Annotated in this window: 50 protein-coding genes (1 of these 50 running past the window's edge); 18 read left to right on the top strand and 32 right to left on the bottom strand. The window is 58.7% G+C overall.

The features are described 5' to 3' along the window. From fliD to ALO80_RS19560, 13 genes are all read right to left on the bottom strand, one after another. Positions 1 to 597 carry the 5' portion of a flagellar filament capping protein FliD gene (fliD, locus tag ALO80_RS19620; RefSeq protein WP_055010201.1) on the bottom strand. The gene continues 879 nt to the left of window position 1, outside the view, so 597 of the gene's 1,476 nt are visible here — the first part of the coding sequence; it begins with the start codon at positions 595 to 597; the stop codon falls past the left edge of the window. Between the two features lie 83 nt (positions 598 to 680). Continuing rightward, positions 681 to 1,073 carry a flagellar protein FlaG gene (locus tag ALO80_RS19615; RefSeq protein WP_055010200.1) on the bottom strand — a complete coding sequence of 131 codons (393 nt, stop codon included), beginning with the start codon at positions 1,071 to 1,073 and terminating at the stop codon, positions 681 to 683. A gap of 72 nt (positions 1,074 to 1,145) precedes the next feature. After that, complete coding sequence (locus ALO80_RS19610; protein ID WP_055010199.1) at positions 1,146 to 1,994, bottom strand: flagellin domain-containing protein; 849 nt, start codon at positions 1,992 to 1,994, stop codon at positions 1,146 to 1,148. A gap of 332 nt (positions 1,995 to 2,326) precedes the next feature. After that, entirely contained in the window at positions 2,327 to 3,253 is a 927-nt protein-coding gene (locus tag ALO80_RS19605) for a ketoacyl-ACP synthase III (RefSeq protein WP_055010198.1), read from the bottom strand. 286 nt (positions 3,254 to 3,539) lie between these two features. Beyond that, entirely contained in the window at positions 3,540 to 6,446 is a 2,907-nt protein-coding gene (locus ALO80_RS19600; RefSeq protein ID WP_055010197.1) for a TIGR00180 family glycosyltransferase, read from the bottom strand. A 128-nt stretch (positions 6,447 to 6,574) separates the two neighbouring features. Next, positions 6,575 to 10,150 carry a glycosyltransferase gene (locus ALO80_RS19595; RefSeq protein ID WP_055010196.1) on the bottom strand — a complete coding sequence of 1,192 codons (3,576 nt, stop codon included), beginning with the start codon at positions 10,148 to 10,150 and terminating at the stop codon, positions 6,575 to 6,577. 88 nt (positions 10,151 to 10,238) lie between these two features. Beyond that, positions 10,239 to 11,831 (bottom strand): flagellar hook-associated protein 3, encoded by a 1,593-nt coding sequence (locus ALO80_RS19590; protein ID WP_055010195.1) that lies wholly within the window; start codon positions 11,829 to 11,831, stop codon positions 10,239 to 10,241. A gap of 13 nt (positions 11,832 to 11,844) precedes the next feature. Then, positions 11,845 to 13,905, bottom strand: coding sequence for a flagellar hook-associated protein FlgK (gene flgK / locus ALO80_RS19585; RefSeq protein ID WP_055010194.1), 2,061 nt, complete (start codon positions 13,903 to 13,905; stop codon positions 11,845 to 11,847). An 11-nt stretch (positions 13,906 to 13,916) separates the two neighbouring features. Beyond that, positions 13,917 to 15,161, bottom strand: a complete 1,245-nt coding sequence (gene flgJ, locus ALO80_RS19580) for a flagellar assembly peptidoglycan hydrolase FlgJ (protein WP_055010193.1) — start codon at positions 15,159 to 15,161, stop codon at positions 13,917 to 13,919. A gap of 10 nt (positions 15,162 to 15,171) precedes the next feature. Then, positions 15,172 to 16,281 carry a flagellar basal body P-ring protein FlgI gene (locus tag ALO80_RS19575; RefSeq protein WP_055010192.1) on the bottom strand — a complete coding sequence of 370 codons (1,110 nt, stop codon included), beginning with the start codon at positions 16,279 to 16,281 and terminating at the stop codon, positions 15,172 to 15,174. Between the two features lie 13 nt (positions 16,282 to 16,294). After that, complete coding sequence (gene flgH / locus ALO80_RS19570; RefSeq protein ID WP_003370084.1) at positions 16,295 to 17,008, bottom strand: flagellar basal body L-ring protein FlgH; 714 nt, start codon at positions 17,006 to 17,008, stop codon at positions 16,295 to 16,297. 84 nt (positions 17,009 to 17,092) lie between these two features. Further along, complete coding sequence (flgG, locus tag ALO80_RS19565) at positions 17,093 to 17,881, bottom strand: flagellar basal-body rod protein FlgG (RefSeq protein WP_002554310.1); 789 nt, start codon at positions 17,879 to 17,881, stop codon at positions 17,093 to 17,095. Positions 17,882 to 17,927: 46 nt separating this feature from the next. Then, complete coding sequence (locus tag ALO80_RS19560) at positions 17,928 to 18,668, bottom strand: flagellar basal body rod protein FlgF (protein WP_054986826.1); 741 nt, start codon at positions 18,666 to 18,668, stop codon at positions 17,928 to 17,930. Positions 18,669 to 18,951: 283 nt separating this feature from the next. Between ALO80_RS19560 and ALO80_RS19555 the strand changes: the two genes are divergently transcribed. Then, positions 18,952 to 19,143, top strand: coding sequence for a hypothetical protein (locus ALO80_RS19555; protein ID WP_055010191.1), 192 nt, complete (start codon positions 18,952 to 18,954; stop codon positions 19,141 to 19,143). Here ALO80_RS19555 and ALO80_RS19550 read toward each other — a convergent pair whose 3' ends face one another. The 9 genes from ALO80_RS19550 to ALO80_RS19510 form a co-directional block, all read right to left on the bottom strand. Beyond that, positions 19,144 to 20,904: a flagellar hook-basal body complex protein gene (locus ALO80_RS19550; protein WP_055010190.1), complete on the bottom strand. Its 1,761-nt coding sequence runs from the start codon at positions 20,902 to 20,904 to the stop codon at positions 19,144 to 19,146. 190 nt (positions 20,905 to 21,094) lie between these two features. Next, positions 21,095 to 22,423: a flagellar hook protein FlgE gene (gene flgE, locus ALO80_RS19545; RefSeq protein WP_055010189.1), complete on the bottom strand. Its 1,329-nt coding sequence runs from the start codon at positions 22,421 to 22,423 to the stop codon at positions 21,095 to 21,097. Positions 22,424 to 22,448: 25 nt separating this feature from the next. Continuing rightward, positions 22,449 to 23,135 carry a flagellar hook assembly protein FlgD gene (gene flgD, locus ALO80_RS19540; protein WP_055010188.1) on the bottom strand — a complete coding sequence of 229 codons (687 nt, stop codon included), beginning with the start codon at positions 23,133 to 23,135 and terminating at the stop codon, positions 22,449 to 22,451. A gap of 15 nt (positions 23,136 to 23,150) precedes the next feature. Further along, entirely contained in the window at positions 23,151 to 23,591 is a 441-nt protein-coding gene (gene flgC, locus ALO80_RS19535; protein ID WP_002554316.1) for a flagellar basal body rod protein FlgC, read from the bottom strand. Between the two features lie 3 nt (positions 23,592 to 23,594). Further along, positions 23,595 to 24,002, bottom strand: a complete 408-nt coding sequence (gene flgB / locus ALO80_RS19530) for a flagellar basal body rod protein FlgB (protein WP_003370068.1) — start codon at positions 24,000 to 24,002, stop codon at positions 23,595 to 23,597. A 288-nt stretch (positions 24,003 to 24,290) separates the two neighbouring features. Further along, positions 24,291 to 24,764 (bottom strand): nuclear transport factor 2 family protein, encoded by a 474-nt coding sequence (locus ALO80_RS19525; RefSeq protein WP_055010187.1) that lies wholly within the window; start codon positions 24,762 to 24,764, stop codon positions 24,291 to 24,293. Between the two features lie 25 nt (positions 24,765 to 24,789). Then, complete coding sequence (gene cynS / locus ALO80_RS19520; RefSeq protein ID WP_055010186.1) at positions 24,790 to 25,257, bottom strand: cyanase; 468 nt, start codon at positions 25,255 to 25,257, stop codon at positions 24,790 to 24,792. A gap of 111 nt (positions 25,258 to 25,368) precedes the next feature. Beyond that, a complete protein-coding gene (gene cheR, locus ALO80_RS19515; RefSeq protein WP_055010185.1) occupies positions 25,369 to 26,196 on the bottom strand; it encodes a protein-glutamate O-methyltransferase CheR in 828 nt (275 codons plus the stop codon). A gap of 51 nt (positions 26,197 to 26,247) precedes the next feature. Further along, complete coding sequence (locus ALO80_RS19510; protein ID WP_055010184.1) at positions 26,248 to 27,174, bottom strand: chemotaxis protein CheV; 927 nt, start codon at positions 27,172 to 27,174, stop codon at positions 26,248 to 26,250. A 78-nt stretch (positions 27,175 to 27,252) separates the two neighbouring features. Here ALO80_RS19510 and flgA point away from each other — a divergent pair, with 78 nt between their 5' ends. The 4 genes from flgA to ALO80_RS19490 all read left to right on the top strand — a co-directional run bounded on the left by flgA (position 27,253) and on the right by ALO80_RS19490 (position 29,833). Beyond that, complete coding sequence (gene flgA, locus ALO80_RS19505) at positions 27,253 to 28,011, top strand: flagellar basal body P-ring formation chaperone FlgA (RefSeq protein WP_055010183.1); 759 nt, start codon at positions 27,253 to 27,255, stop codon at positions 28,009 to 28,011. A 161-nt stretch (positions 28,012 to 28,172) separates the two neighbouring features. Next, positions 28,173 to 28,487: a flagellar biosynthesis anti-sigma factor FlgM gene (gene flgM, locus ALO80_RS19500; protein ID WP_055010182.1), complete on the top strand. Its 315-nt coding sequence runs from the start codon at positions 28,173 to 28,175 to the stop codon at positions 28,485 to 28,487. Positions 28,488 to 28,536: 49 nt separating this feature from the next. After that, positions 28,537 to 29,004, top strand: a complete 468-nt coding sequence (locus ALO80_RS19495; protein WP_055010181.1) for a flagella synthesis protein FlgN — start codon at positions 28,537 to 28,539, stop codon at positions 29,002 to 29,004. An 82-nt stretch (positions 29,005 to 29,086) separates the two neighbouring features. Further along, on the top strand, positions 29,087 to 29,833 hold the full coding sequence (locus tag ALO80_RS19490) for a flagellar brake protein (protein WP_055010180.1): 747 nt from the start codon (positions 29,087 to 29,089) through the stop codon (positions 29,831 to 29,833). A gap of 68 nt (positions 29,834 to 29,901) precedes the next feature. Here the strand turns inward: ALO80_RS19490 and ALO80_RS19485 are convergent, their stop codons facing one another. Together ALO80_RS19485 and ALO80_RS19480 are read right to left on the bottom strand one after the other, a co-directional pair. Next, the gene (locus tag ALO80_RS19485; protein ID WP_055010179.1) at positions 29,902 to 31,305 is read right to left on the bottom strand and encodes an MFS transporter; all 1,404 of its coding nucleotides are present in this window, start codon (positions 31,303 to 31,305) and stop codon (positions 29,902 to 29,904) included. 54 nt (positions 31,306 to 31,359) lie between these two features. Next, a complete protein-coding gene (locus tag ALO80_RS19480) occupies positions 31,360 to 32,601 on the bottom strand; it encodes a glutamine synthetase family protein (RefSeq protein ID WP_174518963.1) in 1,242 nt (413 codons plus the stop codon). Between the two features lie 384 nt (positions 32,602 to 32,985). Between ALO80_RS19480 and vioA the strand changes: the two genes are divergently transcribed. From vioA to ALO80_RS19465, 3 genes are all read left to right on the top strand, one after another. Continuing rightward, positions 32,986 to 34,104 (top strand): dTDP-4-amino-4,6-dideoxy-D-glucose aminotransferase VioA, encoded by a 1,119-nt coding sequence (vioA, locus tag ALO80_RS19475; RefSeq protein ID WP_055010177.1) that lies wholly within the window; start codon positions 32,986 to 32,988, stop codon positions 34,102 to 34,104. Next, complete coding sequence (locus tag ALO80_RS19470; RefSeq protein WP_055010176.1) at positions 34,104 to 34,829, top strand: methyltransferase domain-containing protein; 726 nt, start codon at positions 34,104 to 34,106, stop codon at positions 34,827 to 34,829. Before vioA ends, ALO80_RS19470 begins: the two co-directional genes overlap by 1 nt. 74 nt (positions 34,830 to 34,903) lie before the next feature. Then, on the top strand, positions 34,904 to 38,425 hold the full coding sequence (locus ALO80_RS19465) for a glycosyltransferase (protein ID WP_055010175.1): 3,522 nt from the start codon (positions 34,904 to 34,906) through the stop codon (positions 38,423 to 38,425). A gap of 55 nt (positions 38,426 to 38,480) precedes the next feature. Here ALO80_RS19465 and ALO80_RS19460 read toward each other — a convergent pair whose 3' ends face one another. The 7 genes from ALO80_RS19460 to ALO80_RS19430 form a co-directional block, all read right to left on the bottom strand. Then, positions 38,481 to 39,497: a ketoacyl-ACP synthase III gene (locus tag ALO80_RS19460; RefSeq protein WP_055010174.1), complete on the bottom strand. Its 1,017-nt coding sequence runs from the start codon at positions 39,495 to 39,497 to the stop codon at positions 38,481 to 38,483. A gap of 5 nt (positions 39,498 to 39,502) precedes the next feature. Then, positions 39,503 to 40,144, bottom strand: coding sequence for a dTDP-4-amino-4,6-dideoxy-D-glucose acetyltransferase VioB (gene vioB / locus ALO80_RS19455; RefSeq protein ID WP_055010173.1), 642 nt, complete (start codon positions 40,142 to 40,144; stop codon positions 39,503 to 39,505). After that, positions 40,141 to 40,902, bottom strand: a complete 762-nt coding sequence (locus ALO80_RS19450) for an SDR family NAD(P)-dependent oxidoreductase (RefSeq protein WP_055010172.1) — start codon at positions 40,900 to 40,902, stop codon at positions 40,141 to 40,143. The genes vioB and ALO80_RS19450 overlap by 4 nt, the downstream gene beginning before the upstream one ends. A 53-nt stretch (positions 40,903 to 40,955) precedes the next feature. Continuing rightward, complete coding sequence (locus ALO80_RS19445; protein WP_055010171.1) at positions 40,956 to 41,162, bottom strand: acyl carrier protein; 207 nt, start codon at positions 41,160 to 41,162, stop codon at positions 40,956 to 40,958. 273 nt (positions 41,163 to 41,435) lie between these two features. Beyond that, positions 41,436 to 42,131 carry a sensor histidine kinase gene (locus ALO80_RS19440; RefSeq protein ID WP_055010170.1) on the bottom strand — a complete coding sequence of 232 codons (696 nt, stop codon included), beginning with the start codon at positions 42,129 to 42,131 and terminating at the stop codon, positions 41,436 to 41,438. After that, positions 42,128 to 43,729, bottom strand: coding sequence for a tetratricopeptide repeat-containing response regulator (locus ALO80_RS19435; RefSeq protein WP_055010169.1), 1,602 nt, complete (start codon positions 43,727 to 43,729; stop codon positions 42,128 to 42,130). Before ALO80_RS19435 ends, ALO80_RS19440 begins: the two co-directional genes overlap by 4 nt. Positions 43,730 to 44,096: 367 nt before the next feature. After that, positions 44,097 to 44,771, bottom strand: a complete 675-nt coding sequence (locus ALO80_RS19430) for a TIGR04211 family SH3 domain-containing protein (protein WP_054986838.1) — start codon at positions 44,769 to 44,771, stop codon at positions 44,097 to 44,099. 452 nt (positions 44,772 to 45,223) lie between these two features. On the opposite strand from ALO80_RS19430, the gene ppnN reads away from it, so the two are divergent. Next, positions 45,224 to 46,597: a nucleotide 5'-monophosphate nucleosidase PpnN gene (ppnN, locus tag ALO80_RS19425; protein ID WP_055010168.1), complete on the top strand. Its 1,374-nt coding sequence runs from the start codon at positions 45,224 to 45,226 to the stop codon at positions 46,595 to 46,597. 51 nt (positions 46,598 to 46,648) lie between these two features. On the opposite strand, the gene ALO80_RS19420 is transcribed toward ppnN, so the two are convergent. Then, on the bottom strand, positions 46,649 to 47,518 hold the full coding sequence (locus ALO80_RS19420) for a helix-turn-helix domain-containing protein (protein WP_055010167.1): 870 nt from the start codon (positions 47,516 to 47,518) through the stop codon (positions 46,649 to 46,651). Between the two features lie 147 nt (positions 47,519 to 47,665). On the opposite strand from ALO80_RS19420, the gene pobA reads away from it, so the two are divergent. The 9 genes from pobA to ALO80_RS29870 form a co-directional block, all read left to right on the top strand. After that, positions 47,666 to 48,850 carry a 4-hydroxybenzoate 3-monooxygenase gene (gene pobA / locus ALO80_RS19415; RefSeq protein WP_055010166.1) on the top strand — a complete coding sequence of 395 codons (1,185 nt, stop codon included), beginning with the start codon at positions 47,666 to 47,668 and terminating at the stop codon, positions 48,848 to 48,850. A 202-nt stretch (positions 48,851 to 49,052) separates the two neighbouring features. Next, entirely contained in the window at positions 49,053 to 50,378 is a 1,326-nt protein-coding gene (locus tag ALO80_RS19410) for an MFS transporter (protein ID WP_055010165.1), read from the top strand. Positions 50,379 to 50,548: 170 nt separating this feature from the next. Further along, positions 50,549 to 51,427, top strand: coding sequence for a 4-hydroxy-tetrahydrodipicolinate synthase (dapA, locus tag ALO80_RS19405; RefSeq protein WP_055010164.1), 879 nt, complete (start codon positions 50,549 to 50,551; stop codon positions 51,425 to 51,427). Positions 51,428 to 51,437: 10 nt separating this feature from the next. Beyond that, complete coding sequence (locus tag ALO80_RS19400; RefSeq protein WP_055010211.1) at positions 51,438 to 52,607, top strand: iron-containing alcohol dehydrogenase; 1,170 nt, start codon at positions 51,438 to 51,440, stop codon at positions 52,605 to 52,607. Beyond that, positions 52,604 to 53,863 (top strand): four-carbon acid sugar kinase family protein, encoded by a 1,260-nt coding sequence (locus ALO80_RS19395; protein WP_055010163.1) that lies wholly within the window; start codon positions 52,604 to 52,606, stop codon positions 53,861 to 53,863. The genes ALO80_RS19400 and ALO80_RS19395 overlap by 4 nt, the downstream gene beginning before the upstream one ends. After that, positions 53,856 to 54,890 (top strand): 4-hydroxythreonine-4-phosphate dehydrogenase PdxA, encoded by a 1,035-nt coding sequence (pdxA, locus tag ALO80_RS19390; RefSeq protein ID WP_055010162.1) that lies wholly within the window; start codon positions 53,856 to 53,858, stop codon positions 54,888 to 54,890. The genes ALO80_RS19395 and pdxA overlap by 8 nt, the downstream gene beginning before the upstream one ends. A 70-nt stretch (positions 54,891 to 54,960) precedes the next feature. Beyond that, on the top strand, positions 54,961 to 56,376 hold the full coding sequence (locus ALO80_RS19385) for a sodium:solute symporter family protein (protein ID WP_055010161.1): 1,416 nt from the start codon (positions 54,961 to 54,963) through the stop codon (positions 56,374 to 56,376). Next, positions 56,363 to 57,487 (top strand): sialidase family protein, encoded by a 1,125-nt coding sequence (locus ALO80_RS19380; protein WP_055010160.1) that lies wholly within the window; start codon positions 56,363 to 56,365, stop codon positions 57,485 to 57,487. Before ALO80_RS19385 ends, ALO80_RS19380 begins: the two co-directional genes overlap by 14 nt. A 63-nt stretch (positions 57,488 to 57,550) precedes the next feature. Continuing rightward, on the top strand, positions 57,551 to 57,671 hold a 121-nt coding region (locus ALO80_RS29870), incomplete at its 3' end, for an SDR family NAD(P)-dependent oxidoreductase (protein WP_122377086.1).

The following is a 57,671-nucleotide window of genomic DNA, read 5'->3' as shown; positions in this document are numbered from 1 at the left end:
GGAAGCCCCCACCACCGAGATGTCACTGCCCTTGCCAGTCGTGGTCGAACTGAACACCAGCCTCGAACCGTTACTGTCGTTGATAATGTTGGCAGTAATGCCTTTCCCCTGCAGGGTCGAGTTGATCTTGTCGCGCACTTCCTGCAGCGTCGAGGTCTTGTCGACCAGGACATTGTAATCAGTGCCATTTTGAGTGATTTTCAGGGTACCACTCGGAATAGCACTCGCCTGCGTGGCATTCAGCGCAGCAGTAGCAACCTTCGAGGGCGTTGCCAGTTGGGTTATACCAATAGCGTACGTGCCGTTGACTGCCGTATTGCCCGCTGTCGCCTTGACCACTGCTTCATCGGCCGATGTCGCAGCAAAGCCCTGAAACGCAGGCGTCGTGGAACTGCCCAGGGTATCCAGGGTTTTCTGGAACGCCGCGAGTGCCGACGTCAGCTGGCTGACACCCGACAGTGATGCGGTTGTGGCCGCGGTCTGTTTGTCGATCTGGTTCTGCTTGGGTGCCTTCTCGGCCCCTACAAGACCTTCAACGATGGCAGTAATTGCCAGACCCGAGCCAAGACCCGTCGAAGATGTAATTGGACTTGCCATTGTGCTTCTCCCTTCAAGAATGTCGCCAGTCTTGCCGCCCCGTCAAAGGACTGGCAAAACGGCAACAAATACCTTACTGGCGGTCAGGCCTTGGCGCGGAACAACAAACTGTTCGCATCACTCAGGCTATCGGCCAGCTTCAGGATTTCTGCATTGGGAATCTGTCGAACCACTTCACCAGAATCACTGGCAATCACTTTCACGATCACTTTGCCAGAAGCTTCGTCAATCGAGAACTCGAGATTGCGTTTGACCGAGTGAAAAAATTTCTGGATGTCTTCTGCAGCGGCTTTGACTTTCGCCTCGTCGTGAGAATCATCCTTGTGCAGATCTGAGCCTTTACTCTCCGCGGGGGCTGCAACACGCTCGACTGTCGGCGTATCGGCAGGCTTGTCAACAGACTTGTCCGGCAGCGGAGCCTGACTCGCCGGTTGAGCGGCCGGATAAGACAAGTTCAGCTTTACACTCATATCCATGACCATCACCTCCGAAAGTAAAAAAGCGAGAGAGCGCTGTTACGCACTCCCCCGCTAAAACTCATGCCGATATTACTGAAGCAGTTTCAGTACAGCGGATGGCAGCTGGTTAGCCTGAGCCAGAACAGAGGTGGAAGCCTGTTGCAGGGTCTGTTGCTTGGTCAGCTGTGCAGTTTCAGCAGCGAAGTCGGTATCTTGTACGCGACCCAGTGCAGCACTGGCGTTTTCGTTGATGTTCTGCAAGTTGGAGATGGTGCTGGTCAGACGGTTTTGTGCAGCACCGAGGTCAGCACGGGTGGAGTTGATGGTCTGCAGAGCCGAGTCGATTGCGGCAATTGCAGCAGAGAAGTTGGTCTCTGCAGCAGTGCTGTCGGAACCGGCGATAGTGATGGCCGAGCCGACACCCAGGGTGTTTGCGTCAAAACTTGCGCTCAGAGTCAGAGTGATCTGGTTCGAAGAGCCCGAGTTGGAGCCAACCTGGAAAGTCATGGTGCTGGCGGAACCGTCGATCAGGTTCTTGCCGTTCAGGTTGGTGCTGTTGGCGATACGGGTCAGCTCGGAACTCATCGCGGTGAATTCTTTGTTCAGCGCGTCGCGGTCAGTAGAGCTGTTGCTGTCGTTTCGCGACTGAACAGCCAGTTCACGCATACGCTGCAGAATGTTGGTCGACTCTTGCAGAGCGCCTTCAGCGGTCTGAGCCAGGGACATACCGTCGTTGGCGTTTTTGATCGCCATTGTCTGACCACGGATCTGCGAAGTGATCTTGGTAGCGATTTGCAGGCCGGCAGCGTCATCTTTGGCGCTGTTGATTTTCAGACCGGAAGACAGACGAGTCATCGAGGTCGAAAGTGCGTCGGAAGCGCGACCCAGGTTCTTCTGGACGTTCAACGATGCTACGTTGGTGTTTACTGTTAAAGCCATGATGAATTCCTCGTTGGTTTGGTACTACGTGGCTTCCGGCCCCTGCTAGCGCCGGGTGTGCCTAGAGAACCTTCGTAATAGTTATCGTCGCGATGGCAGGTTGCTTGAGGGTTTTTTTTGAATATTTTGCCATCATTCCTGAACCCCTTGTAAAACAAGGGATTAGGTCGAAATCAAACCATCAGGACGGGGCAAAAAACCACGACCTGAACTTAGCGCGCCGGGCAAATCCGGCAAGTACCGAAGTTCAAACATGTGAACAGAATCGATTATTCAAAAAAAACGCCCGCAGTCGTCAAGACCCCGGGCGCTCTTTAATAGCCGACGGTGATTCAGGCTTTATAGATAATGGCTGAACCCCAGGAGAGCCCCACACCAAAACCGCTCAACGCGACACGGTGCCAGGACGAGTTGAGCACGTGTTTTTCAATCAACAACGGAATACTGGACGATACGGTGTTACCCGTTTCGACCATGTCCTTGAGAAACTTCTCGGGCTTGTCCTCGAAACGCCGTGCCACGGCATCGACAATCGCCGCACTGCCCTGATGGATGCAGAAGGCGTCGATATCGTCCGGCGTCAGCTCCGACTCGCCCAACAGCTCGTGCAGATGCGCGGGCACTTTGAGCAAGGCGAAATTGAACACCTGACGGCCGTTCATGAAAAATACGCCGTTGCTGACCTTCAAGTGCGGCGCACCCGAACCGTCGGTACCGAATTTTGCCTTGCCCAGTTGCCAGGCAGCGTCCTCACCCATCCAGGTCGCCGTCGCGGCATCGCCAAACAACATGGTGGTGTTGCGATCCTGCGGGTCGACGATTTTCGAATACGGATCAGCGGTTATCAGCAGCCCGTTCTTCAGGCCCGCCGCTTCCATAAAACCCTTGATCGCATAAATGCCGTAGACATAGCCGGAACAACCCAGCGAAATATCGAACGCGGCAACGTTGGTCGACAGGCCCAGCTTGTCCTGAACGATGGCTGCGGTGTGCGGCAGCCCCTCTTCGTCGCCGTTCTGAGTGACGACGATCAGTACATCAATGCTTTCACGCTTGAGCTGCGGGTTGCTGGCAAACAGCGTATTGGCCGCTTCAACGCACAGATCCGAGGTTTCCTGGCCAGCGTCTTTGCGCGGCAGGAACGTGGAGCCGATTTTCCCGAGGATGAAATCTTCATCCTTGCCGAAACTGGCACCTTGAGCGTAGTTATCCACGCCAGCAGTGGGCACGTAACTCGCTATGCTTTTAATGCCAATCATCATGGCTTCCCGATGAGTAAACAGGTCATTTTTCGTCCCGACAAGATCAGGGCGCTACCGAATAAAGGTGGTTTGCAGACATTTTCAGGGCGCAAAGCCTGTGAAAGCAAGCCAGACGCGTGTCGCTCCCTGTAACACAATACAGTGAAGATGCACGTTATGACCCGCAGGTCACGCCGGTTTGCACGCTTTGCGATTATTGGCGGGGGTAAAAAATAAAATGAAGTCGCGTCAGGACGACCACGATCCGGCCTTGGAAACAGCCGGATCGCGTGCTGCATGCAGCTTAAATAGCCAGCGTGAAGCCCTGACCATGAAGATCGAGGTTGGCATTGTAGGCTTCGTCCTGCGCGAATTGCGCCGGCCACTTTTCGATCAGCGCGCCAAGCACTTGCTCGGGAGCATTAACCACACCGGAATGCACCACCTGAACATGCGGAGTCCAGACAGTCAGATAACCTGACTGCGCGGCCTTCAGGCACAGATCGACATCGCCCAGAAATTCGGCAAAAGCCTCATCATCGAGCCCGCCCAGCGCATCGTACAGATCCTTGGCAATCATCAGGCAGGCCGATGACACCGCAGAGTAGTTCTGCTCGACCGTCAGCCGCTGCATGTAGCCGCGGGACTTCTTCGACTCGCCGACGAAGCCGGAACCGACCCCGCCATTGAGCCCCAGAATAAGACCGGCCTGGGTGATGGTGCCCTCACGGTCCACCAGACGTACCCCGACCACGCCCACTTCGGGACGCTGCGCCTGATTGAGCAGTGATTCGATCCAGCCGACATTGACGATCTGACTCTCGGCATCCAGCAGAATCAGGTATTCGCCCTTGGCCTCCTGGCTGACCAGATTGCGCAAGGCAGCGGTGTTCATGCGGGTGTCGGCGCGGAACACGCGTACCCGGCTGGACAACTGTTGCTGCTGATCGAGCCAGGTCGACAGTTCCGCAGAGGTACTGGCGTTATCACCGATCAGCACCTCATAGCGCTGATAGCGGGTACGCTGCAGGATGCTGTGCAGGCAGCGTTGCAGTTCCGGCAGGTTGTCCTGACTGTGCAGCAGAATCGAGACCACTGGCCGATGGGCATGGCGATAATCGATCTTGTAGGTGCCAGGCAATGCCGAGCTGACTTCAGCCTGATACCCACGTTGCGCGAGATGACGCGTCAACGCCTTGTGTTCGTCCTGATTGTCTTCCAGCTCGGGGGCGTCGCAGATCATCACCGGCTCGCTCAGGTGCGCCAGACCACTCATGCCGCCCTGTTCGATCAGGCGCAGCAGCAAATCGAATTCCAGTGCCTTGGGAAACGCTCGTGAATAGCCGCCCGCCTCCGCCAGCAGATCGCGACGAATCAGCCAGTGCCGAGCGGCCAGGGTCGGCACGCTTTGCAAGAGATCGAGGTTGAAGCCCGGCCGGAACAACGGTGCCAGGGTGCCATTGGCTTGACGGTGAATCTCGTCCACGGCCACCGCCCGGCATTGCGCTGCATCAACCAGCTCGGTGCTGGCCAGCAACAGGCCGCTGCGGGTAAACACTTCACCTGCCTGCGCCAGCATCAGCCAGTCGCTGGGCGACTGCTTGACGACCTGGTTGACCTTGTCGACGTAATTGCTTTCGGTGACTTTCACAAAGTGCACGGTGTTGCTCAACGTCGTCGTTGACGGCATCTCCCCGGTGGTGAACACCACGACCTTGAACGCCCGATAATGGCCATTGATCAGACTGTCGAACGTTGCTTGCAGCTTGAACACATCGGCTTCCAGATCAAGCAGCAAAATGCCGATCTGCGAACCGGCAGGCTTGCTCGCCAGTTGCGCGGTGAGTTTTTTCAGCTGTTCCGGCGCTGGATCACGCGAATCCAGCCAGTCGAGCAGTTTGCCGGAAGCCATGCCACGCAACAGCTGGCTGTTATCGAAAGCGGAATCCGCCTGCAGGCGCTGACCCCAGGCACCGATACGCTCGGCGCACTCCTGATCTTCCTCGTCCTGAGACTTGCCCAACTCCTCAGCCAGCGCTTGCACGACACCGTGACTGAACGCATACGTTGCATAGGCTTGCCATAGACGACTCAGACGCGACTCGGCATCCGGGTTGTTCTGCTCGTGCAACAATTCAGCCTGCTTGACCAGGGCGGCCTCGAGCCCTTCCAGTTGCACATGACCGGCCGGCAACAGGTGAATCAGAAACTCGATCCTCGCCAGTTCGTCAAACAGCGGTTGGTTGTAAAAAGGCATTTCAACGAACTGGCGAGGTTCGAAAAGTGCATCCGACTGGGTCAATGCGACATTCCAGACCGATTTGATGATTTTTTCGTCGGCCTGATAAGCCTGAGTATCGAGGCATTCAGCCATCGCCGCGAGACCGGCCAGTATGTGGCGCTCGCCCTGCTCTCTTTCGAAGCCCGAAGCGTTACCCAGGGATGAAACGAGCATGCGTGCAAACGCTTCGCGCCCCGCTTTGGCCTTGGGGTCAATGTGTTTGACCGCGCCAGCGATGACGGCACCGTAACGATGCTCCGGATCCTTGTCGGCTTTGGCGTGCAAGGCATAGGGAATGGGCAAAATGCGCAGCGCGGCAGAGGCGACCATGAAGGTCATATGGCCGATTTCCTGCCAGTGCAGTTCGGTGCCCTCAGGGACCGCGCTGAACCACTGCCGGGCCAGGGCGGTGCGGGTCACTGCATTGAGCAGCGACAGGCTTTGCCCCATGAAGCTCAGCATTCGCTCATCCGCCTGAGCAGATGCGTAATCCTCCTGAACCTTGCGGTCCCGGCGGAAATACTCCACATGATCGACGTAGGCCTGATAACTCAGGCTGTAGCCCTGGCAGGCGCCATAGCGCTCGTTGCTTTCAAGGAAAGTCAGCGCCTCTGTCAGTGCACCCGGTAGCAGGAAACTGTCGGCCTGGGCGTACACCACAAAGGGTGTGGCCACTTTACTGAGACCTTCTGCAATCCTGGCGCTGAAACTGGCACCGTTGAGCGCCGCGTTGTGGATGTACCGCAGCCCTGCGCGTTCGACGATCTGCGTGTCAGGTTCGGGAGAAGCGTCAACCACGATGACGCTGCACGGATAATCGCTGTAATACTTCAGGGCGCGGCGCAGAAAGTCAGGCTGATCCTGAGCAAGCAATAGCAGCGTCAGACGCTGATCCAGCGGTGTGGCTTCATTCCCGAAATGGCTGAGCATGATCTTTCCTTAATGGCATACCGATGGTGCCTTCGAACCGAAGGGCCCGAACGGGCTCACTGTCGAAGCACCAGCAAACAGGACAGCCCCGGCCATTGGCTCGCCGGGGCGAATTAAAACAAGCCGGATCAGTCGGGCAACCAGCCGTTGGCCCAATACTGCAGGTTTTCCCCGCGCAACATGAAATCGCGCAACACCGTCTCGCGCAATTCGTCCCCCATACGGTAGCTCGCATCGGGATCGGAGAGGTGCATACGGATCGCCTGCAACCATTCTTCGGAGCTGTTGGTGTAAACCCGGGTAGCCGGTAGATGACCCCGGTACGCTTCGGTGTCCGAACAGATAACCGGGTAGCCGCACGCGCCATACTCCAGCAGACGCAGATTGCTCTTGCAGTCATTGAAGATATGAAATTCCAGCGGCGCAAGGGCCAGGTCCAGATTCAGGCTGGCCAGTTTGGCAGGATAGGTCTGCAGGCTGACGCCGGTGTGAAATTCGTGGATATAGGGCTTGAGCAAGTCAGGGCACATGCCGAAGAACACCCACTCGACTTCATCGGCCAGCTCGCGCACTACATCGACAATCAGCTCCAGATCGCCCCGGTGACTGGTCCCGCCACCCCAGCCGATACGGGGCTTGCCAGAGCTGCGACGCTGACTTTTCAGGCTGCTCCACAAGTGGGTCGCGAGCATGTTCGGCACCACACGAATGTCACTGTGCATGCTCGACAGCGCCTGGGCGAGTGGCTGGGTGGACACCACCACACGATCACACAGGCCTATGCCCTTGCGCAGCATCGCAGCAATATTGTCGGGCATGTTGCGCCGGTGCTCGTTTCGCTCGGGCACATCGGCGATATAGTCATCCAGTTCGAAGATGCGCATGGCATTCGAATAATTCTTTGCCAGAACGATGTCCTTGACCTTGGGCTCGGTGTAGCGCCCCTGAAAGACTATGACATCCGGAGAAACACGTTCCACCTCGACCGGTGAAACAGATTCGTAGGTCATGCGGCCTACGACTCGCCCGGCGGCCATCAACTCCAGCAACGGCTGGCTGACGCGATAGTGGCCCACTGCCGAGGAATTGACCATCATGCCAAATATGGAAGGCAGATGACGGGTGCAGAACGGATTCCAGCCCACCAGCAAACCGGGGTCAAGGTCGAAAGACAGCGGCTCGTTGAGGTTCAGGTTGGGGTTGTAGGCCGGATCCCGGGCGATTTTCGGTAGCCACTTCTGGTAGAACGACTTCTGATCGTTATCCAGCGCCTCACGGGACGCCGCGGAGCGCTCGGCAGCCGCAGGTTCGGCCAATACCAGCGAAGAATCAGGCGTGCCCACAATCAGATAGCCCTCACGCCCGACCCTCATGCACAGGTCAAGGTCCTGAAGCCCCTGCGTGAACGTCGCCGCTTCCATCTCGCCCACACTGTCGAATACGTCCTTGCGGACCATCAGACAATTGCCGCTGACCGCACTCCAGTTCTGCGTCAACTGCAGGCGCTGCATGTAACTGCTGGCACCTGCCGAAAAATTGAAGAAAGGACGACCGGCCAGGCCTTCCATGCCCATCACCATGCCGGCATACAGAATGTTGCCCTGCGGGTTGACGATTCGCGGGCCGACGATACCCACTTCCGGACGTTGAGCGTGATTGAGCATGCCTTGCAGCCAGTCCGCCTGATGCAGCACCGCGTGCGGGCTGAGCATCACCAGATAGTCGCCGTTGGCGTGCCCGGCAGCGAGATTCTGCGCGCGGGCTTCACTGACCGGCTCGCTCAGGGAATAGATCCGCAGCTTGTCGCTGCCCAGCTCGCCCATCGCTGTAAACCAGGCGCGTGCATCAGCACTCTCGCTGGCATTGTCGACGATCAGCACCTCGTAATGAGGATAGGACGTATTGCTGAGCAGGCTGTCGACACAGCGTTCCAGTGCCGCCAGTTGATCCCGGGTGGTAATGATCACCGACACCAGCGGGCTGCCCGCATGCACATACTCGATCCGGTTCAGCAGCGGCAATTGGTCATGGTGGATGACATGTTCCCGGCCAATGCGCGTGAGGTGAGCCGACACGACTGACTCGTTGTGCTCGATCACCCGAGGCAGCGAAAGCCATTCGGCAAAGGTCAGGGTCGACTCCACCTGAACCTCGGCAATGTGCTCGATCGTCTGCGGCCCGACACCTTCGACCAGACGCCAGATGAAATCATGAGGGGCCAGCTCACCGTGGAGCGGATCGAAGCCACCTGCATCGAGCAGATGACGGCGCTCGAAAGCCAGCGTGCGGCCCACATAAGGGTAGGCACGCATCAGGTCCAGGTTGAAGTCCGGCTTGAAGATCGGTTCTTTTGATTGTTCATCGACCAGCGCGCCTTCATCGCTGTAAATGCACAACAGGCCCGTGCTCTGAGCGATACGCTCGGCCAGCACCAGCAGTGCCGGCTGAGTCAGCCGATCCCCGGCACGCAACAGATAGACCCAGTCGGCGTTTTCCAGCAGCGGCAGTATTTCGTTGAGCTGTCGCGTCCAGTCTGCCTGCAACGGAAAACGCAGCACCTGAGGCTCGTCGACACTGGCATTGGTCAGCACAACCACTGAGTCGGCCGCGTAATCCTGCTCGGCAATACTGCGTAACGTGATGTCCAGTCCCGCAGCGTCTCCTGACGGGTCGATAATCACCGGAACAATGCGCGGTTGCCATGTCCAGTGTGCGATGCGGTTTTCATTCAGCTTTTTCTGTGGCGCGGAGAACTCCCGACACGACAACCACTCGGTGTAAAGCTCGGCATAGCTTGCGCTCTTGCTGCCCACCCGGCTGTTCATAATGCCTTGGCGACTGGCCATTACCCCGTACAGGCCAACCTCATCCCACTCACGGGGCTGCTCCAGCGCCTTGCGCAACGGCAGAAAGCGTACCCAGCCCTGCGCCGGTGCCTGTTCACCGCTACGCGCCTTGAGCATTTCGTTCAGCCACGCCCACTCGGTGGTCGCCTTCTGAGCTATCTCCGGCGAACTGCTGAAACGGCCGGGATGCTCCCGCTCGACGTTCTCGATGGTGTGCAGCGCAACCAGATTGCCCCGTCGCAGCAGGCAAATGAACAGCGTGAAATCCAGCAGCGCGACAAAACCCTGCCCCGGCTGGGCAATTGATGGCAGGTACTCCAGAACATTGGACCTGCGCATCAGCGCAGCGCTGAAGCCCCCCAGGTAATTGCGCGGCGTGCGCTCGAAGATCGCCAGCATGTCCTCGCCTTTGAACAAGGCGTCATACGGCACAAGCCCGACGTTCTCCATGCGGGGCGGCAAGACGTAATCATCGATATCGACCAGATGCCGTCGACCAACCACCAGACTCACATCTTCATAGGCGTGCAGAACGTCCGCCTGATGAGCAATGAAGTACGGAAAGAGACGGTCGTCGTCGCACAGGAACTTGATGTAGTCGCCCTGCGCTTCTTCCAGGCCCTTCAGCAGGTTGCCTTGAAATCCCAGCCGCCGGGGATTGCGCAGGTAACGGGCACGGTCGCTGGAAGCTGGCACCAGTTCATCGAAAATTGCCCGGATTTCATCACCGGGGCAATCGTCGCAGACGATGATTTCCAGATTGTCGTAAACCTGATTCAGTGCGCTTTGCAGCGCGGTGCGGAAGAACCGGGAATTGAAGGCGGGAATGACGATACTGACGAGGGGAACTGAATTCACTATTGCAGACTCGCGAGCGGCGGGGAACCAGCCAGTCGAGTGGCTCCCCTCACCGCTGAAAAAAGACGGTGGATGCTCAACGTCAGTTTCAAAGCTGACTGAACAGGTTCAACTTGGACAGCATGGTGAACACTTGCTGGGATGCATCAAGCATGGTCTTTTGCAAGGTCAGTCGAGTGGTGGCCTCGACGATATCGGCGTTCACATAGGTGCCTTGTTCAGTGGTGTTATTGCCCTTGAGCAACTCGTTGGTCGTCCCTTGCGCGGTGGCCGCCAACTGACGCGCACCACCATTGGAACGGGCCGTGGACGCCTGATCGATACTGCTGGAAAGGTTGCCCAATGCAGACGTCAATGCAGAATCGAGCTTCTGTGAAGCAACCAGATTGCCATCTGTCGGTGTCGACAGTGCCTTGATGGCTGCCGTCAGCGTATTGAGGATGTTCTCGGTCTGGTGCGTGCCGGACTCCACCACAAACTGGTCACCGGCTGCAGGCGTGCCACTGACCGTAAAATTGACACCCGAGGCATTGGCAGTCGAGCCGCTCAGCGTGCCGCTCGACACCGGCTTGCTACTGCTGGTCAGGGGAGATGCATACAACTCATAGTCGGTGGCACTGGTGAACTTGAGAATCGCCCCGTTGGCCGGGAAGGTATTGTTGAAGGCGGTCCGGTCGGCGGCGGTATCACCGACTGCCGAGCTGCTGACGGTCGCAGCCGAGGTGTTGCCCGGGCTGCGCGAAGTCGAGACCGTGTCCGGCGTCGAGGCCAGCTCGTAGCTGCGATTGGTCAGTGCAGCACTGGCCGTTGCGTCGCTAGCAGACTCGGCGGCCGACAGGTTGATGTTCATGGTCAGCTCGACACCCCTGAAGGTGAAGGTCTGATCGCTGAACGAGCCATAGCTGAATTTACCGGCAGATGACGCGTCGGTGGTGACATCGGTTCCGGTGGCATCGGTAATCTTGAACTGCGTGCCGCTGAGGAACGTCATGGTGTACGGTTCGCCAGCCTGATAGCTGGAATTGTAAGTGCTGGTCGACTTGACCAGACCGCCGGTCAGACCGACCTTGCCATCGTCCGTTGCAGGCGACGTCAGCTTCGAGGACGTGCGGGTCGTGTTCAGCGCCTGCTCGAACGCTTCATAACCTGTGGTGTTGCTCGGCAGCACCAGGCCGTCGCCGATTGCCAGGTTGACGCTGGTCTGATCACCGCTATAGCTGTAAGAGCCATCGGCATTCATCGAGTATGGCGGTGCCGACGACTTGGAACCGGCGAAAATATACTGGCCGTTGGCATCCTGGCTGTTCATCAAGCCGAGAATCTGGCTCTGATACTGCTTGAGCTCGCTGGCCTTGGCCAGACGGTCGGCGTCGGTGTAGGCACCGTTGCCTGCCGACACGATTGTTTCGCGGGCGGCCTGCATCGTATCGATGATGCTGGTCAACGCAGTCTCGGAGTTGACGATGTTGGTATTGATCGTGCCGATATTCGACGCGTACTGGGTCAGCATCGAGTTCTGCTGAGCCAGTTGCAGCACGCGTGCAGCCCCTACCGGGTCATCGCTGGCAGTGTTGAGCTTGATACCGCTGGAAACTTCTTCGCTGGTTTTCAGGACATTCGAATAGCTGCGCTGATAATTGGCGTTCGTGGCTTCGTAGAACTGGGTAGTTGAGATACGCATGGTTCACGACTCCTTAAAGACTGTTGATCAGCGTGCTGAAAATGGTTTGGGCCGCCTTGATGATCTGCGAAGAGGCGGTGTAGTACTGCTGGTACTTGATCAGGTTGGCCGCTTCTTCATCGAGCGACACACCCGAGACCGAGTCACGGGCAGACTTGGCCTGCGCAACGACCGCAGCAGTGGCAGTCACATCACTCTTGCTCTGACCCGCCAGCGTACCGACCACAGAGACCAGATCGGCATAAGCACCGGACAGGCTGGTGCCCACCCCGCCGTTGGTGACACCGACGGTCTTGGCCGTCTGCAAGCCCACCACAGCCAGCGCATTGCGGTTATCGGAAGAGCCCGCACCCGTCAGGCCGATGCTGAACGTGTCGTTGACGACCGGCGAACCCGAAAGTGTCATCTCGACTTCGAACGCTGTCTGAGAGCTCGGCGTGGTGGTGGTATCGGTGTAGCCAATGCTCAGCTTTATCGCGTTGCTCTGGCCCTGAACGATCGTACCGCCCACTGCGTTGCCGTTTTTGTCGAGCACGGCAGCGCCGCTGGCATTGATCAGCGTATAGCTCTGCACACCGCCGCTGCCGACTGCGCCCATCACCAGCTTCATCGGCGCAGAGTCCTTGATGGCATTGCGCAGGTCCGAGGTCTGGACGCTGTCATAGATATCGGACTTGGTGCTCAGCACTGGCTGAGTGAAACCGCCCGTACCGGAGTTGCTCGCCCCTGCGGTTGCCGTCAGCGGAGCAGCCGCTGCGATGTCCTTGGGATCGGTCAGCACCACGGCAATGCCCGAGGCACCGTTGCGTGTCGGTGTGACCTTGAAGACGTCACCGGCCGCCAGCGTGTTGCCGTTGAGGCTGACGCTGAAGCCGTCGAACTGCTTCGGCGGATTGTCGGTCAGGGCACCGGTGCCGAGACTTTCGCCATTGGGCAGGCGGCGCACCGTGAAGTTGGAAGCGTCGCTGAACGTCACTTCGTAGTCATCGGCAGTCAGCTTGCTGGTGTCGCCGATGCTCACGTTCAGGTTGCCGGAACCCAGGCTATTGGTGGTCTTGCCGGTGCTGCGCTGTGAAATGGCGTCGGCACTGTTGATATTGGCGTACAGGCTGGAACCGAAGTTGCCCTTGCTGTCGATGCCCTGGCTCATCTGGCTGTTGACCTGATCGGCCAGCACCATGGCCGCACGGCCAAGCTGATTGGTCGCTGGCACCAGCACATCGGAGCGGTAGCGCAGCAGACCGCCAATCGAGCCACCGGTGATCACCGAGGTCACGTCGGTCTGGGTCTGACCGTAAGCGATCTGCACGTTGTATTGCAGCGGGTCGGTCGGACTTGGCGTGGCGGACATGGAGTACGACGTGCCGCCGCTTACCAGCGATTGGCCAGTACCGGTATAGACGTCGTAGTTGCCGTTGTTCTCGACTACTTTGACGCCCACCAGCCCGTTGAGCTGGCGAACAGCCTCATTGCGCGAATCGAGCAGCGAGTTGGGCGACGTATTGCCTGCGCCCGCCTGAGTGATCTGTTTGTTGAGGCTCGCCAGCGTTGTGGTCAGTTCATTGACCTGCTTGGTGAACGTGGTCAGCTGAGCATTGACGTTATCGTTCTGCGACGACAGCTGCGAGGCAACCGAATTGAAACGCGAACTCAACGCCGAGGCCTGGGTCAGGAATGCCGAGCGATCAGACGACTGCGTGGCGTTGGTGGCAATACCCTGCATCTTGGTGAAAAAATCCGCCAACTGTACGGAAACGCCGGTGGCACTGTCCGACAGCAACGTGTCGGTCTTGCTCGCCTGACCCGAATACGCGACCGCGTCGGCACTCAGGGCGGTGCTGGATTGCAATTGGGCATCAAGGTAGCTGTTGTAGATCCGACGCACGTCGGACAGCGTGGTCCCGGTGCCGATGTAACCGACACCCAGACCGATATTGATCTGTGCCGACGCCGTGGTCATTACCTGCTGACGCGAGTAACCGGCGGTATCCACGTTAGCCGTGTTATTACCGATGGTATTGATCGCGGCACTGCTGGCATTGATACCTGAGAGCCCAATTGAAATCAGCGACATGAGTCAAAACCTTATAAAGTCGTGGAAGAGCCCGATGCAGCAGCGTAAGTCTGGTAACTCTTCATCTGCTTCGCGATCTGCGAAATCTTGCTGGCATAGTCCGGGTCAGTGGCGTAACCGGCCTTCTGCAATTCTTTTACAAACTGTTCCGGTTTATCGGCCGAATTGACCACTTCTTTATACCGATTGTTGTTCTGCAACAGACTGACCAGGTCATGGAAGCTGTCGGCATAGGAATCGTAAGACCGGAAGTCTGCGGTTTCCTTGACCATCTTGCCGTCGCGGAACTCGCTGGTAATGGCCCGCGCTTCAGCGCCTTTCCAGCTACCTGCCGCCTTGATACCGAACAGGTTGTGACTGCTGCTGCCATCCTGCTGACGCATGATCGATTTGCCCCAGCCGGTTTCCAGTGCAGCCTGCGCCACCAGCATGACCGGGTCGACGCCGATGCGTGCAGCGGCTTCCTTGGCCAGCGGCAGCATGGTTTCGACGAACTGGTCGGCGTTGCTGAACGCACGCTTGGCGGGTGCCAGCGGTGGCTGGGCCATCGAGCGCACGTATTCGGGCGCAGGAGCCAGGTTCGGATCAAGCGTCCAGTCACCGTTGTTGCCGGTTGCACTGGCCGTGGCGCGGGCAGGCACAGGGCTGTTGCTGACGGCTGCGGTGGCGGAAGGCACGATGCCAGCCAGCAACCGGTCGGTGAGTTTGGCGGGCAACGACAGGCGACGCGCGTTAAGCAACGCCATGTCATTGCGCCCCTCTCCGGACGCCGAAGCGGCAGCCGCTGCCTGATCGGCCGCCGCCGAGCGCGTAGCCCACAACGGACGCTGGTAGACACTGGTTGCCAGCCCGGTTTTCGCCGGCGTCGCATCGGCAGTGGTAGCAGCCGTGGCTGCTGTGTCGGTCGACGCTGCATGCTGAATGCCCTTGTCTTTCGACAATTGGCGCATCAACACGTCCTGCAGACCGATACCGTTGCCACGGGTGGACAGGGTGACCGCCAATTGCTGGTCATACATGTCCTGATACTGCCGCGTCGCCGGGGTGTTCATCGGGTTGTCCTTGGCCAGCACTTCGTTGGCCGAGCGCATGGCCTTGAGCATCTGGCTGACGAACAGCGACTCGAACTCGCGGGCCACCTTCTTCTGGTTTTCCACACTGTCCTTGTCGCCGTGCTTCAGCGACGCCAGACGGTTGACGTCGGTGTACGCACCCGAGTCCACCGCCGACGAAATCCCGCTCTTGGGCATATCCATGCTCGATTCCTCAGATCACGATCAGGTCGGCTTGCAACGCACCGGCCTGCTTCAGGGCTTCGAGGATAGCCATCAGGTCACCGGGCGCAGCGCCCACCTGATTGACCGCACGAACAATCTCATCCAGCGTGGTGCCCGGGCCGAACTTGAACATCGGGTGCAGCTCCTGCTGGGCGTTGACCCGTGAGCGAGGCACTACCGCGGTCTGACCGCCGGACAATGCGCCCGGCTGACTGACAATCGGGTCTTCGGTGATGGTCACGGTCAGGCTGCCGTGGGTGACTGCGGCAGGCGAAACCTTCACGTTCTGGCCGATGACGATGGTGCCGGTCCGCGAATTGATGATGACTTTGGCGGCGGTCTGGCCCGGATCGATTTCCAGGTTTTCCAGGATCGACAGGTAGTCCACGCGCTGGCTCGGATCAAGCGGCGCAGTCACTCGTACGGAGCCACCGTCCAGCGCCTGAGCGACGCCAGGGCCAAGCATGTCATTGATCTTGTCCACTACCCGCTTGGCAGTGGTGAAATCAGAGCGATTCAGGTTCAGCGTCAGGGTGTTGCCCTGGTTGAAACCGCTCGGCACCGCACGCTCAACCGAAGCACCACCGGGAATGCGGCCCGACGACGGGACGTTGACGGTGATTTTCGAACCGTCGCGGCCTTCGGCGTCGAAACCGCCCACGACCAGGTTGCCCTGAGCGATTGCGTAGACGTTACCGTCGACACCTTTGAGCGGGGTCATCAGCAACGAGCCGCCACGCAGGCTCTTGGAGTTACCAATCGAGGACACGGTGATATCGACCACCTGGCCCGGCTTGGCGAATGCAGGCAGATCCGCATACACAGCAACCGCCGCGACGTTTTTCAGCTGGACCGTGCCGGAACCTGCCGGCACCTTGATGCCGAACTGCGAAAGCATGTTGTTGAAGGTCTGCAGGGTAAACGGGGTCTGGGTGGTCTGGTCACCTGTACCATTAAGACCCACGACCAGACCGTAACCGATCAACTGGTTGGCCCGCACGCCGGAGATGCTTGCGATGTCCTTCAGACGCTCGGCGTGAACACCGAACGCTGTGGACAACAACAAGGTCGCCGCTATCAGTTGCTTGAGCTTGATCATGTCTATCCCGCTATCAGAAAGGGAACAACGGGCTGAGGAAGAACCGGTCGAACCAGCCTGGCTGGCTGGTATCGGCAAAGGCTCCGGTCCCCGAATAGGTAATACGTGCATCGGCAATACGGGTGGAAGACACGGTGTTGTCGGTGGCAATGTCGTCGGCCCGGACCAGTCCGGCAATCCGCACCAGCTCGTCACCGGTGTTGAGGGTCATCCACTTCTCGCCTCGCACCGCCAGAATGCCGTTGGGCAATACATCCGCCACGGTCACCGTAACCGAGCCGGTCAGGCTGTTGCTCTGTGCGGCCTTGCCGTCGCCCTTGGTCGTACGGGCACCGTTATAGCCCGCGTTGAGGCTCAGATCGTTACCGCCAATCGGGTTGTTGGTGGTCAGACCCGAACCGAACAACGAGGTCAGACCGATGCTGTTGGTGCTGTCCTTGGTCATTGCCGAGGTGGCCGCCTTGCTGGCCGCCATACGCTCGGAAAGCGTGATCGTGATGATGTCGCCGATACGGAAAGCCTTGCGGTCGCCGTACAGGTTCTGCTCGAAACCGGCCTGATAGATCGCGCCATTGTTGGCCGCCGCCGACATGGGTGTACGCGGCAACACCGGAGCGTAATAAGGGTCATTGGGCTTGGCCGTCGGCGCAACGCAACCAGACAGCAGGGTGATCCCGCACAATGAAGCGATCAACACTGAAAAACGCGGAACACTAAGGCGGTTCATGACACTTGAAACCTCGCGGTGTAACAGGCGCTTATCAGGCGCCCCATCGGATTGAGCAGTTCTACGAGCGACAACATCAAGCACTTACAGGTTCTGAGTCAGGTTTTGCAGCATCTGGTCGGCGGTCGAGATCACTTTGGAGTTCATCTCGTAAGCGCGCTGGGTGGTGATCATGTTGACCAGTTCCTCAACGGTGCTGACGTTGGAGTTCTCCAGCGTGTTCTGCAGGGTCGGGCCCAGACCGTTGAGGCCTGGCGTACCGATCTGCGGCGCGCCGCTCGAACCGGTTTCCAGATAAAGGTTGCCGCCGATTGCCTGCAGGCCGGCCGGGTTGATGAAGTCGGCGGTTTGAATGTTGCCGATGATCTGCGGTGTAGCGGTCGCGCCTGCCAGCGTGACGGAAACAGTACCGTCCTGGCCGACCGTGAAGGTCTGGGCGTTCTGTGGAACGACAATCGCAGGCTCGAGGGCATAACCGTTGGCAGTCACGATCTGGCCGTTGGCATCCAGGTGGAATGTACCGTCACGGCTATAGGCCACAGTACCGTCCGGCTGGGTCACCTGGAAAAAACCGCGACCATTGACCGCCAGGTCCAGCGGGTTGTTGGTGGTCTGCAGGCTACCGGCAGTGAAGTTCTTCTGCGTACCGACAATGCGCACACCGGTACCCAGTTGCAGGCCGGATGGCAGCTCGCTGTCCTGAGTGGACTGAGCACCCGGCTGGCGTTTGATCTGGTAGAGCAAGTCCTGGAACTCGGCGCGGTCACTCTTGAAACCTGTGGTCGAAACGTTCGCCAGGTTGTTGGAGATGGTGGTCAGGTTGGTGTCCTGAGCGGCAAGGCCGGTTTTGGCGACGTATAGTGCAGGAAGCATGTGTGTTCTCCTCAAGCGCCGGTTTGTCGGCGCAAGCTGTCATTGATTAGCCAAGTTGCAAGACGCGCGCCATCGACTGGTCGTCTTCTTCGGCGGTCTTCATCATCTTGACGTGCAATTCGAATTGACGGGACAAGGCCAGTACCGAGGTCATTTCCTCGACCGCATTGACGTTGCTCGCCTGCAGAAAGCCGGACTCGACCTGAACGGTGGCGTCTGCGTCGGCAGGCCGGCCACTCTTGGTGTGGATCAAGCCATCGGGGCCCTTCTCCATGGTCTTGAGGTCAGGCCGGACCAGCTTGATACGGTCGACCTGCGCCATCACCTGCGGGCTCTCGCCCAGCGAACGAATGCTGATGGTGCCGTCGGCACCGATCTCGATCTGCTGCTGAGGCGGCACGGCAATCGGACCGCCGTTGCCCATTACCGGCAAACCACTGCCGTCACGCAGCACGCCGAGGGCGTCGATGTTCATGCCGGAACTGCGGGTGTAGGCTTCACCACCGTCGGGAGTCTGCACCGCAATCCAGCCGTCGCCCTTGACGGCGATGTCCAGTTCACGGCCGGTCTCGACCATGGCACCCGCGGAAAAGTCAGTGCCCGGACGTTCACTCATCGCGTAGGCACGCGACGGCATGACCTCGCCAAACACCGGCATCGAGCGGGCCTGTTCAAGGTCACGCATGAAACCGTTGGTCGAGACGTTTGCCAGGTTGTTGGCGTGAGCCTTCTGCGCGATCGCGTTTTCGGATGCACCGCTCATTGCGACGTAAAGCAACTTGTCCACAGTCTTCCTCCTCCGACAGACGCTTGCCGCCTGTAGCTGTTCTGAAAGGGATAAAGCAATTTTTGAACCAACTTGTCAGGCTCGATACAAATGCTTGATTAACCAGTAAAAACCGGGCCTCGGAGATCGCCTTCGGGCAAAGTGCCATTCAATAGCGGCGGAGGACTGCCGCCTGCGGATCATCGAGCAGGGAGCACCGCCAAAAAAACTTCATCGACTGGCCCTGACAACTGGCGCGACAGTGATAATCTTGCCGACACCATCATCCTCAAAGGGAACCGTCATGCTTCTTCGTGCATGCATTGTCGGCATCGCGAGCGCGAGCCTGATGAGCATTACCCTCCTTTCCAACGCCGCCCCCGCCCACTATTACAAATGGCAGGGCGACAGCCGGATTGTCTGCGCCCAGACCAGCCCGGGGCCTGGCTGGACACGACTGAAAGGTCACTTCATCAAATCCGACTGCTCAATCTGATCAGGTCGACTGAATCAGCGTCTGCATCACCGTCGCCTCTGTCGATATCGCCTTGGAGTTGGCCTGATAGGCTGTCTGCGCCTGGATCAGGGCAATCAATTCATCGGCCAGGACAACATTGGAGCCCTCCAGCCCGTCACCGATGAGGTTGCCCAGCGTGCCGACACCCGGCACATCATAGTCGGCAACGCCTGACTCGGCCGATTCGGTCCAGCGCGTATCACTGCGAGCCTGCAGCCCTTGCGGATTGGCGAAGCCGGCGAGTATCACCTGACCGATATTCTTGTTCATGCCGTTGGTAAACCCGGCCCGCAAGATGCCGTCGCGCCCCACACTCAAGCTGCTCAACTGCCCCGCTGCATGACCATCCACATGAGTCGAAGAACGCGAACTGGCGGCGTTGTGCTGAAGCAGGTTGGTGAAGTCGATCGTGATGCCCCTGGCACTGCCAGCCGCACCGTTGGACACCCACTGCTCCGGACCGGCGACCCGCTCGGCAGGCATGGCCGGTGTCCAGCCGGTCAGCTGCAGACCCCTGTCATGGGTACTCGCAAAACCTGGGCCGCCGGTCAACGACTGTACCCAGCCACCAGAATCAAACACGATGTTTGCCGTCAGCGGATCGGTGGAATCAGGTATCTGCGGGTTGCGACCATCAATCAGTGCATGGATGCGCCAGCTGTTGGTGCCATCCTTGACGAAATACTGTTTCAGCTCGTGCTGATTGCCCTGACTGTCGAAAATCGCATTGGCAAACATATCGCTGTAGGTCTTGAGGTCCGACGGATCAAACGCCGGCACCGGGCGATCCATCACGGCATCGCCGGGGTCGAGCATGCTGATCGGGCCATCGTTCAGCGGCAGCGACACCGCACCGCCACTGGCCGCTCCATTAGCGCCCCAGGCACCATCGACCTGCTCAGCCGGGCGCCAGCCCTGCAGGGCGAACTCGGTGTCCGAGATCTTGCGAAGATGCTGGCTGTTGCCGCTGTACAACAGCGACCCGTCGGGTCTTTGCTCAAGCGTGACGTGCAACGGTGCCACACTGTTCGGGTCCACCGGATTGCGCCCATCGACCAGTACATACATGGACCACTGGGTGTCGCCGGTCTTGACGAAATACTGCTTGAGCTCATGATCGGCAGCAGGCACAGCAGTGGCCCCTGCTCCAGAGCCGGCGTCCTGAATGGTACGGCCGATGACCCGCGTGTAGGTCGCAGGATCGGCCGCATCGAAGACCGGCAATCGGGCAAGCGAGGGCAGCGACGCGTCCAGATTTATATTTTCGGCAACCCGCGTTGTGGCTCTGGCCGAAACATTCGAGGTGTCAATCTGCAAGTCGGTACGCAGCCCCCGCTTGATCTCGCCCTGCTCGTTTGCAGCGTAGCCCTGCAAGCGGCCACCCTCGCTGTCGACGACAAAATTGGCGGCATCCTTGAGGAACGCCCCGGCACGGGTATAGGCAAGGGATCCGCCGTCACTCACCACAAAAAAGCCATTGCCCTGAATTCGCATGTCCAGCGGATTGCCCGACGTGGTCATGCTCTCGCCCTGATTGAAGTTCTGCTGCGTGGCTGCAAGACGCACACCGTCACCTGTTGCATTGCGACCACTGCCCAACTGACTGGCCGAATAGAGTGCCGAGAACTGCGCGCGCGATGACTTGAACCCGAGGGTGCCTGAGTTGACAATATTATTACCGGCCACCTCCAGCCTTTTGTTAGCGGCATGAATGCCGCTGATCGCAGTATTGAACGACATGAGAACTCCTTTGCCGCAAAGGGCAACTTATAGAGGAGTTTTGATTCTCACATCATCGTGCGTAGGAGATATCCAAGTACATTGACCGAACTTTCCGTAACTTTAATCCCTGCAAAGGCGTTATCACGGTATAAAAAATAGCCATAAAAAAGCCCCTTCGAAAAGGGGCTTTATTCAACGCGTTACCCTATCAAGTCATCTGGATAGTGGTCTGCATGATGGTGCTTTGCGTAGAGATTGTCTTGGCGTTTGCCTGATAGTTGCTCTGCGCCTTGATCAGGTTGACCAGCTCCATGGTCAGGTCGACGTTGGATTCCTCCAGTGCCTGACCGGTGATGTAACCCAGTGTGCCCGACTGTGGTGTGCCGCTGACCGGTACGCCCGAGGCAAAGGTTTCACGCCAGTTGGTGCCGCCCGCCTGCGCCAGACCCTGAACGTTGGCGAAGTTGGTCAGCGAGGTCTGCCCGATCACCTGGGATTTGCCGTTGGTGTAGGTCGCGAAGAGATTGCCGGTCGCGTCCACACTCATGGCGCTCAGTTGCCCGGTCGCGTAACCGTCCTGATCCTGACTGATCAGACCCGACACCGAGGCGGTCTGGGTGATACCGGCCATGTTCAGCTTGATGGACGCTGCACCGGTTGCACCGTTGGAAACCCAACTGGTGGTGGTACCCGTACCGGTCTGCACACCCGGCACCCAGTTGGCGACGGTAAAGGTGCCGTCAGTGTTGAACTTGATGTTCGCGCTGTCGGTCGGCACAGCACCCGGCGCTGTAACCACCAGATTGCCCGAGGAATCGAACGTCAGGTCGTTCTTGTCTGCCGTAGTGGTGGCGGGGTCGGAAATGCTGCGACCGTCCATCAGCGAGTACATGGACCACGTGTTGGTGCCGGTCTTGACGAAATACTGATCCAGCGTATGTGCATTACCCTGAGTGTCGTAGGTCGGCGTGCTGTACTTCATGTTGTAAGACTTGGTGTCCGTCGCGTCGAACGTGGTGAGGGACGGCAACGCAGTCGTCGAGTTCAGGTTGGCGACGTTAGTGATGGAAGAAGTCGCCTTGGGCTCAAGGTTGGACGAGTCCACACGCAAGTCACTCAATGCACCGGTCACCACACTGCCGTTGGCATCAACGTTGTAACCCTGCAACTTCATGCCGCCGCTGTTGACGACATAGCCTTCCTTGTCAGTGTGGAATGCACCGGCACGGGTATAGAGCTTTTCGCCGTTATTGCTGAGCATGAAGAAACCGTTGCCGTTGATGGCAAGGTCCAGGCTGTTGGCTGTGCCGGTAGTCAGGTTGCCCTGGGAGAACTGCTGGGAGACCGCAGCAGTTGTCACGCCACTGCCGACGTTGGTCTGACCGGATGTGCCGCGAATCGACTGGGCATACTGGTCGGCGAATTCCGCCCGCGACGATTTGAAACCGGTGGTCGCAACGTTGGCAATGTTGTTGCCGGTAACGTCGAGGCTTTTGTTTGCAGCATAGAGCCCACTAAGGCCGATATTGAAAGACATGTTTCACTCCTGCGCCTGGTAGGCTCTACAATCCGATGGTTTGAACTTTGGACAGGGCAACACTGCCGCTGGCCAGGTTGAGCATTGTTTCCGCACCATTCACACCCAACGTGACACTGTTGACCGTGGCGGGCAGGTAAGTCGAAAACTGTGTGTTCTTGCCGTCAACCGTGCCTTCAGCCTTGAAGGTATAGTTGCCCGACGCGAGCGCCGTGCCGTCGCTGTCCGTGCCGTCCCACGTGAAGCTGGTGGTGCCGGCCTTCTGAGCACCCAGATCGACAGAGTCGACCAGGTTCGACTGCGCGTCGTAAACCTTGACGGTCGTCAGCGAAGTGGCGCTTGGAACAACGATCGAACCGGTCATGCCTTTGGCGGTATCGACGGTGGTGGAACTCGAGTCGATGATCACCGAGCGACCCACCAGCGACGATGCCTGCAACGCCTGGGACGACTTGTAACTGGTTGCAATCGTGTCAACCGTCGACGTCAGGTTCTGCATGCTTTCAAGGCTGCTGAACTGCGCCAATTGGGCCACGAACTGAGTGTTGTCCTGTGGATCCAGCGGGTTCTGGTTCTTCATCTGCGTCACGAGCAGCTGCAGGAACGCGTCCTTGCCCAGCGTGCCCGTCGAATTCGTCGCGGTCGGCGTCGGATTCTGCAGCGTGTTCAAAAACGTCGATGAGACGCTGCTTGCTGTGGTGTTATCGGCCATAACGTTCGCCTTCTATCACTGACCGAGGGTCAGAACCTTCTGCATCATGGATTTAGCGGTGTTCATGATTTCAGCGTTGGTCTGGAAAGACCGGCTGGCAGAAATCATGTCGGCCATTTCTTCCACGACATTGACGTTGGGGTAATAGACATACCCGTCCTTGTCAGCGGAAGGATGATTGGGCTCGTAACGCGCTTCGAGGTTGGAACTGTCTTCGATGATGCCGTTGACCTGAACGCCCTGCCCCGCTTCGCCCTGGTCCTGGAACAGCGAGCCACCGGTCGACTGCTGACCCTGCATCACGGTGGCAAACACCGGGTGACGGGCGCGATATGTCTGGTCCATGCTCGAAGACACGGTCTCGGCGTTGGCGATGTTACTGGCCGTAGTGTTCAGACGTGTGGTCTGGGCACTCATGGCGCTACCGGCAATGTTGAACACATTGGCTAGTGACATGAATTATTCTCCGCGAAGGGCTGCAACCAGCCCCTTGAACTTGCTGTTGAGCAATGTGAAGCTGGCCTGAAAGCCCATGGCGTTCTCGGTGTAGCTGGCCTGCTCGACCTGTGAATCGACGGTGTTCTGGTCCAGCGAAGGCTGCGACGGAGTGCGATACATCAGCGTCCCGTCGTCATTACCCATGCCCTCGGCTTCGATATGGCGGCTGTTGGTCTTGTTCAGCGCGAAGTGACCGTTCTGGACCTTGTCGTTTTCGGCAGCCAGTACCGACGAGAAGTCCAGATCACGAGCCTTGAAGTTCGGGGTGTCGGCGTTGGAAATGTTGTTGGCCAACACCTCTGCACGCTGAGCCCGGAAGTTCAGAGCCTTTTCATGTATGCCTAGCGCTTTATCGAAGCTGATGCTCATTTCGGGAAACCTTTGCCGGTTGACCTGATTCTGTTGTTACTGACAAAGCAATCGACGTGCCATGTTGCAAAAGCCAGTGTTTACAGGGGCCGGAGATGCCAGCAAGGCGGCAATGCCAGAAAAGCGGCAAGGCATTTCCGCTGCCGAAGGGGAAAGCGGCAAGCCGGGTGCCGTTTTTTTGCCAGTATCGGCTTGCCGCCTGGCAGCGGCACCGCCCTATCATTGCCTCAATCGACGCGTAATAAAAAAGAGACCCGCAGGTCTCTTTGGCAACTGACGAAGCCTTTATCAAAGGCCAAGCTCACTCAAACCAGGATGGTCATCTGGCCGGCGTCCCAGGGGCCAATGGTATTTACGTTCGGATTCGGCGATCGGCAAATCGTTGATGCAGGCAAAGCGTCGCTGCATCAGGCCGTTCGCGGCGAACTCCCAGTTCTCATTACCGTACGAGCGGAACCAGTTGCCCGAGTCGTCGTGCCACTCATAGGCATAACGCACGGCAATGCGATGATCGGTAAACGCCCAAAGCTCCTTGATCAACCGGTAATCCAGTTCCTTGCGCCACTTGCGTTCAAGGAACGCCTGGGCTTCTGCGCGTCCGTTGATGAACTCGCTGCGGTTACGCCAATACGTGTCTTCGGTATAGGCCAGCGCGACTTTCGCCGCATCCCGGGAGTTCCAGCCATCCTCGGCACCACGGACTTTCTGGATGGCCGTTTCAAGGGTAAAAGGCGGAAGTGGGGGCCTTGCTTTATCACTCATGCCGGTCTCACTCATGTCAGCGTTCTCAGAACGGTTTATAGGGCAGAAATTTTCCATCGAGGGTTATCACGGCTCGCTCGCCACCCTCCGGATCTTCGACCTTACGGATGTCCAGCTTGAAGTTGATGGCACTGATGATGCCGTCACCGAACTGCTCGTGCACCAGTGCCTTCAGCGTAGTGCCGTAGACCTGCACCATTTCGTGGAAACGATAGATGGTCGGATCACTGGAGACGTCTTCCACATTGCCGCGCAAGGGGATGGTCTGCAGTTCAATGACCGCCTCCCTGTCCAGCCCGAGACGCTCGGCGACCACCTCGGCTACCGCTTCCGGCAACGGGTGCTGGCCGAGCAGCGCGGCAGTGACATAGACCACGCTCAACCCCGTACCTTCGGCGAGCCCGGCCCAGGTCAGATTTTTTGCCGTTTTGGCGTGTAACACGCGCTCGGTCAGACGCTGACGCGGCGCTCTGGAAATATTGCTATGTGGCATCACCGATCTCCTGACGATTCGATTCTCTGTCAGGCCAGCAATAGCACCATAAGATCCAGAACACAAAAAAGAGACCCGAAGGTCTCTTTGGTAACAAGCGCCAGGCAGGGATCATTTGGCCTTGTAGATGATCCCCGGACTGCATTGGACCATCTGATAGTGATCAGGCAAACCGTTAAGCGCTTCGGAAGCACCCAGGAACAGGTAGCCGCCCGGCTTGAGCGTGCCGTGAATGCGCAGCAGGATGTCTTTCTTCACTTCAGCGGAGAAGTAGATGAGTACGTTGCGGCAGAACACGATATCGAACTTGCCCAGCGCAGCGTAGCTGTCGAGCAGGTTAAACGAGCGAAACTCCACACGGCTCTTGATCGGCGCCTTGACGACCCAGCGACCCGGACTCTTCACGTCAAAAAAACGCTGCAGACGATCCGGCGACAAGCCGCGACCGATGGCCAGGCTGTCGTACTCGCCGGTCTTGCAGTTGTTGAGCATTGCGCCTGACAAATCAGTGGCGACAATCTGCACGCCCGACTTGAGCTGGCCCTGATTGGCACGCTCGAACTCATCGATGGACATCGACAGCGAGTACGGTTCCTGGCCCGATGAACAGGCCGCCGACCAGATGCGCAGTCGCTGACCAGGGCTGGCCTTGATCTGCTCGGGCAACACTTTGTTCTTCAGCACTTCGAACGGATAGGTATCGCGAAACCACAAGGTTTCATTGGTAGTCATTGCATCGACCACTTGCTCACGCAAGCCACTGCGCGGCTGGGTCTGAATGCGCTGAACCAACTCGCCAAGCGACTTGATGCTTTGCTGCTCCATCAATTTGTTGAGGCGGCTGGACACCAGATACTGCTTGTTTTCCCCAAGCAAGATGCCACAGGCTTTTTCCAGAAATACCCGGAACTGATCAAAATCCAAATTACCCGTAGACAAGGTGCCGCCTCTCAAATCATGTGAATCACCGGGGACGACGCCCCCGGCTGGTTATTCTGCTGCCTTGATCCGCGCCACAACCCTGGCCGCAAGGTCATCAGGCCGGAATTTCGCGAGAAAATCATCAGCGCCGACTTTCTTGACCATCGCCTGGTTGAATACCCCGGACAGAGAGGTATGCAAGGTGATGTGCATCTTCTGCATACGCGGATCGTTGCGTATCGCAGCTGTAAGGGTATAGCCATCCATCTCCGGCATTTCAATGTCGGAGATCATCATCAGGAACTCTTCTTCAGGCTTTTTACCCTCTTCGACCATCTTGCGCAGGTAATCCAGCGCCTGACGGCCATCATTGAGGGCAACCACTTCCACACCGACGGTTTCCAGACAACGACTCACCTGCTTACGCGCAACCGATGAGTCATCGACTGTCAGCACGCGCAAGGATATTGCCTTGTGGTGCACCTCGGAGTCGATTACACCGACCGACACTTCTTCGGAAATAGGTGCAACTTCAGCGAGAATTTTCTCGACGTCGATAATTTCCACCAACTGGTTATCAACCCGGGTAACGGCGGTCAGGTAATGATCGCGCCCGGTGCCCTTGGGTGGTGGATGAATCTCTTCCCAGTTCATATTGACGATGCGTTCGACAGAATGCACCAGAAAACCCTGAACCTTGGTGTTGTACTCGGTGATGATGACGAAGGAGTTGACCAGCGAAATCATGCCTGTGGAACCGGTTGCCATCGCCAGATCCATGATCGGGATGGTACCGCCACGAATATTGGCTACACCCCGAACGATCTTGCTCGACTTGGGCATGATGGTGAGTTTCGGGCATTGCAGTACTTCTTTTACCTTGAAGACATTGATCCCGTAGAGCTGCTTGCCGTCGAGACGGAACAAGAGCAGCTCCAGGCGATTCTGACCCACCAGCTGAGTTCGCTGGTTTACCGAATCCATTACACCTGCCATGCCGAACCCCCTTACCAAAATGACCGCCGCCCAGACACCGGATCAACAAGCGGCACGGGCTTTGCTATTTATTACGTCATGAACGCTAAGACGACAATTTCTCGACACCTCGCATTAGAAACCCGCAGGCTTCTGTGCGCAATCGCCCTGCTGTGCCTTTCCGGCACGGTGAGCCTCGCTCGTGCCGAGAATTTCACACTGCCTGAACAGCTTATCGGCGTCACCCAGGGGTTTCTTGAGTTCACAGTAGAAGACTATTTGGCAACCAACCAGATTGACGGACGTCATGACATACAGGTCAAGCAGCTCGACCCGCGTTTGCGGATGGGTGCTTGCGACAAGGATTTGACAGCCACACTGGAAAGTCCGCGTCCGGTAGGACGGGTCACGGTGCGGGTGCGCTGTGAAGGTTCTTCGCCCTGGACAGTGTTCGTGCCGGCCCAGGTGCTGCTGTATCGCAACGTAGTAACCGTGATGCGCCCGCTGAAACGCGACGCCATCGTCACCGAAGAAGACGTCGCGCTTCGTGAGCGTGATGTGAGCAGCCTGGGTCAGGGATTCCTCGCCTCTCTCGATCAGGCAGTCGGTCAGAAGGTTGTCCGACAAATGGTCATCGACCAGGTCATTACCCCGGTGGCGCTGGAACAACCACAAATGATTCACAAGGGCGATCAGGTGGTGATCATCGCCCGTAGCGGTTCGCTGGCGGTGCGCATGCCTGGCGAGGCGATGTCCGACGGAGGTTTCAACGAACAGATACGGGTGAAAAACCTTAATTCCCAGCGGGTGATCAAAGCGAACGTCACCGGCCCAGGTCAGGTGGAAGTGGCTATGTAATGCATTGATGCTGGCGCGAAGGGTGTGTTTTTTTTAGACTGCGGGGAATGCCCGACGGTGAAAAGCGTCTACTGGGAAGCTTTCTCACAATCGGCCTAAAGTTTAATCGGGGTTGGCCGAAAACAAGGCAAGCGTCCAAACACCCAGAGGTTTTTTCAATCATGGTCATAGATTTCAGTCGCCTTAACAACTCACAGCCTGTCACCGGTACTGCACGTACCAGTGCCAGTAAAGACACCGCCAAGACCGATGCCCCAGCCCCTGCAGCCACCGCAGGCGTGAAAAGCACCGGGGAAACGTTTTCCTTGAGCAGTGAGGCTCAACAGTTGCAGAAAATCACGGACAAGCTGACCGATCTGCCTACCGTCAACAGCGCTCGCGTTGCCGAGCTCAAACAGGCCATTGCCGACGGTACTTACACAGTGGACAGCAACCGTGTCGCCAGCAAACTGTTGAATTTCGAAACCCAACGCTAAGCCAAGGCTGGCGCTGGATATTCTGGACGCTTAAAAACCAGAGCATGCGATGCAAGACACTACTTTGCTGCAGATGATCACTGATGACAGGGTGTCGGCCCGGCAACTTCTTGAATTGTTGCAGGCCGAGGCACTGATTCTTCACGGCCGCGACATGGGCGAGATGGAGCAAGTGCTGGCGCAGAAGCAAGCCTTGGTCATTCTTCTCGACCAGCATGGTCGCAAACGTAGCCAGGTGCTTGCGGGCATGGGGCTGCCAGCCAATCGCAGTGGTCTCCAGCAACTGGCCAGCCAGTCGGATATCGGCGAGCAGCTGCTGGCGGCAGGTGATGAACTGAATGCATTGATCAACGAATGCCAGACGCTGAACGAGCAGAATGGTAGTCTGATCCAGTTGCAACAGATCAGCACCGCTCACCAGCTTCGCATACTGAACGGTGGTGATACGCCAACACTCTACGACAGTCGCGGGTCGACTGCCCTTAGAGCAAAACCACGCCCTCTGAGTCAGGCGTAACTTCCTGTATCAAGGTTTCGTGCGTAGTGGCAGAATGCCTGTTGTTGCGTTGCCGTAGTATTTTGCCTGGAGATGTAAGAACGTGAATGGCTCAAGCGCGGACGATGCTCCGCAGCCCCCGAAGGTCCTCAATACACCTTTGGAAATTGCCGCTAACCTGCGGTTGCTACTCGAGAGTCATGATCCTCTGATCATTACCTTCCATGAGCGCGCCCAGCGCTTTCAGAGTTACCTGCTTGAAGTCGACCGTGACAACAACGTCATGGCCCTCGACGAAATGATCCCCCGCGATGGCGAACGCTTCCTGAGCAACGGCGAATCTTTCCGCGTCGAAGGCTTTCACGACGGCGTGCGCATTGCCTGGGAAAGCTCGGCGCACATGGACATCGTCGATACCGACGGCCAGCGCATGTACCGCGGCCCGATGCCCGAAGAAGTGATTTACCACCAGCGGCGCAACGCCTTCCGTGCAGCGCTGAAGCTGGCGCAACTGGTCGATATCGAGATCGGCGGCGACCGCCTGAAATCCCCTCTGACCGGCAAACTGCTGGATATTTCCGCCACCGGCTGCAAGCTGCGTTTTGAAGGCGATGTGTCCGAGCGCATGCAACTGGGCCAGGTATACGAACGTTTTATCGCCAAGCTGCCCTTCGGCGCGATGACGGCACCAGTCGAGTTGCGCTATCTGCACTTCGAAGAAAGATTCCACACCACCTTTGCCGGCGTGCGCTTCCATAACATGAGTGGACTGGTGCAACGTCAGGTCGAACGCTTTGTTTACCAGTTGCAGCGCGAAGCGCGTCGCTTCGACAAAGACGACGACTTCTGACACACGCTTTTGCTTGACGGTGATTGCGGCGTTCTGCCGCAATCACGCGCGACTCCCCTCCTCTACGTTCACGCCTTCCAGGTCTCGCTTTCACGCTCGCGCTCGTGCTCTTCACCTTCCGCTGTTGCTGTGCTGGCAGCCGGCTCGGACTCGGCAGAGGCATGAACTTCGCTTTCTGCCTCATCCGCCACTTCGGGCTCGGGTTCGACGGTGGCCTGCATCTGCTCCTGCACAACCTGTTCGTCGACGCGCGGGTCAAGAGCAACCACCAGAGGCGAGCTGGACATGCTGTCCGGCATTGCAACGTGGTGCAGCGGTGCGTTTTCGACCTGGTGCAAGTGGGTAACGGCCTTGGGTCTGATCAGCAGCACCAGAATAACCCCGGCACCACAGACGAACGCATACAGCATATGGCCGCCAAACAGTTTCATCACCACGCCAGCCGCCAATGGACCGATACTCGCGCCGATACCGTAGGTCATGAGCAGCATGGCCGTGAGTGATACCCGGCGTTCGGCCTCGACGTGGTCATTGGCAAATGCCACTGCCAGCGGATAAAGACAGAACTGCATCAGCGATGCCAGGAAACCGACACCGAACAATACTTCCACCGGAACGCTGGGAAACACCGCCAGCGGCAACGACGCTATCACCAGTGCAGCGGCAAAGATGCGCATCAGTACGGACCGGTCATAGCGGTCGGACAGCAGGCCCAAGGGCCACTGCACCAGGAACCCGGCCAGAATGCAGCATCCCATGAACAGACCGACCTGCTCGGTCGACAGCCCCTGCTCCGCGGCGTAGACCGGTGCCAGACCATAGAACGAGCCGATGATCAGCCCCGCGCCCAGCACCGCCGTCAGCGACTGCGGCACACGCTTCATGAAAAAGCGCGGCTCCAGCGGAGCCGGATGCAAAGGTGCCGGGTGAATTGCCCGGGTCATGGCGACAGGTACCAGACACAGCGCGAAACACAACGCTACCAGCATCAGCAATTCAGGACCCAGTTGCGGGTGAACCACCAGCACAAGCTGCCCCAGCACCAGGCCTAGATAGGATGCGATCATGTAACCGCTGAAGACCATGCCGCGCTGCTTTGCGGCAGCCTGTTCGTTCAGCCAGCTCTCGATGACCATGTACTGGCACATCATGCCCAGACCGACGATGACCCTCAGCACCAGCCACGCAGGCAACCAGCTGATCAGGCCGTGACCGAGCACTGCCGCACCGACGATACCGGCACAGGTGGCATAGGCCCGAATATGGCCCACACGACCGATCAGACGGTGGCCGATCTTGCCACCCAGGACCAGACCGAAATAGTTGGCGGCCATCAACGCACCGACCCACAGGCTGTCGACCTGATCGGCCGCCAGGCGCAGGGCCAGATAAGTGCTCAGCAGACCCGAGCCGATCAACATCATCAACGAGGCAAAATAAAGCGCTCGAAAGGACTTCCAGATTTGGCGCATCAACTTTCCAAAAATAGGGAGTCGCCCGACTGGGCGAGCCCGACACTGCGATTCTTAAACCTGAGCAGCCAGAACGCGCCGTTCCCAGGGGGTTATCTCGTCAAAAAAACTGGTCAGTTCCAGGGTCTTCGACGCGATGTAGCCTTCGATGAATTCATGACCAAACAGTTCCTTGGCCAACTGACTGCTTTTCAGACGCTCCAGAGCGGCGTGCAGGGTACACGGCAACGACAATTCTTCCGGCACGTCCAGTTCGCCTTGCATCGGCGGGGTCGGCTCCAGTCTCTGTTCGATGCCATGCAGCCCGGCTGCGAGGCTCGCGGCAATGGCCAGATAAGGATTGGCGTCTGCGCCCGGCAGACGATTCTCTACCCTTCGCGCCGCCGCTGCACTCGACGGAATACGTAATCCGGCAGCGCGGTTGTCGTAGGACCAGCAGGCGTTGTTGGGCGAGGCATAGGGATGGCAAAGGCGCTGGTAGGAATTCACGTTAGGCGCGAACAGCGCCGTAAAGTCAGCCATGCAGGCCTGCTGACCGGCAATAAAGTGTCGAAACGTGTCAGTCGGTTTTCCCTCCTCGTCAGTAAAGACGTTGGTTCCTGACGCTGTTGCCACCACGCTCTGATGAATATGCATCGAACTGCCCGCCGTGTGGGCAAGCGGCTTGGCCATGCAGACTACGATCAGCCCGTGCCTGAGCGCGACCTCCTTGAGCAGGTGCTTGAACAGAAAGGTCTGGTCGGCCAGCAGCAGTGGATCACCATGCAGCAGATTGATCTCGAACTGGCTGACGCCCATCTCATGCATCACGGTGTCTCGCGGCAGACCCAGCGCCGCCATGCAGGCATAGACCTCGGCAAAAAAAGGCCGCAAGCCATTGCTGGAGCTCACAGTAAACGCTGAGTGCCCTTGCTCGCGCCGTCCGTCCAGCCCTGTGGGCGGCACAAACGGATAAAGCGGCTCGGGATTGGGCGCGAAGACAAAGAACTCGAGTTCGGTGGCAACGACAGGTGCCAAACCACGCGCCACATAACGGGCAATGACGGCCTTGAGCTGAGTGCGGGTCGACAGCATGCAACGCTCGCCACTCAACTCTTCTGCATCGCAAATGGCCAGGGCCCGAGGCTGCTCGCTCCAGGGCAGACGATGAACCTGCTGTGGGTCGCTGAGCAGCGCAAGGTCGCCGTCATCACTGCCGTAGAAGCGCGCCGGTGGATACCCCCCCATGATGCATTGCAACAGCACCCCGCGCGCCAGCTGCAAACGCCTTCCCTCCAGAAATCCGGCAGCGGTCATCACCTTGCCGCGTGGCACGCCGTTCAAATCCGGGGTCACACATTCCACTTCATCAATCCCCATCAGCGCCTGTGCCAGCGAGTGGGTGCCATTGCGTGTCATGGTCAATCCTTTGTCATCGTCCAGGCCGCTCGGCGGCAATCCGTACAAAATACGCAGCGCGCGTTCGGGATATCAAGCACTGAAACGACTTAGTGAAGGCCATCACGACTCAACTGTCGCGCCACCCCACGAACACAGTCTTGGCCGGGTTCTTGCTGTGTACCCCGGTCACAACAGTTCGACTGTCATTTTTATGTCAATGGCGGCCTCCTTGCAGGGAAGCGCTTGAAGCAAATGCCCTTTCGAACCGCAATCGGATAAAACACGAGCAGAGAAGCCTCCATGAGCGCACCGATTCCCGTAACTCGTCCTCTGTTACCGCCTCTGGAGGAGTTCATTCCCTATCTCGAACACATATGGGAAAGCCGCCAGCTCACCAATGGCGGCCCGTTTCACCAGCAACTCGAAAAGGAGCTGGCCGAGTATCTGGGCGTGCAGCACCTCTCGCTGTTTTCCAATGGCACCCTGGCGTTGATGACCGCCATTCAGGCGCTGCGCATCAAGGGCGAGGTCATCACCACGCCCTACTCCTTCGTGGCGACTGCCCATTCGTTGCTCTGGAATAGCCTGACGCCCGTGTTTGTCGACATCGATCCGGGCACTTACAACCTGGACCCGGACCGCATCGAAGAAGCCATCACCCCGGCAACCACGGCGATCATGCCCGTACATTGCTACGGCATTCCATGCGACGTGGACCGGATCCAGCAGATCGCCGACCGCTATGGCCTGAAGGTCATCTACGATGCCGCTCACGCGTTCGGTGTGCAGCATCGCGGCCAGAGCCTGTTGAATCATGGTGATCTGTCGGTGCTGAGCTTTCACGCCACCAAAGTGTTCAACACGTTCGAAGGCGGGGCGATCATCAGCCCGGATGCCAAGACCAAGCAACGCATCGATTACCTGAAGAACTTCGGCTTCGCCGACGAAGTCACCGTGGTTGCGCCGGGGATCAACGGCAAAATGAGTGAAATCAACGCCGCATTCGGTCTGCTTCAGCTGAAGTACATCGATGAAGCGCTTCTCAAGCGGCAACGTATCGACGAACGCTATCGCGACGCCCTGGCAACAATCCCGGGGCTGAAAATTCTCTGGAAAAGCACCGAAAAACACAATTACTCGTATTTTCCGGTACTGGTGACCGAAGACTTTGCGATTTCCCGCGATGACCTTTATCAGCGGTTTCGCGACCATGACATCCTTGCGCGCCGCTATTTTTACCCGCTCATTTCCACATTTCCCATGTACCGCGGCCTTGACTCGGCCAAACCTGAACGCCTGCGCGTCGCGACCGGTCTGTCCAGCCAGATTCTGTGCCTGCCGATCTTCGACAGCCTGACGGATGAAGCCTTCGACAGCATCATCAATGTGATCGCCACCGCCAGTAAAGAGAACTGCTAATGCGAACGTGCCCGGTCTGCTCCTGTCGTTTTCCAAACTTCTATCCGTTGGGCAGAAGCCACCTGGAAATCCTCCACCGCCTCAACGTCCACTACTGCATTGAAGATTTCGAAACCCTGAACGTTGCGCAGTACAGCTGCCCCGAATGCGTGGCATCGGATCGCGACCGGCTTTATGCGCTGTACGCGATGCACATGCTGAACAACCCGCCAGGCAAACCATTGCGCATCCTCGATATCGCGCCGGCAGTTGTGCTTTCAAGGTTCCTGCGCAGCCTGCCCAACGCCCGCTATCGTTCGGCCGACCTGTTCTCGCCGCTGGCCGATGACGTGGTCGACATCATGGACATGCACATGTATGCCGACGAGTCTTTCGATTTCATCGTGTGCTCGCACGTACTTGAGCACGTACCAGATGACCGCAAGGCCATGTCCGAGCTGTTTCGGGTACTGGCCAAGGGCGGCTCTGCCATCCTGATGGTGCCCATCCTGCTGACCGCCACCGAAACAGAAGAAGACCCGGATGAGCCAAGCGTCGACGAGCGCTGGGCGCGCTTCGGTCAGGACGATCATGTGCGGATGTATGCCAAACATGACTTTCAGTCCCGCCTGATACAGGCAGGCTTCGACGTCGATGCCCTCGGTTCGCAGGCATTCGGCGAAGGCATCTTCAAGCAGCACGGCATTACAGAACAGTCGGTTCTGTACATCGGCCGAAAAGCCTGACGGCAACTGCAGGTCATGGACGCCGGCTGCGTTGTCCGGTTGGTTTTTAAAACTTTTTCAAAAGTGGTATTGCGATGAGCCCTTCACGCCTGGTCAGTATTGTCATCCCCGCTTACAAACCGGCTTTCTTCGAAGCGGCGCTTGCCAGCGCGCTGCGCCAGAACCACGACGACGTCGAGATCATCGTCACCGACGACTGCCGGGACGACGGGATCAAGCTGATTGTCGAAAAGCTCAGCCCGGACAGCCGCTGGCCCATTCACTATTTCAAAAACGCAACGCCGCTGGGCGAACCTCACAACATTGCACATGCAATAGCTCGTGCGCGTGGCGATTACATCAAGTTTCTCTACGACGATGACATCCTTCTGCCGGACTGCGTGCGGCTGATGTTCGATGTCATGCATGACAGTCCCGACATCAAAGTCGTTTCAGCGACCAGAAAAAGGATCGACGCCGACGGTGCTCTGCTGGCGGACAATATCTACACCGCCTACCCATTTGGCAAAAACGTTGTGTTGAACGGCCCGGAGCTGGTGTCCTTTCTGGCCAGACACCCGATCAACTTCGTCGGCGAGCCTAGTGCAGTCATGTGCCGTCGTGACGATCTATTGGCATTCGGGCAAGACATCATGTCTTTGCAGCAGGTGCTGATCTGGGGGCTGGGTGATCTGGCCATGTACGCAAAGCTCTTGCGTCATGGCAATCTGGCAATGCTTGCCCGCCCGCTGTCCTATTTCCGTGTTTCGGACCAGCAGAGCAGCGAGGCATTCAGAAAAGACCCGACCCTGCCTCGCGAAGGTCACGCCAACTTCAGTCGCATCCCCGCAGAACTGGGCTGGGTGAGGCCTGACGAGCTTAATGGCAAGGTCAAGGTAGCTCCACTGTCACAACGCGACAGTATTCAGGAAATGGACCTGCTGGCCTACTTCGACAGAAGGCCGGAAGCCACCGTTCGCAACACCCGTGTCGCCGGCTGGCTTGGCCATCGCCGCCCGTCACCTGCTCAGCACGCGCTCCTCAATGAGCACCTGCAACAACACAACGGCGGCCCTGCGATTGCGATTGTCGTGTCGGACTTCAATCAACAACCCGAGGGCGTGCTGAGCACGCTGCAAAGCCTGGCGTCCGATGCGCCGCTGCTCGACAGGCTCAAGGTTTTTGTCCTTGCCGACTATGACAGGGACCAGCAGACCCCATTGCAAGCCCAATTGCCCTGGCGGGATGCCAGCGTGGACAGCCGCGCAACAGTCATCAACGAACTGATGCAGGAAAACGACCACGCCTGGTGGATCCTGGTCGATGCAGGTACAACCTTTACCCAGAGCGGCCTGCTGTGTGCCGTGATGAAAATGATCGAAGCGCCCCAGGCCTGTGCCGTGTTCGGCGACGAAGTGACCCTGCATGCACAGGCAGGTGCCCATCTGGCCTTTCGCCCGGACTTCAGTCTGGACTACCTGCTGAGCTGCCCGATGGCAACCAGCCGCAACTGGCTGTTCAACCGCGAAAAAGCCCTGGCAGTGGGCGGTTTCGATCCGGGGCACGCGCAGGCCATCGAGCTCGATTTGATCCTGCGCATGATCGAGGACTCGGGCTTTACCGAATTTGTGCACTCTCCCGAGCCGATCATCATCTCGCCACTATGGCAGGCGCAGGACAACTATGATCAGGCCCGCACCGTGCAACGCCATCTGCACACGCGTGGCTACGCCGACAGTCAGGTGCATGCACTGGAGTCGGGGCATTACCGAATCGACTACGGCCATGCCGATCAGCCTCTGGTTTCCATTCTGGTGACCTCACAGGATCAACTGGAGACACTGTTGCCCTGCGTAGAGAGCATTCTGGAAAACACGACGTATCCGTTCTATGAAATTCTGATCTGCGACAACAACAGCCAGTCGGCGCAGACCAGCGAATGGCTGGCGACCATCGACTCGATGCAGTCGGAGCGGATCCGCATCGTTCGCCACGAGCAGACATTGAGCCCGTCGGCGCTGCTCAATTCCGCCTCCGGACACGCACTGGGCGACTATCTGCTGATGCTCGACTGCCACGCCCTGATCATCCAGCAGGACTGGCTCAACCACCTGCTCAACCACGCACTGCGCCCTGAAGTGGGAGTTGTCGGTGCGAAACTCATTTCGACGGATGGCAACGTCGTACAGGCCGGGATCATCGTCGGCCTCAATGGCACCGCCGACGCCGTCACTGCCCGCGATATCGCAGCTTCCGCCAGCGACGCACAACGCCTGGAAACAGATCAGAACTACAGTGCCGTGAGCGGATCGTGCCTGATGATCCGCAAGTCGCTGCATGAAGAAGTACAAGGCCTGGACGAACACTTGTTCCCCCAGCACTTCAATGACGTGGACCTTTGCCTGAAGGCACGCAGCACCGGGCATATGGTGGTCTGGACGCCGCACGCCATCGTTGCGCTGCGCCCGGACAACGCACAGAGCGACGCCGAAGCGCTGGATTTCGCAACGCGTGCGCTTTCCCACCGCTGGCTGCACTACATGGCCTGGGACCCTGCGTACAACAGCAATCTGGACCTGGCCAATAGCTTTGCGCCACAGAGCAACCCCGAATTGAGCTGGCGGCCATTGACCCACCGCCCACTCCCCGTGGTCCTCGCTCAGCCCTGCAATCACACGTCTGCCGGCAATCGCATCAGTGCTGTGCTGCAAAGCCTGCGTGCCGAATGCAAGATAGACAGCATCATCAGCCGCATGCCGCTTCCGTTCGTGGAGATCGCCAGGCTCAGCCCGGACGCGGTCGTCATTCAGGGGCCGGTCAACGAAAGCCTGATCGCCAGCATCAATGCGATCAAGGACCATACCAATGCACGGGTGGTCTACGACCTGCCGGAGTACCCGGCCTACGCTGAAATCGACAAGAGCGCTGCACCGCTCGCCACAGTGCAGGCGTATCTGCATCATGGGCTGGCTCGAGCCGACCGGGTAACCGTACCGACCCAGGCGCTGGCCGAACTGCTGGCAGATTCGCATCCGGATGTGCAGGTCGTCGAAACCCGGCTCGCGCCTGATCCCTGGCTCACTCTGCAAGGCCAGCGCCAGACTCGACCCAGACCCCGTGTGGGTTGGGTAGGCACGGCGGCACAAACGGGTGACCTGCTGGTTCTGTCAGAAGTCATCAAAACACTGGCAGACCGTGTTGAATGGGTCGTCATGGGACCGTGCACACGCTGGCTGCGCCCTTACATCCATGAATTGCGTTCGCCAGTGGAGGGCACATTGTTCCCACAGGCTTTAGCCAGTCTGAATCTGGATCTGGTGCTGGTGCCGGCCGAGTCGAACCTGATCAACCGGAGCAAAAGCCCGTTGGCCTTGCTGGAGTTCGGCGCCTGTGGTTTTGCAGCCATCTGCAGTGATGTGCTGGGCGTTCCTGAAGGCTTGCCAGTCACTCGGGTTACAAACGAAACGGATGCCTGGATCAGCGCCATCGAGGAACACATCGAGCAGATGGGTGAATGTGCACGCAGGGGCGATGCCTTGCGGCAGGCAGTCATCGATAACTGGATGCTTGAGGCCGATCACTTGCAAGCCTGGCACGATGCCTGGCTGAAGGGTTAATCAGGGGAAGAGCGATGCTCTGCGTCCGGGCTGTGGCGCAGAGCATCGGTGTTGCTCACCAGCGAATGACGCACGCCCCCCACGAATAGCCCACCCCGAACCCCACCGCGGCAACCCGGTCACCCGGTTTGAGCGTCCCTCGATTCAAGGACTCTTTCAGCGCAATAGGAATGGTGCACGACACCGTATTGCCACAGTGCTGGAAGGCGGAAACGAACTTCTCGACCGGTAACTTCAAACGCCGGCGCAGTGCATCCAGCATGAAGTGATTGGCCTGGTGAAATACGAACAGATCAACATCGGCCACATCCAGCCCGTCATCGAACAACGAAGCGAACAGCTGCGGTACGCGCGTCATCGAGAACTCGAAAATCGCCGGGCCATTCATGTACAGGTTGGCATCGGTACGAACATTGCCACTGTCATCCTGGTACTCGGCAGGCTGAAGGTTCTCTGCTGACGGTCTTCGCGCGCCGCCAATCGGCACAATCAGGTTTTCGGCCCCGGAGCCATCACTGCCATAACGGAAACGCTCCAGAAAAGGCCCGCCCTCGGTTGCGCTCAGCAGCGTCACGGCCGCAGCATCACCGAAAAGAGTACGAACACTTTTGTCCTGCGGATGAATGTAGCGGCTGTAGGTTTCCGCCGTCACCAGCAATACATTCCGGCATTGCCCCGACTCGATCAGCCCCTTGGCGATGCCAAGCCCGTAAATATAGCCTGAACATCCCTGATTGAAGTCGAAGGCAGCGCAGTGGGTGGGGAGCTGCAAGCGGTGCTGCAGAATGCAGGCGGTGGCGGGCAATACGTAATCCGGACTTTGCGTGCAGTAAATCAACGCATCTATTTCGCTGCGCTGAACAGTCCCGTCAAGAAACAACTTCTCGCAGGCCCGGTAGGCCAGGTCGGAGGCCGTTTCATCCTTGTCGATGATATGCCGCTCGCCAATACCGGTCTTCGAGAAGATCTTCTCGACATCCCACTCGGGAAATTCGCGCGCCAGCGTTTCATTGTCCAGCGAATGAACAGGCAGTTCATATTCTATGTTCACGATCCTGGCATGAGTGCCCATGAGCGTTACCCCGATATGCGTGTGGCAGGTACACCGAATACTGTAGTGCCTGCGGCCACATTGCGTATTGCAACGCTGCCCGCACCGACCACAGCCTGTTTGCCGATCCTTACTTTTGGCAGGACGCTGGCGTGCGTCCCCATGAAGACACCCTCTTCCAGCACGACACCGCCGGTGATATCGCAATGCCCACTCAGGGTAGAAAAATCACCGATGTCTGCGTCATGTCCCACCAGACAACCAATATTGAGGGTTACAAAGGCACCGATGCGAAGATCCACCGAAAGCACTGTCGACGGACAGATGACCGCCCCCTGGCCGATGGAAACATTGGCACCCATGATGACCGAGGGGTGGATCAGGGTGAAAAATCTCGCGCCTCGGGCGAGCAGTTTTTCCACGACCAGCCGTTTGCCTCCCGGCTCGCCGATCGCGCAGACCAAATACTCTTCAGGTTTTGGCTCATAACCGTCCACCGTCGAGACGATAGGCGGATAATGGTCGAATCGCTCGGTTGAGCCGGGGCCATCATTGATGAAACCGGCGATGAGCCATCCCGGGTTCTTCTCCACCCAATCCGTCAGCCACGCATGCACTTCACGGCCGAAAGCGCCGGCACCGACGATGAGCAATCTATTGGCAGTCATTGCGCCAGATATCCTCCATCCACAACCATTGATGTCCCGGTTACCCAGCGAGCAGCCGGGGACAACAGATAATTGACCGCATAAGCGACGTCCAGCGGCTCACCAAACCCCAACGGATGCTTCTGCTCCACACTGTTCATGGAGTCGATACCGACCAGGTCCTCAAGCTTGCGGGTCATTTCGGTTCGCACCACGCCTGGCGCAATGGCATTGACCCTTATTCCGTCTCTGGCCAGTTCAAGTGCCGCAGCGCGGACCATCGATTCAACTGCGCCCTTACTGGCGCAGTAGGCCATCAGGGATGGCTGGGCGGCCTGAGCCATCACCGACGAAAGCAGAACGATACTGGCTCCTTGAACAAAGACCCCTTTCTGCCTGAAGGACTTTATCAACGAAAAGCCGGAAGTCACGTTGGTGGCAAATACCGTTTCCCATTGCTCCATTGCCAGGGCTCGAATCGGCAGTGGCATCTGCACACCGGCAGCATGCACCAGCCCGTCAAAGGGAGCGTAGGTCCTGGCAAGGTTTTTCATCCAGGCGGGAACAGCGTGACCGTCCAGCAAATCGAAAGGCTCGACGCCGTGGCCTTCACCGTGGAGCTGGCACCTCGTGGCTTCAAGCCGTTCGGTGTTCCTGGCCACGAGCACCACCCGAGCGCCCTGCTGACTCAGCCATATCGCAACCTGGCTGCCGATGCCGGAAGAGGCCCCCGTGACCATGATCACTTTACCGCTCAATGAAAACGGATTACTTACCACCCAACGTTCCTCTTGAGGGCTGACGGCACTGCCTGCAAGTCCCTGATCGCTTGTTACTCTGTGACCAGACCGATGACGTCATCCACACTCTTGCAAGCGTTGAGACGGTTGGCCGAAAGGTTCTTGCCCAAATGTTCATTGGCAAGCGACATGAATGTCACGACAGCAATAGAGTCCCAATCCAGGCTCTGTCCCTTGCTCACAGTGCCTTCGTCCGCTTCCATCGCTTCTTCGATCAGCCTGAGTACTTTGTCTTCCATCTCGATGCTCCCGGACAACCCGCTATTGAATTGATGCTGCGCAGGCAAAAGCCTGCGCCTGATAGCAACTTAGCAATAATCGAACCAAGCCACGGGACGTGCTCGTGCGCCCCTGATAGCGGGCTGGAGAAGCATGCAAAGGAGACGCTGGAGGGGCGAAAGTCAAAACCATGACGCGCAGAGGGTCACCGGGACGACGCGGCTGTGCTGCACAGCGTCAATATAATGCTGATACACAGCCGTTCAGGGTTTAAAGCCATTTAAGAGCAGGTTTCAGGGCAGATAAATACTGAACATCGCCCCGCCCAGCAGACCGCCGTTGGCGATCTCGATGCGCCCGCGCATGCTGTTGCGCACATGCAGCCGGGCTATATGCGCGGCGAAGTACAAACCCAGACCGGTACTGCCGCTGCCCTGGTTGATGCCCTGCACATAGTCGGTCTGCCGCTCGATCAGATACGCCGGGTAACCGGGACCGTCGTCGTTGAGGGTGATCTTCAACTGACCTCCCTCATCACCCACGCTGATCAGGATCTGCTCGCGGGCAAATCCGATGGCGTTGACGATGATATTGCCCACCACCGAGCCAACCAGCTCGCGGTCGAAAAAGCCCAGTGGGCTCATATCATCGATCGCATAGCGCGCGGCGATACTGCGACTGGCCAGCACATCCTGGTGGTGCGCCAGTTGCGCTTCGATGAAATCGTCCAGTTCGTGGTAATCCGGGCGCAATGGCAACTGGTTGACACCCAGCTTGTAGAGACCGAGCAGTTGCACAAGCATGCCGTTGAGGTTGGCGAACTCATAATCGATAACACCATGTTCCGGCGTATCGCGCTGCTGGACAGAAAGCTTCGCCAGCCACTCACTGTGCGCCTGGGTCAGCGTCGCCAGCGAGTTCTTCATGTCGTGAACGGTGGAGGCGATCACCATGGAAAAGTCGAGGCCCTGCTCTGTCTTTTCACTCATGCGCCAAACGCCCTCTCCCTGAGTTTCTGATAACGCTCATAACGCGGATCGCTTTCCGGAATCTTGCCAAGCGTGGTCAGGCTGGCACGACACTCGTCGATCCCCGCCTGCCCGAGATTCTGGCCAGGATGAAGCAGCGACTGCACCATGTTCAGCACGATACTGATGTTCTTTGGCTGCAGGCCCAGCGCACTGCGGAAAAACGCCTGCGCCTCGGTGAGATTACCCGCCTTGTAACTGCGCACGCCTTGCAGGTTGAAATCGACGGCGGCCTTGCTGGCACCGAGAATCGCTGGATCGTCGGTCATGCTGGCGACGCTTTTCATCACCGCCGGGTCATCGCCATAGGCTTCCGCGCAGCTCTTCAGGACCCCGGCACCCGCTTCTTCCTGACCGAGCTTCTTGAGTTGCGCCGCCACCATCAGTGCGGCATCGGCGCTGAGTACCTGCTCCATGCCGCCCAGCCTGGCCATCGCCTGCTCGGTGAGCTTGGCCGCGGTTTCAGGGTCCGAGTGCTGCAGGCTGGCGGCCTTCATCAGCCGGGTGCGCACTTGCAGACCTTCGTCATTGGTATGCTCCTTCGCCACGTCGACAAGGGCGTTGTTGATCTCGACGCGCGTGCGAGCATCAAGCCCCTGATCGCCACCCTTGCTGATCAGCGCATGCGCCAGCCCCAGGTTGGTTTCCGGGTCTTTGAAACGCGAGTGCTGGCCTTGGGAGACCGCTTGACGATAGGCCTTGGAAGCACTTTCGAAATCCTCGTTGTCCAGCGCCAGCTTGCCCAGCAACTTCTGTCGGCGTACCGCCAGCGGCGACAGGCGCACGGCACTTTCCAGCACCGTCTGCGCCCGTTTGGCATCACCAAGCGCCACCAGCACATCGGCCAGCCCATCGAACAGCGCGGGCATGGCCGGAAAGGCCTTGATTGCCTGCTCGTAAACAGCCTGCGCCTCGGCGGTCTTGCCACGCTTGAGCAGCAGGCTGCCCAGCGCGCCATAGGCCCACGGCGTAGCGCGATCAGCCAGAATGGTCTTGAGAAAGGCTTCCAGTGGCTCGTTCTGCTTCAGGTCACGCAAGGCATCGGCCTTATAGCGCAAGCACAAAGGCGCATAACGCGGGTCCTGCTCGATCAGCCTGTTGCACGCGGCCAGTACCTCGGCCGGCTTACGACGGTCGAGCGCCTGCAGAATCGGTTTGAGCAGCGTCTTGCGCTGCACGAGTTTCTCAAGTCGCTGAGCCAGCCCGGCACGGTTGAACGGCTTGGTCAGGTAGCCGTCCGGCTCCCACTCAAGCGCACTCATGACCATCGCCTGACTGTTTTCGGCGGTAACCATGATGAACACGCTTTCGTAACTCAGCAGGCGTTCGACCATCAAGTCTTCCAGCACCTGCTGGCCATTCTTGCGGCCATCACCCAGGTTGAAATCGTGCAACACGAAGTCATAACGCTTTTGCGAGCACATGCGCAGAGCCTGCTCGCCGGTGTCGGCGGTGTCCACTTCCTTGACGCCCAGTTCACGCAGCATCGACCTCACTGAACTGCGAAAGTCAGAAAAGTCATCAACGATAAGAAAGCTTTTTTGGTTGTACGCCAGCATCCGGATTCCTGCACAGGAGAGGGTGAAAATATGAGACCCGAAGCCTGAAAACCAATCAGACCCGACTCGGCAGCCCATTTTTCAGGACGCACATAATAACTGATGGCAACATGCCATAACACAATTTGCCGATACCCCTACCCTCGCAACATGGCGCATGGGTTGAAGACGACACTCAGTTTTTCGACCATCCGCGCAGAAACTGTAGAACGAACATCAACTTCGCACACTGTCCGGGCGGCAGGCGTGCATGATTTTTGTGGGCGGAATCGTAATGGCGGGGGTGCGAAGGGAGTTTTCGGGGAGGTGCATCACCGATTGCCCATGCCAGCGCGCGGCGCTGGCGTGGGCAAATATTGCAGGCAGCTTATACCCAGCCGTCGTTCTTCTTGCGGCCTTTGGTCAGCGCCGGGAGGATCAGGCCAACCAGCAGACCTGCACCGGCAATGCTGCCGCCATAAACCATGTAACGCATCATCACCTGCTTGTTCTCATCGCCAAGTCGCGCCTGAGTAGCACGCAATTCGGCCTGAGAGTCGGCCAGTTGATCGTTGAGGGTCTTGGTGCGGGCTTCCAGTTCGTCGACCAGTTTCTTGCGCGCATCCAGCGTCTCCTGCATGCCTTGAACGCGGGTCTTCCAGGTGTTGTCGATGCCTGCCAGTTGCTCGGTCAGATCGGCGACTTGCTGAGTCAGTTGCGGCACACGTTCGGCCTGGCCCGGGACCTCCTGCAGGTCACTGCTCGGAATCCATACCGTGGCACCGCCTTCGCCGCGCACCTGGCTGAACTTGCCCGAGGAGGTGAGCAGTTCGACCTTCTGCCCGGACTTCAACGTACCCACTATGCGATGCTCATCGGTTGGCCCGCTGCGGACATAGGTGGTAAGGCTGTCGCTGACCCAGCGATCATTGCCTGCGGCCTGTGCGCTGTCAGGAATGACAACGGTCAATACAGCGCCAAACAGGCCTGCGCCAAGCAAGCGACGCGAAACAGCGAACAGGCCAGGGGCACGGGAAAGAAGTGCAGAAAAATGACGAGACATGGCGATAATTATCTTTATCTGAAATGAAAATAAAGCCTCGTTTAACGGGCCGGCTAAGGATGGGAGCGGCAGGCGATCAAAGGTTTTGCAACTCCTGCCCGGACGGAATGTCTGCCTATCAGGCGCGCTGAAAAAGCACCTGAGGATCCCTTTCGTGCAGGCCGTCCAGAAAGTCCATCAGCTAACAGACTCTGTTAAAGGGGTCAGGTTCACTATTGCCCGGTGTTCGCGTCAAAATTCAGCCGCACGGTCATGCAGAGCAAGTTCCTGCTTTCGAAAGAATTCAGCCCCCGACCTACGCCCTCGACAACGTATCAGGCCTCAAACGCGGGTCGTGCGTGGTCCGACGTTTGCTTTCCCGGCCAAGTGCTGTAGAAAAGGCCTCACAGGGGTGAATGCTCCCGATGTTCGCCATCCTGATGCTCGACCGCATCGCTCTAATGGAAAATAGAATGATCCCAAGACAAGTGATTAACGCCACCGTAAGCCCGAAAGGCAGCCTTGAAACCCTGTCCCAGCGTGAAGTGCAGCAGCTCAGCGCGGCGGGTTCAGGCAGCACCTATACCCTGTTCCGCCAGTGCGCCCTGGCCATCCTCAACACCGGCGCCCACGTCGACAACGCCAAGACTATTCTTGAAGCGTACGAGAGTTTTGAAGTGCGCATCCATCAACAGGACCGCGGTGTCCGCCTGGAGCTGCTCAACGCTCCGGCCGACGCGTTCGTCGATGGCGAAATGATCGCCAGCACTCGAGAAATGCTGTTCAGCGCCTTGCGCGACATCGTCTACACCGAGAGCGAGCTGGACAGCCAGCGCATCGACCTGAGCAATTCCCAGGGAATCACCGATTACGTATTCCACCTGCTGCGCAACGCTCGCACCCTGCGTGCGGGCGTCGAGCCGAAGATGGTGGTGTGCTGGGGTGGTCATTCGATCAATACCGAAGAATACAAATACACCAAGAAAGTCGGCCACGAACTGGGCCTGCGCAGCCTGGACATCTGCACAGGCTGTGGCCCTGGTGTGATGAAAGGCCCAATGAAAGGCGCGACCATCGCTCACGCCAAGCAACGCATTGTCGGCGGTCGCTACCTGGGCCTGACCGAACCGGGCATCATCGCCGCCGAAGCGCCCAACCCGATCGTCAACGAACTGGTGATTCTGCCGGACATCGAAAAACGTCTTGAAGCCTTCGTGCGCGTCGGTCACGGCATCATCATCTTCCCTGGCGGCGCCGGCACCGCCGAAGAGTTTCTGTACCTGCTGGGCATCCTGATGCACCCGGACAACAAGGACGTGCCGTTTCCGGTAATCCTGACCGGCCCGAAAAATACCGAGCCGTACCTGCAACAATTGCATGCATTCGTCGGTGCCACGCTGGGTGAAGAAGCGCAGCGCCACTATCAGATCATCATCGATAACCCGGCAGACGTGGCCCGGCAGATGACCCAGGGCCTGAAAGAAGTGAAGCAGTTCCGCCGCGAGCGCAACGATGCGTTTCACTTCAACTGGTTGCTGAAAATCGAGGAAAGCTTCCAGCACCCGTTCGATCCGACCCACGAGAACATGTCCAGGCTGCAACTGAACCACGAAGTCCCTACTCACGAACTGGCCGCCAATCTGCGCCGGGCGTTCTCCGGGATCGTGGCAGGCAACGTCAAGGACAAGGGTATTCGCCTGATAGAAGAACACGGTCCTTATCAGATCCACGGCGACCCGTCGATCATGGGCCCGCTGGACAAATTGCTGCAGGCGTTTGTCGACCAGCATCGGATGAAGCTGCCAGGCGGCGCGGCCTACGTGCCGTGTTATCAGGTCGTGACCTGACCGTGCAGCGAAAGGCGACACGCCAACGGGGTGCTCTTGAGCACCCCGTTTCTATTTCTGCTGACGAAACGCCTTGGGCGATTGCCCGGTGGCACGTTTGAAAAAGCGCGAAAAATACGCTGGTTCGGAAAATCCCAGACTGTCGGACACCTGGTTGATCGTCAGGGTGGTGTAGATCAGGTTGCGTTTCGCCTCCAGCAACAGTCGCTGACTGATGATCTGCAAGGCCGACTGGTTGCACAGGCGGCGACACAGTGCATTCAAATGCGCCGCGCTGATCCCCATGGCCTGGGCGTGCTGGTCAATCGACCAATGCTCGCGAAAACTCGCCTCCAGTTGATGCATGAATACCTGCAGATGCTCGCGGCCACGGTCCATCGCGTGAATCTCTTCGCCAGCATGCTCGCTGCTACGCCGACTGAGCCACACGGTCAGCACATTGACCAGTGAGTGCAGCATCAGATCGCGCCCTGCTCCGGGCTGCCGATATTCGCTGGCAATGGCCGTGAACAGCGTGTCCACATAATCGCTGTCCGCCCCCAGCGCATAGCAACGTGCCGTGCTCAGGCCCGAGATATCGAGCGCGGCCTCAAGCTGCTCCACCAAGGGTCTGGCCAGACTGAGAATATGCCCCTGGATATCTCTGGAGAACCTGAAGGTATGCACACTCAGGGCAGGAACGACCTGCAGCGAAGGCGTTTCAACCTCGCTGCCCCTGTCCTCGACCTTCAGCATCGCCTTGCCTGACTGTACGTAAAGCAACTGAACCAGATCACCGTGCCGGTGCGGCTTGATCTCCCATTCGTGAATCCTGCTGCGTTCGGGGATCGACTCACAGTGGATCAGGTCAGGCGTTGGCCAGGCCGTTGTTTCACCATAGAGCTTGAAAACAGGTATTGCTGCGATAGCAGGTCTGGACATGCTGCACCTCCTGAACCCTCGAAAAGTCCAGATAATGCGCTGGATATTGCCTTCTTATCTCGATGGCATCCATTAAAAATGCAGGAGACAAAAACAACTCTATCCCGCTGATCAAGCCCGGCAGGGATCAAAGACAGGACCATTGCCATGAAAACGCAGGTTGCCATCATCGGGTCAGGCCCGTCCGGATTGTTGCTGGGACAATTGTTGCAGCGCGCCGGTATCGACAACGTGATCGTCGAGCGCAAAGACCCCGACTACATCCTCTCGCGCATCCGCGCTGGCGTGCTGGAACAAGGCATGACCGACCTGTTGCGAGAAGCAGGGGTCAGCGAACGCATGGACGCCGAGGGCCTGATCCACGATGGCTTCGAGCTGGCGTTCGAGGGACGCTGCGAGCGCATCGATCTGAAAACCCTGACCGATGGCAGGACGGTGATGGTCTATGGCCAGACCGAAGTCACCCGCGATCTGATGGCGGCGCGTGCCGCCACAGGGGCAATGACGATCTATAACGCTTCGAACGTCAGCGCGCATGATCTCAAGAGCAGTTGCCCGTACCTGACGTTCGTGAAAGACGGCGAAACCGTGCGCCTGGACTGCGACTATATTGCGGGCTGCGACGGTTTTCATGGGGTCTCGCGACAGTCGATCCCGGTCGAGGCACTCAAGGTGTTCGAGCGCGTCTACCCGTTTGGCTGGCTCGGCGTGCTGGCCGACACGCCGCCGGTCAACGAAGAACTGGTGTACGCCAATCACCCGCGTGGCTTTGCCCTGTGCAGCATGCGCTCGGCCATTCGCACCCGCTATTACGTGCAGGTCAGCGCCGATGAAAAGGTCGAAGACTGGTCGGATGATCGCTTCTGGACCGAACTGAAAGCCCGGCTGCCGGCACATCTGGCAGAGCGCCTGGTGACCGGCCCGTCCATCGAGAAAAGCATCGCGCCGCTGCGCAGCTTCGTGGTGGAGCCCATGCAGTATGGTCGTCTGTTTTTGCTCGGCGACGCCGCCCATATCGTCCCGCCTACCGGTGCCAAGGGCCTGAACCTGGCGGCCAGCGACGTCAGCACGTTGTACCGGATCCTGCTCAAGGTCTACCGGGAAGGGCGTACCGACCTGCTGGAAAAATACTCGCAAATCTGCCTGCGCCGGGTATGGAAAGCAGAGCGATTCTCCTGGTGGATGACCTCGGTGCTGCATAACTTTCCCGACACCGATGCCTTCAGCCAGCGCATTCAGCAGACCGAACTCGACTATTACGTCGGCTCGGACGCCGGGCGCAGGACGATTGCCGAGAATTATGTCGGGCTGCCGTATGAAGCTATCGAGTAGAGCATCGAGTACGCGGCTCAATACATGGGTGCCAGAAGAACCCCATACACTCCAATCACCTGCGTTGTGCAATCACACAACGCAGGTCTCGTGCAGCTGTGCAAAACCCCAAAGCGTTTTTTTCAACGGCCCCCTATGATCGGGAGTGCACCCGATAGCTAATCCGCTAGATAAAAACAACAAGCACAGAGGAACACACGCCATGGCTCCTGTATCGACCCACGAGGTGGGCGACGCTGAAGGCAATCATGTCTACCGTCGCATCACCCTGCGTCTTATCCCGTTTATCTTCATCTGCTACCTGTTCAATTACCTGGACCGCGTGAACGTCGGCTTCGCCAAACTGCAGATGCTCGACGCCCTGAGCTTCAGCGAGACGGTCTATGGCCTGGGTGCCGGCATCTTCTTCATTGGCTACGTGTTGTGCGGGCTGCCCAGCAACCTGGCGCTGAACCGCTTCGGGCCGCGTCGCTGGATTGGCCTGATGATGATTACCTGGGGCCTGTTTTCGACCTGCCTGCTGTTCGTCACGACGCCGGTCGAGTTTTACCTGCTGCGCTTCCTGACCGGTATGGCAGAAGCCGGTTTCTTTCCCGGCATCGTGCTGTACCTCTCGCGCTGGTATCCGAACCAGCGGCGCGGACGGATCATGGCGCTGTTCATGTCGGCAATCCCGGTATCCGGGCTGCTGGGCGGTCCTTTTTCAGGGTGGATTCTCAATCATTTTGCCGCTGGCCAAGGCGGAATGGCCGGCTGGCAGTGGATGTTCTTGATTCAGGGCCTGCCGACCGTCGCCCTCGGCGTGCTGGCATTCGTTCTGTTGTGCGACAAGGTCGAGGACGCGCGCTGGCTGACACCCGAGCAACGCCAGCGGGTCAAGGCCGATATTACCAACGACGAACTGAGTCGCCCGGTGCACGGTAAAAGCTCGGTGGCTTCGGTGCTGACCATGCCGTTCATATGGATTCTGGGCTTTATTTATTTCTGCATCCAGAGCGGTGTCTATGCGATCAACTTCTGGCTGCCGTCAATCATCAAGAACCTCGGTTTCAGCGACGCGCTGGTGATCGGCTGGATCAGCGCCGTGCCGTACCTGATGGCAGGCGTGTTCATGCTGCTGGTCGGCCGCTCCGCAGACCTGTGCAATGAGCGGCGCTGGCATTTGGTAGTGCCGATGCTGATGGGCGCAACCGGCCTGATCATCGCCGCCAACTTTGCGACGGTGCCCATCGTCGCCATTCTCGGTCTGACCATCGCCACCATGGGCGCGCTGACCAGTCTGCCGATGTTCTGGCCATTGCCAACCGCACTGCTGAGCGCCAGTGTTGCCGCAGGTGGCCTGGCGCTGATCAACTCGATCGGCCAGATGGCAGGCTTTCTCAGCCCATACCTGGTGGGCTGGATCAAGGATCAGACCGGCTCCACCACCCTGGCACTGTACTCGCTGGCCGCGCTGACCATCGTCGGCAGTCTGGTGGCATTGCGGGTCAGCCGTCAGTCGGCGGGCAAGGTTGCGGCGACGGCCTGACATTATCCATACCCTCCCCACACGCCAGGCCATGTGCCTGGCTTTTTGATCAAACCTGTCACTTTCAGGCCACCGTCCTGCCTGCGGATGAAAAAAACGATCAAAGTGCTTGCCAGTAATGATCGATTCAATCATTATCGTTTTACTAAAAATAAAACGAGAATCTGGTCATGCAATTTCGCGGCATCATTCCAGCTCTGGTCACGCCCTTCACCGAAGACCAGCAACTCGACGAGCAGGCCCTGCGCAACCTGATCGAAAACCTACTGAATGCAGGCGTTCATGGGCTTTTCGTACTGGGGACCAATGGCGAGTTCTTCACGCTTTCCGAATCGGAAAAACTCAAAATCGCTCGTATCACAGTCGAAGCGGCAGCAGGACGCGTGCCTGTTGTGGTCGGCACCGGTGCGTTCGCCACGCATGAAGTGATTGAAATGAACAAAAAAATGATCGATGTGGGCGCTGATGCCCTGTCGATCATCACGCCTTACTTCAACGCCATCAGCCAGTCCGAACTGATCAGGCACTACACCGCCATTGCCGACGCTTCCGAGCTGCCGCTGATGATGTACAACATTCCCGCCAAGACCGGCATGTCGATCGGTATCGGTGCCGTGGCCACGCTCAGCAAGCACCCGCAGATCAAAGGCATCAAGGACAGCGCCGGCAACTTCGATGCACTGGTGCAGATGATGAAGTACCGCAGCGAAGACTTCGCAGTGTTCGCCGGGACCGACTCGCTGATTTACTGGAACCTGCTGGCCGGCGGTGACGGCGCTGTTGCTGCAACAGCCAATGCCGTACCGGATGTGGTCATGTCGATCTGGAACAACTTCCAGTCAGGCGACCACGAAGCGGCCCGTGCCGCGCAGGAAGCCCTGCGTCCGCTGCGCGATGCCTTCGCCCTGGGCACCATGCCGGTGGTGCTGAAAACCGCAACGCAGTTGCTTAATGTCCCGGTAGGCCCCTGTCGTGCGCCGGTGCAGCCGCTGGATGCCGCCGCCCTGGAAAAACTCCACAGCCTGTTGGCCGTCTACCGCCAAGCCTGAGGTAATCATGATGCCTGCTCCCTATCACTTCCAGACGGTCAAACACGTCGTTCATGGCCCCGGCAGCCTCGACCTGCTGGGGGAAAAACTGCCGCTGCTCGATGTGCCGGTCAAGACCGTGATTCTGGTGACTCAGAACGCCATGCATAACCTGGGGGTCACTCAGCGCGTCACCGAGCAACTCGGTGCCCGCAACATCCGTGTGCACATGCTCGACAACGTCGAAATCGAACCGACCCTGGACAACATCGAGCGGGTGTTCCGCGAAGACGTTGCTCCGCACGCGCCGGACGCTCTGATCGCGATTGGCGGAGGCAGTGTGCTGGATGCCGCCAAGCTGTTCGCAGTCATGCTGACCAACGACACACCGCTCAAAGACCTGCTGGGTATCGACAAGGTGACTCACCCCGGCAAGCCCATGGTGCTGGTCCCGACTACGTCCGGTACAGGATCGGAAGTGACCCCCAATGCCATCGTCACCCTGCCCGATGAAGAACTGAAGATCGGCGTGGTCAGCCGTCATCTGCTGCCGACGCTGGTAATCCTCGATCCGCTGTTGACCCTCAGCCTGCCGCGGCCAATCACCGCAGCGACCGGAATGGATGCCTTCACGCATTCGCTGGAGTCTTTCATCTCGACCAAGGCCAACCCGATCAGCGATGCATTTGCACTGGAGTCGATGCGCCTGATCGCAGGCAGCATTGTCGAGGCCTGGCAACAACCGGAATCCGTGCGCGCACGCGGCGACATGCTGCTGGGCTCGATGTATGGCGGCCTTGCGCTAACCGCCGCCGGGACCGCAGCGGTGCACGCGCTGGCTTACCCGCTGGGCGGCAAATTTCACGTCACCCACGGCGTGGCCAACGCCATGCTGCTACCACACGTGATGGCTTTCAACCTGGACAGCTGCGCCGAACGTCTCAAGCGTGCGGCACTGGTCTGCGGCGTCGCGCAACAGGACGACAGCAACGAAATCGCCGCCAACAAACTGATCGAGCAGATTCGCCAATGGACTCAGGTGCTGGACATCCCGCAGAACCTGCGAGAGTTCGGGGTTGCTGAAGAGCACCTGGCTGACATGGCGGTGGCCGCCTCAAAGGTCACTCGCCTGATGACCAACAACCCTAAAACCCTCAGCCTGGACGATATTCAGCAGCTGTATCGGTGCCTGCTGCCATGAGCCGCGCCGAGTTTCCCGGCCTGCTGATCATCGCTGACGACCTGTCCGGAGCCGCCGATTGTGCAGCGGATTTCGCCTCACGAATCGATACCCATGTGCTTCTGGCCGACAGTGCCGCAGGCCTGTCGGGGGTGATCGCCGTCGATGCCGATTCACGTCGGCTCGCGCCGCAGCAGGCTGCTGAACAGAACCGCGCAGCCTTGCAACAACAACCTCGCCCGGGCATGGCGCTGTACAAGAAAATCGACTCCACGCTACGCGGCAATATCGCCAGCGAAATCGATGCGCTGCAGGGGCTGCGGGGCATGGCGCTGGTGGCTCCGGCGTTCCCGGCCATGAAGCGCACGACGGTTCAGGGTGTGCAACTGGTAGACGGTGTGCCGGTCGATCAAAGCGATGTCTGGCGCAACGAAAACCTGCAAGGTACGGGTAATCTGCTCGACCTGTTTGCCGCACAAGGCCTGCGCACGCAATGGCTGGGGCTGGACACCCTGCGTGATCCCCCAAGACTCAAAACCACACTGCGCAGCGCACTTGAACAGGGTGTGCAGGCGCTGGTCTGCGATGCAGAACTGGACAGTGATCTGCTGCACCTGGCCGAAGCGTCAGTGGACTGGCATGAGGAACTGTTCTGGGTCGGTTCTGCCGGGCTGGCTCGCCATCTGCCGCACGCATTCGGGCTGGCCGAAGCCTTGCCGGTCAAGGTCCAACCGCGTTCACCGGTACTGACGGTGGTGGGTAGCATGTCCCGCCATTCTCAGGCCCAGGCCGACAGGCTCGCACACATCAGCCAGGCACTGTGCCTGACGCTGCAGCCGACGAGCCTGTTGAATGAAGATGCACACGCCGAGCGTGATGCCATGCGCCTGCAACTCCGCGAGCATCTGTCCGCTGGCGAGGATGTGCTGGTGCGTCTCGATCAACAACAGCGCGACCCGGCGCTCGCGGCCCTGTTGAGCAATGCACTGGCGCAGTGGCTGGCCCCTGCCCTGCCCCATGCAGGGTCATTGATCGCCACCGGTGGTGAAACCGCCAGAGCGATCCTGACCGCTGCCGGCATCAAGCGCCTGACCCTGCATGGCGAACTGGCCACCGGGGTGGTCCTGGCCGAAGCCCAACTGGGCAAGCATACGATCAATGTGGTGACCAAAGCCGGAGGGTTCGGCAACCCCGACACCTTGCTGACTGCCTGGCAAATGCTCCACGCACCGGCTGCGACCGGCACCCCTTTCAACGAGGAAGCTTCCTATGTCTGAGCGTCTGTCTGAACGTCCTGTCATCGGCATCACCATGGGCGATGCCGCCGGGGTGGGGCCGGAAATCATCATGAAAATGCTCACCCACGCCTCGGTGTACGCCACCTGCCGCCCGCTGGTGATCGGCGACGCGCAACGCCTGGAAGACGCCAACCGGATCGTCGGCAGCCAGTTGCGCGTCAACAGCATCACCAGCCCTGCAGACGCCCGTTTCACCCAAGGCACTGTGGACTGCATCGACCTGGGCCTGATCCCGGCCGACCTGCCGTATGGAAAGCTCTCGGCACTGGCCGGTGATGCTGCCTTTCGCTACATCGAGCGCACGGTGCAACTGACTCAGGCCGGGGAGCTGGATGCGATCTGCACCGCACCACTGAACAAGGAAGCCCTGCACGCGGGCGGGCATATTTTTCCTGGCCATACCGAGATGCTCGCGCACCTGCTGGGTATCGATGAAGTATCGATGATGCTGATGACCCCGACACTGCGGGTGATTCATGTCACTACCCACATCGGCATCATCGACGCCATTGCGCGGATCGAGCCGGGGCTGGTCAAGCGCACCATCGAGCGCGCCCGGGAGACACTGACCCGCGCCGGTATCGAAAATCCGCTGATCGCCGTCTGCGGCATCAACCCGCACGCAGGGGAAAACGGCCTGTTTGGCTACGGCGAAGAAGCCACCAAGATCCAGCCCGCGATCGACGAACTGCGTGCCCGTGGCTGGCGCGTCGAAGGTCCGTTACCCGCCGACACACTATTTTTCCGTGCCGGACGAGGTGATTTCGATGCAGTCGTTGCGATGTATCACGATCAGGGTCATGGCCCGGTCAAGGTCATGGGCCTGGAAGCAGGCGTCAACGTGACCATCGGCCTTCCGGTGATTCGTACCTCGGTCGACCACGGCACCGCCTTCGACATTGCCGGCAAAGGCATCGCCGACGAGCGCAGTCTGATCGAAGCCATGCGTCAGGCCGTGGAGCTGGCAACCCGTAAACGCGACACCCGCAATTCCATCGCCGTCTGAGGTCGTCAGTAGTCCTGACACCCTGCGGCACCCCATAACGCGCCAGAACAACAACAATGGAGCGAAACTGATGGATACCTTCAACGCGCAAGACACCTGGATCATCATCGGCATGGTGGTCATCTATATCCTTGTCACCACCTGGATGAGCATGCGCCTGCGCAGCAAGACCAGTGAGCAATACATGGTCGCCTCGCGCACCATGCCCGCCTTTGTCGTCGGCGTGCTGATGATGTCTGAATTCATCGGTGCCAAGTCCACGGTCGGCACCGCGCAGGCCGCATTCGAGAGTGGTTTCGCGGCCTCCTGGTCGGTCATCGCTGCCGCCATCGGCTTTCCGCTGTTCGGCCTGTTGATGGCACGCAAGCTGTACAGCTCCGGCGAATTCACCATTTCCGGGTTTATCGCCAAAAAATATGGCACCTCCACCAAACTCGCAGTCTCGATCATCATGATCTACGCACTGTTGCTGGTGAACGTCGGCAACTACGTCAGCGGTGCGGCGGCGATTGCCACGGTGCTGAAAATCAATCTGACCACCGCCGCATTCATTACAGCGATCATCAGCACCCTGTACTACGTGTTCGGCGGCCTGAAAAGCGTGGCCTACATGAGCATTCTGCACACCGGAGTGAAGTACATCGGCGTGCTGATCGTGCTGGGCGTTGCGCTGAAAATGACCGGCGGATTCAGCCCCGTTGTACAGAATATGCCCGAGCATTACTTCACTTGGGACGGTGCCATCGGCGGCTCGAAAATCATGGCCTGGATCATCGGCACGGTCGGTGCGATTTTCTCGACGCAGTTCATCATTCAGGCCATTTCCTCGACCCAGAACCAGAACGCCGCACGCCGCTCGACCTTCTATGCCTCGCTGCTGTGCATTCCGATAGCGCTGGCGCTGGGCTTCATCGGGGTTGCCTCCAAGTACCTGCACCCGGACATGAGCAGCCTGTACGCCCTGCCGATCTTCCTGCAGTCGATGAGCCCGGTCATGGCGGGCGTCGTGACCATCTCGCTGGTTGCCTCGATTTTCGTCAGCGTCAGTACCGTAGCGCTGGCCATCGCGTCCCTGGTCGTTCGTGACTTCTACGTACCCTGGCGCAAGCCGTCCGTGGATCAAGAGTTCAAGACCACACGCCTGATTGCTCTGGTGATCGGTTTCGTGCCGCTGTTCTTCGTGTTTTTTGTCCCGGAGATCCTCAACCTATCGTTCTTCACCCGCGCCCTGCGCCTGTCGATTGCCGTTGTGGCCATGATCGCCATTTACCTGCCGTTCTTCGGTTCAGGTCGAGGCGCTACGCTTGGGCTGATCGCCTCAGCCATCACTACCAGTGTCTGGTACCTGCTGGATAACCCTTACGGCATCGACAACATGTATATCGCCCTGGTAACACCCGCTATCGTGATTGCCATCGAGCGCCTGCTGCCCCAGTCCGCGTCGACCAAACCTGCTCAAAACGAGGTTCCCCATGCCAACCGCTGATACCCGCCAGGATGCGTTCCTGCCAACGCCTTATGCGCAGAATCATGCAGCGAACCTGCACGAGCTGGCCGACGGCACAGTGCTCTGTACCTGGTTCGCCGGCACTCAGGAGGGCATGGCAGACATCTTCGTCCTGCTTTCGCGCCGCGACCCGGCCAGCGGCGCTTGGAGCGAGCCACAGAAAATGTCCGAAGACTCGACCCGCTCCGAGCAGAACCCGATCCTGTTTCAGGCACCCGACGGCCCGCTGTGGCTGATCTGGACCGCACAGATTTCCGGCAATCAGGAGACGGCGATCATCCGCCGCCGTATGTCACTGGACGGTGGCCAAAGCTGGGGGCCGATAGACACGTTGTTCGACGAGCCCGGCACCTTTGTGCGCCAACCGCCTGTGGTGCTGGATAACGGCGACTGGTTGTTGCCCGTCTGGTACTGCATCACCGGGCCCGGCGAAAAGTGGGTCGGCAACCATGACGTCAGCGCAGTGATGATCTCCAGCGATCAAGGCCAGAGCTGGTCGCGCCATGACGTGCCGGACAGCATCGGCAGCGTGCACATGAACGTTCATCAGTTGCCGGACGGCAGCCTGCTCGGCCTGTTCCGCAGCCGTTGGGCAGACTTCATCTACAGCAGCCGGTCAACTGATCGAGGGCGAACCTGGAGCGCGCCGACGCCGACCGGACTGCCCAACAACAACTCGTCGATCCAGTTCGTGAAACTGGCGACGCAAGAGCTGGCGCTGGTCTACAACCCGGTCAGTGCCGAAGGTCATGCGCAGCGCAGGGCCTCGCTGTACGACGAAATCGAAGATGAAGGCGATGACCGCATCACACCGCAAGCACGCCACGACGGCAAGTCAGCCGTCTGGGGCATCCCCCGCGCGCCGATGAGCCTGGCCATCTCCCGCGACGGCGGCCACAGCTGGCCGACCCGGCTGGACCTGGAACTGGGTGACGGCTTCTGCCTGACCAACAATTCGCAGGAAAAGCTCAATCGCGAGTTTTCCTACCCCAGCATCATCCAGGCTGCTGATGGCAGTCTGCACATCGCATTCACTTACTTCCGGCAGAAGATCAAACATGTCCATCTGCCGCTGAATGCGATCCGTTGAATCCACCTGCGTCGATCACGCCTTGCTTTTTTGGCTGATCGACGCCTCTGCGGAAGCCTTTTCATGCCCGAACCGATCCAGTCCGTCCTCGTTACCGGTGCCAGCTCCGGCATTGGCAAAGCCATTGTCACGCGCCTGCTGGAACAGGGTCTGCACGTCACTGGCCTGAGCCGGCGCGCGCCGG

Source organism: Pseudomonas caricapapayae, from assembly GCF_001400735.1.
Lineage (GTDB): Bacteria > Pseudomonadota > Gammaproteobacteria > Pseudomonadales > Pseudomonadaceae > Aquipseudomonas > Aquipseudomonas caricapapayae.
Note: the sequence above shows the minus strand (reverse complement) of the source record. Positions and strands in the feature narration are given on the sequence as shown.

What these genes read in the sequence shown, in the direction of transcription:
- flgG (WP_002554310.1), bottom strand. Translation starts at nt 17,881, where the DNA reads ATGCTTCCTGCACTATACGTCGCCAAAACCGGCCTTGCCGCTCAGGAC.
- flgE (WP_055010189.1), bottom strand. Translation starts at nt 22,423, where the DNA reads ATGTCTTTCAATATCGGCCTTAGTGGGCTCTATGCTGCAAACAAAAGC.
- ALO80_RS19495 (WP_055010181.1), top strand. Translation starts at nt 28,537, where the DNA reads ATGCAAGACACTACTTTGCTGCAGATGATCACTGATGACAGGGTGTCG.
- ALO80_RS19470 (WP_055010176.1), top strand. Translation starts at nt 34,104, where the DNA reads ATGCGAACGTGCCCGGTCTGCTCCTGTCGTTTTCCAAACTTCTATCCG.
- ALO80_RS19525 (WP_055010187.1), bottom strand. Translation starts at nt 24,764, where the DNA reads ATGAGTGATAAAGCAAGGCCCCCACTTCCGCCTTTTACCCTTGAAACG.
- ALO80_RS19380 (WP_055010160.1), top strand. Translation starts at nt 56,363, where the DNA reads ATGCCAACCGCTGATACCCGCCAGGATGCGTTCCTGCCAACGCCTTAT.
- flgC (WP_002554316.1), bottom strand. Translation starts at nt 23,591, where the DNA reads ATGTCACTAGCCAATGTGTTCAACATTGCCGGTAGCGCCATGAGTGCC.
- flgK (WP_055010194.1), bottom strand. Translation starts at nt 13,905, where the DNA reads ATGTCGCTGATTTCAATTGGGCTCTCAGGTATCAATGCCAGCAGTGCC.
- ALO80_RS19395 (WP_055010163.1), top strand. Translation starts at nt 52,604, where the DNA reads ATGAGCCGCGCCGAGTTTCCCGGCCTGCTGATCATCGCTGACGACCTG.
- ALO80_RS19590 (WP_055010195.1), bottom strand. Translation starts at nt 11,831, where the DNA reads ATGCGTATCTCAACTACCCAGTTCTACGAAGCCACGAACGCCAATTAT.
- pdxA (WP_055010162.1), top strand. Translation starts at nt 53,856, where the DNA reads ATGTCTGAGCGTCTGTCTGAACGTCCTGTCATCGGCATCACCATGGGC.
- cynS (WP_055010186.1), bottom strand. Translation starts at nt 25,257, where the DNA reads ATGCCACATAGCAATATTTCCAGAGCGCCGCGTCAGCGTCTGACCGAG.
- ALO80_RS19510 (WP_055010184.1), bottom strand. Translation starts at nt 27,174, where the DNA reads ATGGCAGGTGTAATGGATTCGGTAAACCAGCGAACTCAGCTGGTGGGT.
- ALO80_RS19615 (WP_055010200.1), bottom strand. Translation starts at nt 1,073, where the DNA reads ATGGATATGAGTGTAAAGCTGAACTTGTCTTATCCGGCCGCTCAACCG.
- ALO80_RS19420 (WP_055010167.1), bottom strand. Translation starts at nt 47,518, where the DNA reads ATGTCCAGACCTGCTATCGCAGCAATACCTGTTTTCAAGCTCTATGGT.
- ALO80_RS19430 (WP_054986838.1), bottom strand. Translation starts at nt 44,771, where the DNA reads ATGTCTCGTCATTTTTCTGCACTTCTTTCCCGTGCCCCTGGCCTGTTC.
- dapA (WP_055010164.1), top strand. Translation starts at nt 50,549, where the DNA reads ATGCAATTTCGCGGCATCATTCCAGCTCTGGTCACGCCCTTCACCGAA.
- ALO80_RS19575 (WP_055010192.1), bottom strand. Translation starts at nt 16,281, where the DNA reads ATGATCAAGCTCAAGCAACTGATAGCGGCGACCTTGTTGTTGTCCACA.
- ALO80_RS19485 (WP_055010179.1), bottom strand. Translation starts at nt 31,305, where the DNA reads ATGCGCCAAATCTGGAAGTCCTTTCGAGCGCTTTATTTTGCCTCGTTG.
- ALO80_RS19610 (WP_055010199.1), bottom strand. Translation starts at nt 1,994, where the DNA reads ATGGCTTTAACAGTAAACACCAACGTAGCATCGTTGAACGTCCAGAAG.
- flgB (WP_003370068.1), bottom strand. Translation starts at nt 24,002, where the DNA reads ATGAGCATCAGCTTCGATAAAGCGCTAGGCATACATGAAAAGGCTCTG.
- flgH (WP_003370084.1), bottom strand. Translation starts at nt 17,008, where the DNA reads ATGAACCGCCTTAGTGTTCCGCGTTTTTCAGTGTTGATCGCTTCATTG.
- ppnN (WP_055010168.1), top strand. Translation starts at nt 45,224, where the DNA reads ATGATCCCAAGACAAGTGATTAACGCCACCGTAAGCCCGAAAGGCAGC.
- ALO80_RS19400 (WP_055010211.1), top strand. Translation starts at nt 51,438, where the DNA reads ATGCCTGCTCCCTATCACTTCCAGACGGTCAAACACGTCGTTCATGGC.
- ALO80_RS19445 (WP_055010171.1), bottom strand. Translation starts at nt 41,162, where the DNA reads ATGGAAGACAAAGTACTCAGGCTGATCGAAGAAGCGATGGAAGCGGAC.
- pobA (WP_055010166.1), top strand. Translation starts at nt 47,666, where the DNA reads ATGAAAACGCAGGTTGCCATCATCGGGTCAGGCCCGTCCGGATTGTTG.
- ALO80_RS19600 (WP_055010197.1), bottom strand. Translation starts at nt 6,446, where the DNA reads ATGCTCAGCCATTTCGGGAATGAAGCCACACCGCTGGATCAGCGTCTG.
- ALO80_RS19480 (WP_174518963.1), bottom strand. Translation starts at nt 32,601, where the DNA reads ATGACCGCTGCCGGATTTCTGGAGGGAAGGCGTTTGCAGCTGGCGCGC.
- ALO80_RS19550 (WP_055010190.1), bottom strand. Translation starts at nt 20,904, where the DNA reads ATGTCGTTCAATACTGCGATCAGCGGCATTCATGCCGCTAACAAAAGG.
- flgM (WP_055010182.1), top strand. Translation starts at nt 28,173, where the DNA reads ATGGTCATAGATTTCAGTCGCCTTAACAACTCACAGCCTGTCACCGGT.
- ALO80_RS19605 (WP_055010198.1), bottom strand. Translation starts at nt 3,253, where the DNA reads ATGATTGGCATTAAAAGCATAGCGAGTTACGTGCCCACTGCTGGCGTG.
- vioA (WP_055010177.1), top strand. Translation starts at nt 32,986, where the DNA reads ATGAGCGCACCGATTCCCGTAACTCGTCCTCTGTTACCGCCTCTGGAG.
- ALO80_RS19385 (WP_055010161.1), top strand. Translation starts at nt 54,961, where the DNA reads ATGGATACCTTCAACGCGCAAGACACCTGGATCATCATCGGCATGGTG.
- ALO80_RS19440 (WP_055010170.1), bottom strand. Translation starts at nt 42,131, where the DNA reads ATGAGTGAAAAGACAGAGCAGGGCCTCGACTTTTCCATGGTGATCGCC.
- flgD (WP_055010188.1), bottom strand. Translation starts at nt 23,135, where the DNA reads ATGGCCGATAACACCACAGCAAGCAGCGTCTCATCGACGTTTTTGAAC.
- flgJ (WP_055010193.1), bottom strand. Translation starts at nt 15,161, where the DNA reads ATGGATATGCCCAAGAGCGGGATTTCGTCGGCGGTGGACTCGGGTGCG.
- ALO80_RS19460 (WP_055010174.1), bottom strand. Translation starts at nt 39,497, where the DNA reads ATGGGCACTCATGCCAGGATCGTGAACATAGAATATGAACTGCCTGTT.
- ALO80_RS19410 (WP_055010165.1), top strand. Translation starts at nt 49,053, where the DNA reads ATGGCTCCTGTATCGACCCACGAGGTGGGCGACGCTGAAGGCAATCAT.
- flgA (WP_055010183.1), top strand. Translation starts at nt 27,253, where the DNA reads ATGAACGCTAAGACGACAATTTCTCGACACCTCGCATTAGAAACCCGC.
- ALO80_RS19435 (WP_055010169.1), bottom strand. Translation starts at nt 43,729, where the DNA reads ATGCTGGCGTACAACCAAAAAAGCTTTCTTATCGTTGATGACTTTTCT.
- ALO80_RS19555 (WP_055010191.1), top strand. Translation starts at nt 18,952, where the DNA reads ATGCTTCTTCGTGCATGCATTGTCGGCATCGCGAGCGCGAGCCTGATG.
- ALO80_RS19465 (WP_055010175.1), top strand. Translation starts at nt 34,904, where the DNA reads ATGAGCCCTTCACGCCTGGTCAGTATTGTCATCCCCGCTTACAAACCG.
- vioB (WP_055010173.1), bottom strand. Translation starts at nt 40,144, where the DNA reads ATGACTGCCAATAGATTGCTCATCGTCGGTGCCGGCGCTTTCGGCCGT.